Annotated in this window: 50 protein-coding genes and 2 pseudogenes (2 of these 52 running past the window's edge); 22 read left to right on the forward strand and 30 right to left on the reverse strand. The window is 70.8% G+C overall.

The window, feature by feature from the left end:
• Positions 1 to 631, forward strand: partial view of an IMP dehydrogenase gene (gene guaB / locus PGN25_04695; GenBank protein ID MEH3116912.1) — the 3' portion only. It extends 863 nt beyond the left edge of the window; only the last 631 of its 1494 coding nucleotides appear in the window; its start codon lies off the left edge, out of view; it ends in the stop codon at positions 629 to 631.
• A 775-nt stretch (positions 632 to 1406) separates the two neighbouring features.
• On the opposite strand, the gene PGN25_04700 is transcribed toward guaB, so the two are convergent.
• Positions 1407 to 2153 (reverse strand): hypothetical protein, encoded by a 747-nt coding sequence (locus PGN25_04700; GenBank protein ID MEH3116913.1) that lies wholly within the window; start codon positions 2151 to 2153, stop codon positions 1407 to 1409.
• 364 nt (positions 2154 to 2517) lie between these two features.
• On the opposite strand from PGN25_04700, the gene panE reads away from it, so the two are divergent.
• Positions 2518 to 3456, forward strand: coding sequence for a 2-dehydropantoate 2-reductase (panE, locus tag PGN25_04705; GenBank protein MEH3116914.1), 939 nt, complete (start codon positions 2518 to 2520; stop codon positions 3454 to 3456).
• Positions 3457 to 3785: 329 nt separating this feature from the next.
• Here the strand turns inward: panE and pufC are convergent, their stop codons facing one another.
• The 12 genes from pufC to PGN25_04765 form a co-directional block, all read right to left on the reverse strand.
• On the reverse strand, positions 3786 to 4898 hold the full coding sequence (pufC, locus tag PGN25_04710; GenBank protein ID MEH3116915.1) for a photosynthetic reaction center cytochrome PufC: 1113 nt from the start codon (positions 4896 to 4898) through the stop codon (positions 3786 to 3788).
• The gene (pufM, locus tag PGN25_04715; GenBank protein MEH3116916.1) at positions 4895 to 5872 is read right to left on the reverse strand and encodes a photosynthetic reaction center subunit M; all 978 of its coding nucleotides are present in this window, start codon (positions 5870 to 5872) and stop codon (positions 4895 to 4897) included. The genes pufC and pufM overlap by 4 nt, the downstream gene beginning before the upstream one ends.
• 123 nt (positions 5873 to 5995) lie before the next feature.
• Positions 5996 to 6820 (reverse strand): photosynthetic reaction center subunit L, encoded by an 825-nt coding sequence (pufL, locus tag PGN25_04720; GenBank protein MEH3116917.1) that lies wholly within the window; start codon positions 6818 to 6820, stop codon positions 5996 to 5998.
• Positions 6821 to 6917: 97 nt separating this feature from the next.
• Positions 6918 to 7106 carry a light-harvesting antenna LH1, alpha subunit gene (gene pufA / locus PGN25_04725; protein MEH3116918.1) on the reverse strand — a complete coding sequence of 63 codons (189 nt, stop codon included), beginning with the start codon at positions 7104 to 7106 and terminating at the stop codon, positions 6918 to 6920.
• 12 nt (positions 7107 to 7118) lie between these two features.
• On the reverse strand, positions 7119 to 7349 hold the full coding sequence (gene pufB, locus PGN25_04730) for a light-harvesting antenna LH1, beta subunit (protein MEH3116919.1): 231 nt from the start codon (positions 7347 to 7349) through the stop codon (positions 7119 to 7121).
• Between the two features lie 116 nt (positions 7350 to 7465).
• On the reverse strand, positions 7466 to 7699 hold the full coding sequence (locus PGN25_04735; GenBank protein ID MEH3116920.1) for a hypothetical protein: 234 nt from the start codon (positions 7697 to 7699) through the stop codon (positions 7466 to 7468).
• Positions 7700 to 7770: 71 nt separating this feature from the next.
• A complete protein-coding gene (gene bchZ / locus PGN25_04740; protein ID MEH3116921.1) occupies positions 7771 to 9237 on the reverse strand; it encodes a chlorophyllide a reductase subunit Z in 1467 nt (488 codons plus the stop codon).
• Positions 9237 to 10766, reverse strand: coding sequence for a chlorophyllide a reductase subunit Y (bchY, locus tag PGN25_04745; GenBank protein ID MEH3116922.1), 1530 nt, complete (start codon positions 10764 to 10766; stop codon positions 9237 to 9239). Before bchY ends, bchZ begins: the two co-directional genes overlap by 1 nt.
• A gap of 3 nt (positions 10767 to 10769) precedes the next feature.
• The gene (locus PGN25_04750) at positions 10770 to 11774 is read right to left on the reverse strand and encodes a chlorophyllide a reductase iron protein subunit X (protein MEH3116923.1); all 1005 of its coding nucleotides are present in this window, start codon (positions 11772 to 11774) and stop codon (positions 10770 to 10772) included.
• Positions 11771 to 12709, reverse strand: a complete 939-nt coding sequence (gene bchC / locus PGN25_04755; protein MEH3116924.1) for a chlorophyll synthesis pathway protein BchC — start codon at positions 12707 to 12709, stop codon at positions 11771 to 11773. Before bchC ends, PGN25_04750 begins: the two co-directional genes overlap by 4 nt.
• Positions 12710 to 12812: 103 nt before the next feature.
• Complete coding sequence (locus tag PGN25_04760) at positions 12813 to 13955, reverse strand: methyltransferase (protein MEH3116925.1); 1143 nt, start codon at positions 13953 to 13955, stop codon at positions 12813 to 12815.
• 22 nt (positions 13956 to 13977) lie between these two features.
• The gene (locus tag PGN25_04765) at positions 13978 to 14844 is read right to left on the reverse strand and encodes a polyprenyl synthetase family protein (protein MEH3116926.1); all 867 of its coding nucleotides are present in this window, start codon (positions 14842 to 14844) and stop codon (positions 13978 to 13980) included.
• 105 nt (positions 14845 to 14949) lie between these two features.
• Here PGN25_04765 and crtI point away from each other — a divergent pair, with 105 nt between their 5' ends.
• Both crtI and PGN25_04775 read left to right on the forward strand, forming a co-directional pair.
• The gene (crtI, locus tag PGN25_04770) at positions 14950 to 16482 is read left to right on the forward strand and encodes a phytoene desaturase family protein (GenBank protein ID MEH3116927.1); all 1533 of its coding nucleotides are present in this window, start codon (positions 14950 to 14952) and stop codon (positions 16480 to 16482) included.
• Entirely contained in the window at positions 16479 to 17339 is an 861-nt protein-coding gene (locus PGN25_04775) for a carotenoid 1,2-hydratase (GenBank protein ID MEH3116928.1), read from the forward strand. The genes crtI and PGN25_04775 overlap by 4 nt, the downstream gene beginning before the upstream one ends.
• A 67-nt stretch (positions 17340 to 17406) precedes the next feature.
• Here PGN25_04775 and PGN25_04780 read toward each other — a convergent pair whose 3' ends face one another.
• The gene (locus tag PGN25_04780) at positions 17407 to 18027 is read right to left on the reverse strand and encodes a septation protein A (GenBank protein MEH3116929.1); all 621 of its coding nucleotides are present in this window, start codon (positions 18025 to 18027) and stop codon (positions 17407 to 17409) included.
• A 43-nt stretch (positions 18028 to 18070) separates the two neighbouring features.
• Positions 18071 to 19381: a signal recognition particle-docking protein FtsY gene (gene ftsY / locus PGN25_04785; protein ID MEH3116930.1), complete on the reverse strand. Its 1311-nt coding sequence runs from the start codon at positions 19379 to 19381 to the stop codon at positions 18071 to 18073.
• Positions 19382 to 19450: 69 nt separating this feature from the next.
• Between ftsY and PGN25_04790 the strand changes: the two genes are divergently transcribed.
• Complete coding sequence (locus PGN25_04790) at positions 19451 to 20197, forward strand: RluA family pseudouridine synthase (protein MEH3116931.1); 747 nt, start codon at positions 19451 to 19453, stop codon at positions 20195 to 20197.
• Positions 20198 to 20468: 271 nt separating this feature from the next.
• On the opposite strand, the gene mtaB is transcribed toward PGN25_04790, so the two are convergent.
• Together mtaB and dapF are read right to left on the reverse strand one after the other, a co-directional pair.
• On the reverse strand, positions 20469 to 21701 hold the full coding sequence (mtaB, locus tag PGN25_04795) for a tRNA (N(6)-L-threonylcarbamoyladenosine(37)-C(2))-methylthiotransferase MtaB (protein MEH3116932.1): 1233 nt from the start codon (positions 21699 to 21701) through the stop codon (positions 20469 to 20471).
• Positions 21698 to 22588, reverse strand: a complete 891-nt coding sequence (gene dapF, locus PGN25_04800; protein ID MEH3116933.1) for a diaminopimelate epimerase — start codon at positions 22586 to 22588, stop codon at positions 21698 to 21700. The genes mtaB and dapF overlap by 4 nt, the downstream gene beginning before the upstream one ends.
• 238 nt (positions 22589 to 22826) lie before the next feature.
• On the opposite strand from dapF, the gene PGN25_04805 reads away from it, so the two are divergent.
• From PGN25_04805 to PGN25_04815, 3 genes are all read left to right on the forward strand, one after another.
• Positions 22827 to 23567, forward strand: coding sequence for a GyrI-like domain-containing protein (locus tag PGN25_04805; protein MEH3116934.1), 741 nt, complete (start codon positions 22827 to 22829; stop codon positions 23565 to 23567).
• A 48-nt stretch (positions 23568 to 23615) separates the two neighbouring features.
• On the forward strand, positions 23616 to 24371 hold the full coding sequence (locus PGN25_04810; GenBank protein MEH3116935.1) for a Fe-S cluster assembly protein HesB: 756 nt from the start codon (positions 23616 to 23618) through the stop codon (positions 24369 to 24371).
• 107 nt (positions 24372 to 24478) lie between these two features.
• Positions 24479 to 24751 carry a hypothetical protein gene (locus PGN25_04815; protein ID MEH3116936.1) on the forward strand — a complete coding sequence of 91 codons (273 nt, stop codon included), beginning with the start codon at positions 24479 to 24481 and terminating at the stop codon, positions 24749 to 24751.
• 616 nt (positions 24752 to 25367) lie between these two features.
• Here the strand turns inward: PGN25_04815 and PGN25_04820 are convergent.
• Both PGN25_04820 and PGN25_04825 read right to left on the reverse strand, forming a co-directional pair.
• Positions 25368 to 25886 (reverse strand): hypothetical protein, encoded by a 519-nt coding sequence (locus tag PGN25_04820; protein MEH3116937.1) that lies wholly within the window; start codon positions 25884 to 25886, stop codon positions 25368 to 25370.
• Entirely contained in the window at positions 25876 to 26775 is a 900-nt protein-coding gene (locus tag PGN25_04825) for a ParA family protein (protein ID MEH3116938.1), read from the reverse strand. The genes PGN25_04820 and PGN25_04825 overlap by 11 nt, the downstream gene beginning before the upstream one ends.
• A gap of 271 nt (positions 26776 to 27046) precedes the next feature.
• Between PGN25_04825 and PGN25_04830 the strand changes: the two genes are divergently transcribed.
• Positions 27047 to 27445, forward strand: a complete 399-nt coding sequence (locus PGN25_04830; protein ID MEH3116939.1) for an MAPEG family protein — start codon at positions 27047 to 27049, stop codon at positions 27443 to 27445.
• Between the two features lie 106 nt (positions 27446 to 27551).
• On the opposite strand, the gene PGN25_04835 is transcribed toward PGN25_04830, so the two are convergent.
• Positions 27552 to 28622 (reverse strand): adenylate/guanylate cyclase domain-containing protein, encoded by a 1071-nt coding sequence (locus PGN25_04835; GenBank protein MEH3116940.1) that lies wholly within the window; start codon positions 28620 to 28622, stop codon positions 27552 to 27554.
• Positions 28623 to 28912: 290 nt separating this feature from the next.
• On the reverse strand, positions 28913 to 31111 hold the full coding sequence (locus PGN25_04840) for a PBP1A family penicillin-binding protein (GenBank protein MEH3116941.1): 2199 nt from the start codon (positions 31109 to 31111) through the stop codon (positions 28913 to 28915).
• A gap of 450 nt (positions 31112 to 31561) precedes the next feature.
• Between PGN25_04840 and PGN25_04845 the strand changes: the two genes are divergently transcribed.
• Complete coding sequence (locus PGN25_04845) at positions 31562 to 32854, forward strand: PepSY-associated TM helix domain-containing protein (protein ID MEH3116942.1); 1293 nt, start codon at positions 31562 to 31564, stop codon at positions 32852 to 32854.
• Positions 32855 to 33151: 297 nt separating this feature from the next.
• Here the strand turns inward: PGN25_04845 and PGN25_04850 are convergent, their stop codons facing one another.
• From PGN25_04850 to PGN25_04860, 3 genes are all read right to left on the reverse strand, one after another.
• Positions 33152 to 33937 carry a restriction endonuclease gene (locus PGN25_04850; protein MEH3116943.1) on the reverse strand — a complete coding sequence of 262 codons (786 nt, stop codon included), beginning with the start codon at positions 33935 to 33937 and terminating at the stop codon, positions 33152 to 33154.
• Positions 33938 to 34149: 212 nt separating this feature from the next.
• Positions 34150 to 34671: a MucR family transcriptional regulator gene (locus PGN25_04855; GenBank protein ID MEH3116944.1), complete on the reverse strand. Its 522-nt coding sequence runs from the start codon at positions 34669 to 34671 to the stop codon at positions 34150 to 34152.
• Positions 34672 to 35070: 399 nt separating this feature from the next.
• Positions 35071 to 35721, reverse strand: a complete 651-nt coding sequence (locus PGN25_04860) for a class II aldolase/adducin family protein (protein MEH3116945.1) — start codon at positions 35719 to 35721, stop codon at positions 35071 to 35073.
• Between the two features lie 661 nt (positions 35722 to 36382).
• On the opposite strand from PGN25_04860, the gene PGN25_04865 reads away from it, so the two are divergent.
• Positions 36383 to 39082: a GNAT family N-acetyltransferase gene (locus PGN25_04865; protein ID MEH3116946.1), complete on the forward strand. Its 2700-nt coding sequence runs from the start codon at positions 36383 to 36385 to the stop codon at positions 39080 to 39082.
• A 363-nt stretch (positions 39083 to 39445) separates the two neighbouring features.
• Here PGN25_04865 and groL read toward each other — a convergent pair whose 3' ends face one another.
• Positions 39446 to 41086: a chaperonin GroEL gene (gene groL, locus PGN25_04870; GenBank protein MEH3116947.1), complete on the reverse strand. Its 1641-nt coding sequence runs from the start codon at positions 41084 to 41086 to the stop codon at positions 39446 to 39448.
• 85 nt (positions 41087 to 41171) lie between these two features.
• A complete protein-coding gene (groES, locus tag PGN25_04875) occupies positions 41172 to 41462 on the reverse strand; it encodes a co-chaperone GroES (protein MEH3116948.1) in 291 nt (96 codons plus the stop codon).
• Between the two features lie 217 nt (positions 41463 to 41679).
• On the opposite strand from groES, the gene PGN25_04880 reads away from it, so the two are divergent.
• The 7 genes from PGN25_04880 (at position 41680) to glpD (ending at position 48584) form a co-directional block, all read left to right on the forward strand.
• Entirely contained in the window at positions 41680 to 42684 is a 1005-nt protein-coding gene (locus PGN25_04880; protein MEH3116949.1) for a magnesium transporter CorA family protein, read from the forward strand.
• Between the two features lie 289 nt (positions 42685 to 42973).
• Positions 42974 to 44428: a polysaccharide biosynthesis C-terminal domain-containing protein gene (locus tag PGN25_04885; GenBank protein MEH3116950.1), complete on the forward strand. Its 1455-nt coding sequence runs from the start codon at positions 42974 to 42976 to the stop codon at positions 44426 to 44428.
• Between the two features lie 85 nt (positions 44429 to 44513).
• The gene (locus tag PGN25_04890; GenBank protein MEH3116951.1) at positions 44514 to 45704 is read left to right on the forward strand and encodes an FAD-binding protein; all 1191 of its coding nucleotides are present in this window, start codon (positions 44514 to 44516) and stop codon (positions 45702 to 45704) included.
• Between the two features lie 405 nt (positions 45705 to 46109).
• Complete coding sequence (locus tag PGN25_04895; GenBank protein ID MEH3116952.1) at positions 46110 to 46319, forward strand: hypothetical protein; 210 nt, start codon at positions 46110 to 46112, stop codon at positions 46317 to 46319.
• 96 nt (positions 46320 to 46415) lie between these two features.
• Positions 46416 to 46601 (forward strand): hypothetical protein, encoded by a 186-nt coding sequence (locus PGN25_04900; protein MEH3116953.1) that lies wholly within the window; start codon positions 46416 to 46418, stop codon positions 46599 to 46601.
• Between the two features lie 175 nt (positions 46602 to 46776).
• A complete protein-coding gene (locus PGN25_04905) occupies positions 46777 to 47073 on the forward strand; it encodes a hypothetical protein (GenBank protein ID MEH3116954.1) in 297 nt (98 codons plus the stop codon).
• On the forward strand, positions 47070 to 48584 hold the full coding sequence (gene glpD, locus PGN25_04910; protein MEH3116955.1) for a glycerol-3-phosphate dehydrogenase: 1515 nt from the start codon (positions 47070 to 47072) through the stop codon (positions 48582 to 48584). The genes PGN25_04905 and glpD overlap by 4 nt, the downstream gene beginning before the upstream one ends.
• Here glpD and PGN25_04915 read toward each other — a convergent pair.
• Positions 48572 to 50007, reverse strand: a pseudogene (locus tag PGN25_04915) (mannose-1-phosphate guanylyltransferase/mannose-6-phosphate isomerase). The gene glpD and the pseudogene PGN25_04915 overlap by 13 nt on opposite strands.
• 677 nt (positions 50008 to 50684) lie before the next feature.
• Here PGN25_04915 and PGN25_04920 point away from each other — a divergent pair.
• Entirely contained in the window at positions 50685 to 51647 is a 963-nt protein-coding gene (locus tag PGN25_04920) for an IS110 family transposase (GenBank protein MEH3116956.1), read from the forward strand.
• 260 nt (positions 51648 to 51907) lie between these two features.
• Here the strand turns inward: PGN25_04920 and scpA are convergent, their stop codons facing one another.
• Together scpA and PGN25_04930 are read right to left on the reverse strand one after the other, a co-directional pair.
• Positions 51908 to 54073: a methylmalonyl-CoA mutase gene (gene scpA, locus PGN25_04925; protein ID MEH3116957.1), complete on the reverse strand. Its 2166-nt coding sequence runs from the start codon at positions 54071 to 54073 to the stop codon at positions 51908 to 51910.
• 119 nt (positions 54074 to 54192) lie between these two features.
• Positions 54193 to 54636: a hypothetical protein gene (locus tag PGN25_04930; protein ID MEH3116958.1), complete on the reverse strand. Its 444-nt coding sequence runs from the start codon at positions 54634 to 54636 to the stop codon at positions 54193 to 54195.
• 159 nt (positions 54637 to 54795) lie between these two features.
• On the opposite strand from PGN25_04930, the pseudogene PGN25_04935 reads away from it, so the two are divergent.
• Together PGN25_04935 and PGN25_04940 are read left to right on the forward strand one after the other, a co-directional pair.
• Positions 54796 to 54927: pseudogene (locus tag PGN25_04935) on the forward strand (DUF817 domain-containing protein).
• 203 nt (positions 54928 to 55130) lie between these two features.
• On the forward strand, positions 55131 to 55292 hold the full coding sequence (locus PGN25_04940) for a hypothetical protein (GenBank protein MEH3116959.1): 162 nt from the start codon (positions 55131 to 55133) through the stop codon (positions 55290 to 55292).
• 12 nt (positions 55293 to 55304) lie between these two features.
• On the opposite strand, the gene PGN25_04945 is transcribed toward PGN25_04940, so the two are convergent.
• Positions 55305 to 55520 carry a hypothetical protein gene (locus PGN25_04945; GenBank protein MEH3116960.1) on the reverse strand — a complete coding sequence of 72 codons (216 nt, stop codon included), beginning with the start codon at positions 55518 to 55520 and terminating at the stop codon, positions 55305 to 55307.
• A 626-nt stretch (positions 55521 to 56146) separates the two neighbouring features.
• Here PGN25_04945 and PGN25_04950 point away from each other — a divergent pair.
• A protein-coding gene (locus PGN25_04950) for a trypsin-like peptidase domain-containing protein (GenBank protein MEH3116961.1) crosses the window boundary here: on the forward strand, positions 56147 to 56904 show its 5' portion. It continues 388 nt past the right edge of the window; only the first 758 of its 1146 coding nucleotides appear in the window; it begins with the start codon at positions 56147 to 56149; its stop codon lies beyond the right edge, outside the window.

The following is a 56904-nucleotide window of genomic DNA, read 5'->3' on the forward strand; positions in this document are numbered from 1 at the left end:
CGCCGAGGGCGCCCGCGCCCTGATCGATGCCGGCGCCGACGCGATCAAGGTCGGCATCGGCCCGGGCTCGATCTGCACCACCCGCATCGTCGCGGGCGTCGGCGTGCCCCAGCTCACGGCGCTGATGGAGGCGGTCGAGGCGGCGCAAGGCGCGGACGTGCCGGTGATCGCCGACGGCGGCATCAAGTTCTCCGGCGATCTCGCCAAGGCGATCGCGGCCGGCGCCTCGGTGGCGATGCTGGGCTCGCTGCTCGCGGGCACCGACGAGGCGCCGGGCGAGGTGTTCCTCTACCAGGGCCGCTCCTACAAGAGCTATCGCGGCATGGGCTCGGTGGGCGCCATGGCCCGCGGCTCGGCCGACCGCTACTTCCAGGCCGAGGTCAACGACACCCACAAGCTGGTGCCGGAGGGCATCGAGGGGCAGGTGCCCTACAAGGGGCCGGTCGCGGCGGTGCTGCACCAGCTCGCCGGCGGCCTGCGTGCCGCCATGGGCTACGTGGGCGCCGCGACGGTGCCGGACTTCCAGGAGCGGGCGCAGTTCGTGCGCATCACCAATGCGGGCCTGCGCGAGAGCCACGTCCACGACGTGACCATCACCCGCGAGAGCCCGAACTACCCGAGCCGCGCCTGACGCGCCGCGGGGCTCCTCCGATCCGGAGCCCCCCGCAGGCGGGAGCATCTCCCGAAAGGCGACCTCCGCCTGTCGGGAAGAAGACGACGCGGAAGCGGAAGGCTCTCAGAGCCTGTTCGACTGCGGTGATCCCATCTCGCCCCTCATCCTGAGGTGCCGCGTGAGCGGCCTCGAAGGGTGTTCCAGGTTCCGCGCGATTCCTGGAGCCCCCTTCGAGGCCTCCGCTGCGCTCCGGCACCTCAGGATGAGGGTTCAGGATGGGAGCAGGGCTTTTCCTCTCGCCTTGCCGTGGCCTGACGAAGACACGTCGGCCCGTCAAACAGGCTCTCATACCGTTTCCGATTGATCGCTTCGGGTTTGGCCCCCCTCCGTCATCGCGAGCGACCGCGAAGCGATCCAGGGCGCGACCTGTCCGGAAAGGTCGCGCCCTGGATCGCCACGGCTTCGCCTCGCGATGACGCAGGAGAGGCCGAGGTCATCAACCGGATGTCGTATCAGGGCCAGATCCGGCCGACCAGCAGGGAGAGAATGCGCGTCGAAACAAAGACCGAGAGACGCCGGCCTGATGCCATCAGATCGGATACGGCGCTATAGCTTGGGCCCGTCGACCTCGCCAGCCCGGGGACGCATCCCTCACGGCGTTTTTCAGGCGCGGACGGAGGAGCTCGTTCCGGTCATCCCCACCCCCATTTCGCACGCCGTTCATTCGCAGACACTGATCCGGCGGCGTTCGCGCTTCGACCGCGGACGCCGCCGCGAGGATTCAAGCAAAACTTCAGAGCTTCGGATCGCCCGAAGCGGCGGCGCCCTGCCCCGCGGCGGGTCCCTTCTCCAGAGCGGTCGTCAGTTCCTCGGGGCTCAGGTCGATGAACTTGCGCAGCACCTCTTGGAAATCCCCCTGCCTTTCCGGCCCGGGGCAATGTGTGCCGCTTCGCTGCAACTCGCTCTTCAACTGCGCTTCCAGCGGCGCCATTTCCGGCTGGAGGGCCGCCATTCGCGCATCGACCGCGGCGCGCTGCCGACCGGTCGAAGGCATGTCGCATTCCTTCAGGACGCGCTGGACGGAGAGGCCGATCACGTAGGCCGCGATGCGGGCTTGCGACGGCTGGGCGGACGGTGCCGGGACGGGCGGAGGCCCCCCCTGCGGTGCCGACGCCTGGGGCGCCACGGTCCTGGCCGGCGCGGCATCGCAGCGCCGCAGGGCCTCGTAACCCGCGGCGAAGTTCGGAATCCTGAAGTCCGCGTCGCTGTCCTCGAAGCGCAGGATCACGGTCTTGGCCGCGAGCAGGTCCGGCACGATGCTGTCGGGCAGGAGGGTGCGCAGCGTCTTGCCGTCGCCGGTCCAGGTGGTCTTCACCTTGATCGGCTTCTTGTCGAGGAAGAGCGGCACCTTGACCGGCTCGTCCTTCCCGAAATCCCAGCCCTGATAGACCAGCACCAGCGCAACCGAGGAGCCCTTAAGAGCGAAGACGACGGCATTGGCGGCGTTGTTGTCGTCCTTGTCCTCGTAGGAATACGACATCAGGCAAGGATTGGCGCTGGTATCTCCGACCGTGCGCTCGACCTCCCACTCCTTCACGACTTCGAATGGCTGTCGTTCCGCTGAGATAGCCGATTGCGAGACTGGGCCGGACAGACATCCGGCCGCCAGAACGGTGAGAAGAGGCAGCGCGCGCATGGGCGAAATCCAGGAAATCCAGCAATCGCCGATGCGGGATGCAGGGGCCGTCTGGTCGAGCAAAGCTTAGCCGTTGGCGGGACCGGTTTCCAGTGCGGCCGGTTACGCATCGCATCATCGGGCATACGGCAGCCCGCCATCCGGCATCGGCAGGATGCGGGGCGCGAGGCTTCGCGGTATGTGGAGACGGAAAAGGAAGGGGAGGACGATGCGGATCCTGGTGGTCGGAGCCGGCGCGACCGGCGGTTACTTCGGTGCGCGGCTGGCGGAGGCCGGGCGGGACGTGACCTTCCTGGTGCGTCCGGCCCGTGCGGAGAAATTGGCGGCGGCGGGCCTCCGCGTGCTCAGCCCGGTCGGCGATACGTGGATCGCGGCACCGAAGACGGTGACCGCCGATCGGCTCGCCGCGGCCGGACCGTTCGACCTCGTGCTCCTCTCGGCCAAGGCCTACGATCTCGACGGCGCGGTCGCCGATGCCGCCTCCGCGGTCGGTGCCGACACGGCGGTGCTGCCGATCCTCAACGGGATGCGCCATCTCGACGTGCTGGACCGGGCCTTCGGTGCCGACAGGGTGCTCGGCGGAAGCTGCGCCATCGTCGCGACGCTGACGGGTGACGGCGCGATCCGACAGATGACCGAGTTGCACAGCCTCACCTATGGCGAGCGCGACGGCGCGCGCTCGGAGCGGGTGTCACGGATCGCGGCGCAGATGGAGGGCGTGCGCTTCCAGGCTCGCGCCAGCGACGGGATCCTGCTCGAAATGTGGGAGAAATGGGTGTTCCTCGCTTCCCTGGCGGGAGCGACCACGCTGATGCGGGCGGCGCTCGGCGACATCGTCGCGGCCCCGGGCGGCAAAGCCTTCGTCGAAGCGCTGCACGACGAGTGCCAGGCGGTCGCCGTCGCCAATGGAAACGGCGCGCGCGAGAAGGTGTTCGCCGGCGCCCGCAAGATGCTGACGACGGAAGGCTCCGCCATGACCGCCTCGATGCTGCGCGACATCGAGGGCGGCGCCCGGATCGAGGCCGATCACATCGTCGGCGACCTGATCGAGCGCGGGCGCACCCGCGGCGTAAAGACGCCAGTGCTCGAGCGGGTGCTGACGCATCTCAAGGCCTACGAGAACCGGCGCGCCCGCGCGACGGCCTGAGCCGTCCCTGCCCGCCGGATTCGCCGGGATCATCCTGGCGTTCGCGCCGCCGTTCGTCCGCCGCTCGCGGCGGCATGCGCGAGTGCTCCCGATCGGCGCGATCCCGTGTCCCGGGTCGGCGCATGGTGGCGAGCGTGCTGCGGATCGCGGGGCGGAGCGGGGACTGGCGCCGCGTCAGCCTGTCCGGGATCCTCGCCGATCCACACCACCCTCTGGCTTTGTGACTCGGCGGCTTCCCGTCGGTACGGTCAAGGACCCGATACGCGGGCCCCTTGATTTTGCATCGTCTTCGCCCGAAAGCCGGTGACCGCCTTCCGGGACACCGTTTTCTATGGCGGCGGCGAGGCGGCGGGCGTCTCGGGAGCCGGGGACGGCGCTGCCGGAGCTCCGGGCGCCGCTGCCGTGTCCGTGGCGACCGTGGCCAGTTCGGGATAGCTCTCGATGACGTGCGCGCCCGCGAGCGGCTTGGTCTGGCCGTTGTGGCAGGTGGCGCAGTTCAGCTTCGGCGCGTCGCCTGTGGGACCGAGGCGGTTGGCCGGGAAGGTCGGGGTCAGCGGCTCGATGTAATCGCCGTTGAGATCGCGCACCATCCGGATCGCGTGCCAAGCCAGCGTGCGCTGCGGCGTGCTCTGTGACCAGTTCGAGATCGCCCGGGTGTTGTGGCAGTAGGTGCAGTTGACGCCGAGCGAGGACGACATGTGGATCATCAGGCCGTAGGTCCGCTCGGCGGCCTGGATCGATTTCCCCTTGCTCTCGGGCAGGGCCGTCGTCGCGTTCACGCGGATCAGGTTCTCGTCGGCGTCCTTCTTGGCGAAGAACGCGCTCAGGGTATCGTAGGGGAGCGAGGAGAGGCCGACCGAGGGCGAGGCGAGATTCTGCCCGTTGTTGCGGGGGATGAAGCCGGTCCGGTAGGTCGGGCCCGGATTCTGGAACCAGACATGCGTCGGCACCGGCTGGCCGCGGTGGCAGGTGTAGCAGGTCACGCCCGCCTCGCCGACATGCTTCTCCTTCCAGGAGGTGTTGATGTGCTGCACCATCTGGATCATCCGCCGGGCGACCCGCTTCTGGTAGAGGCTGTCGTCGGCCATGTTCTCGGTGTTGTGGCAGTAGGTGCAGCCCTGCTCCGGGCTCACCCACTCCGTCATCGAGGTCATCAGGCGGTTGAATTCCTCGACGCTGAGATCCTTCAGCACCTTGACGTTCTCGTAGACCGCGCCGGCCTTCTCGGTTCCGGCCTCGACCGGATCGGCGGGCGTCGGCGGAACGTTGGCGGCCTTCAGGGCCGCCGCCCCGGCCCTGGTCTGGATCTGGTCCATGCCGGTGCCGCGGAAGCCGTGCTGCTGGGCCAGGATCGGCGGCCGGGTCCAGCCCGCCGTGCCGAACTGGGCGATGGTGAGGAACAGGGCGACGACCGCGCCCGCGACGACGAGCAGCGTCTTCATTGTGCCCCCCCTGATGCCGCGAGCGGGTCGGTGATCGGGCCGTAGATCTGCGGATAGGCCGGTGCGACGCCGTGCTTGACCGCCCAGAGATACCAGTTGTCGACCACCGTGCCGGTGAGCAGGATGCCGATGCCGCCGGTCAGCGTCGTCAGCACCGCGAACCACCACGCCCAGCGGTGGATCGATTCCATCGTGGCGTTGAAGCCCATGGTCCAGCGCCAGAACAGGGCGGCGCGCTCGGTGGCGGTGCCGCGATCCACGATCTGGTCGATCTCGCGCTCCGAACCGTAGCGGCTGGTGGCGAGGATGGTGCCCCCGTGCATGGCGAACAGCAGCGTCGACCCGTACAGGAAGACGATCGAGAGCATGTGGAACGGGTTGTAGAACAGGTTGCCGTAGCGCAGCGAGAAGGCGGCGGTCCAATCGAGATGCGGGAAGATGCCGAAGGGCACCGCCTCGCTCCACGAACCCATCAGCAGCGGGCGGATGAAGCCGAGAACGAGGTAGAGCCAGATCGCGGAAGCGAAGGCCCAGGGCACGTGCGTGCCCATGCCGAGCGCCCGGGCGCGGCGGTACATCCGCACCCACCACAGCAGGATCGAGGCGGTGAGGAAGAAGCCCGCGATCAGCCACCAGCCGCCCTCGTTCAGGGGCGGCAGCACCTTGAGGCCGTATTTCGGCAGCGGCGGCTCCAGCGCGAGCCAGGGAAGCTGGCGCACGAACTGGATCGGATCCCAGTTCACGCTGGCCCACATGTTGAGGCCGATGATCTCGAAGGCGATCAGCCCGCAGGCGAAGGACAGGGCCCCGAGATAGCCGCCGTAGATCGGACCGACCTGACTGTTGCCGATCAGCCCGAACAGGTAGCTGTTGAAGGGCTTGCCGATGCGCGCATCCGACGGGATCGGAATCCCGCGCTCCGGCTCGACCGGGCGCACCTGCACCTGCGTGAAGATGTTCTGGTAGTAGGCCACGGCGTCTTCCTCCATGGACCCGCGGTCGTTCGAGGAATTCGCGCCGTCGGCGGAAATCCTCGCGCCCGTAGATCGCCCCTGCCCGTCAGGCCGCCCGGCGCGAATGCCGGCCGGCGTCCCGCTTCATCGCCACACCGGCAGGTTGAGCCACCAGCCCCACCATTCCGGCCAGCCTTGCGTCCAGAACGGACCGGAGATGATGATGCAGACCGCGCTCCAGAAGCCCGCCGAGAGGGCCAGGAACAGGCCGAGCCGGTGGATGCCGAGCGTTCCGATCGAGTAGCCGATCGTGTCGCGGAAATAGGTGTCCTCATGCTCGGGCGTCTTCACCGTCTCGCCCTTGCCCGGGTTGGTCGAGGACAGGATCAGCGAGCCGTGCAGTGCCAGCGCGAAGGTCGTCGTGAAGAAGAACGACACCGCCAGCATGTGCGCCGGATTGTAGTGGAAGTGCAGGTACTGGTAGCCGGTGTTCGACACCCAATCGAGGTGGGAGAGGATGCCGTAGGGGAAGCCGTAGCCCCAGGCGCCCATCAGGAACGGCCGGATCACCACCAGCGAGACGTAGGCGAAGATCGCCACGGCGAAGGCGAACGGCACGTGGTAGCCGATGCCGAGCTTGCGGCAGATCTCGACCTCGCGCAGCGCCCAGGACGAGAACGCCCCGATCGCGCAGAAGGTGATGATCTGCCACAGGCCCCCTTCCTTCAGGGGGGCGAGCGCCAGCCCGTATTTCAGGTCGGGGGGCGCGATGTTGATCTGCCAGACGTTCCAGGTCGGCCCGATCGCCGCGCCGTAGAGGATCAGCGCGGTGCCGAGCACCGAGAAGAAGATCGTCGTGACGCCGAAGAAGCCGACGTAGAACGGTCCGACCCAGAAATCGAACAGGTCTCCGCCCAGCAGCGTGCCGCCGCGGACCCGGTATTTGCGCTCGAAGCTCAGCATCGCCATGGCGAAGGCTCCCGCGAGGAGGACGAAAACTGCCGGGGCAGGCGTGCGCCGCCCGCCCGCGGCAGAGGCCGGTCGGAAGACCGGCCTCGGTGGCAGATCAGCCGGGCATCGTCGGAAGGACGAGGCTGTGGGCGGCGGCGGCCTTCGCGTCCTTCGGGCCTTCGAGCCAGTTGAACCGGTCGGTGCTGAGCAGGATGAAGTGGATCAGCAGCGCCAGGACGAACAGGAAGGTGAAGAGCGCGACGAGGGTGCGCCGCGGATCGAACAGAAGCCAGATCTTGTGCATCGCGTGCCTCCTTCAGCCGATCATCGACACGAGGCCGGCGGCGGCGTGGCTCACGCCGTCGAGCAGGGCGTAGCCCTTCGGCCCGGGCAACCAGGGCCGCCACAGCCAGACGAGGATGTGGGCGACCACGGCGATCGCCGTGAAGATGATGAAGCTCGTCAGGAAGATCGCGTGGAATTCCTTGGCTTCGGGTTCCGTCAGCCCGGACAGGCTGCTCGGTCTTTCAGTGACTCCGTTGGCCATCGAACGAACCTCCGCTGGTTGTGCCGCGCGCTGACAGGCGCGGCGGGTGCCGCCGTGACTCGATGACATCACGGCGCAGGGTCCCCCGTGTCACCACACGGAAGTTTTGATGCGTGTCAGCCCATGAAGGCGAAGGGGATGGCCGAGACCGCCATGGCCTTGGCCTCGCCGAACACCGAGCGGCGCACCGGCGGCAGGCCGCGCCGCGTGGCCCGTCCCGGCACGAGCCGCTGAACCAGGGCGGCGGCGAGGAAGAACGGGTAGGTCGCGGCCAGGATGACCCGGAACTCGATCGCCTCGCTGTGCAGGCGCGACGCGGCGGGCATCGATCGTTGCATGACGAGTCCCATGGCAAGTCTCTCCGCAGGCTGTCCGGCCCCGCGCGGCGCCGGAGGGTGAAGGGGGATGAGGAGGCCCGTGCTCATGCGGCGGCCCCCACGGCGAGCTCGCTCTGCGCCCGCTCGACATGGGCGGGCGCCACGCGCTCCGCGGCGGCCCGGCGCGCGGCGCGCTCGGCCGCATCGCGCAGGCGCTTGGCGGCGGAGATGCGGGTGAGGACCGGATGCCGCTCGACCCACGCGTCGAGCCGGGCGCGGGCGGCCTCGTCCCAGGGCAGTTCGCGATGCGCGCGGGCGGGCGTGGCCTCCACCGCATCCATGTCGCGGGCGAGCGGCAGGATGTGGAAGAGCGTGTCGAACAGCGCGTTGCAGACCTCCTGAACGAGGTAGGTCGCGCCGGAGAAGCCCATGAACGGCGTGCCGGTGTGCCGCCGCACGATCGCACCCGGGAAGGAGGCCGGCATGTAGGCCGCACGGCCGCCGCTCTCGGCGAGGTACATGCGCTCGTTGTAGGAGCCGAACAGGACGAGGGGCGGGTTGGTCCTGATCGCCTCGCGCACCGCCGCGTTGTCGGGCTTGGCCCCGGCGCTGCGGCCGAAGGCGAAATGGCAGGGCAGCCCCATCTCGTCTTCGAGGAAGTGGCGCACGCCGCGCGCATAGGTCTCGGTCGCGACGATGCCGAAGCTCGCGGTGCCGAAGAAGTCCTGCGTCACCGAGCGCCACAGGTCCCAGACCGGCTTGATCGTGGTGTGGCGCTCGCGTTCGATGAACGGCTCCGGATCGAGCTCCAGAATCTCGCCCAGCGAGCGCAGGAACCTGGTGGTCGAGAGGATGCCGATCGGCGCCTGGAGGTAGGGCCGTTCCAGGCTCTCGCAGAGCAGGCGGCCGAACTCGCGGTAGAGGCAGATGTTGGCATCCGCGTCGACGAGCTTCGGCACGTCGGCGAGATGCGCGCCGAGCGGGAAGGTGAGGTTGACCTCGGCGCCGATGCCCTCGACCAAGCGGCGGATCTCGGCCAGATCCGAGGCCATGTTGAAGCTGCCGTAGGCCGGGCCGATGATGTTGACCCGCGGTTTCTCCCCGGCCTTGCGCTCGGGCCGGGCCGGGATGCCCTTCCTGGCGAAGCGCCGGGCGCCGTATTCCTGCCAGAGCCAGCTCATCGCCCGGTCGGCGGATTGCCACTGGTCCTCGTCGATGGTGCGCGGCAGGAAGCGTTGAAGGCCGGTCCCCTCCGGGGTGACGCCGCCGCCGATCATCTCGGCGATGGAGCCCGTCACCACCACGCTGGGCTGGCCGGGATCGAGCGTGCCGTGCGCCCGCTTCATCGCCCCTTCGGTGCCGTGGCGGCCGAGTTCCTCTTCGCCCAAGCCGGTGACGACGATCGGCAGTTCGTGCGGCGGCAGCGCGTCGGTGTAGTGCAGGACCGAGGTGACCGGCAGGTTCTCGCAGCCGACCGGCCCGTCGATGACGACCTGCAGCCCCTTGATCGCCGTGAAGACGTAGACCGCCCCCCAGTAGCCGCCGGCCCGGTCGTGATCGAGGATCAGCATCACGCCATCTCCCCGACCGGTTTTTGGGGAGCTTCCGCCTTCGGCGGGGCCTTGAGCTTCGGCACCTCCTGCCAGATGCCGGCGGCGTGCCCGGTGCCGACGCCCTCGAAGAAGGCGCGCATCGCGTCGAAGCGCGGCCTGTTGGCGAGCGCGGCGTTGACGACGCGTGCCAGCGAGCCGGCACCCGCCGCGCCCATCAGGGGGCGGGCCGAGATCAGGTTGGTGAAGTACAAGGCCGGTGTTCCGGCTTCCTTCGCCTTCTGCACCACCGGCGTCGTGCCGATGGCGAGATCCGGCCGGAATTCCTTGAACGCGGCGAGGTCGTCCTCCAGCGAGGCGCGGTAGCGGACGCTGACGCCGCGCTCCTCCAGCCACGCCCGGTCGGGCTCGGACCAGGGCGTGCGCGGGCAGGCCGTGCCGACATAGGCCACCTCGGCGCCGCTCTCGACGAGAAGGCGCGCGACCAGCAGTTCCGAACCCTCGTAGCCCGAGAGCGTGATGCGCCCGCGCACCGGCGCGGCGGCGAGCGCGCCGCGGATCGCCGGCAAGAGCCGATTCTGCGCCGCCGCGATTTTTTCGCGCGGCACGTCGCAGGCGTTGCCGATGGCGTCGAGCCAATCGGCGGTGCCGTCGTGGCCGACGGGCGCCGATCCCACCACCGCCCGCCCGGCCGCCTCGAACTCGCGCACGCTCGCGGTGTAGAACGGGTGGATCGCCGCCACCGCCGCGGCGTCGAGGGCGCCGTAGAGTTCGCGCCATTCCCGCGTCGGCACCACGGGGCCCGCGCTCAGCCCGAGCGGTTCGAGCAGCGCGCCGATCACGACGGGATCGGCGGGAAACATCTCGCCGAGCAGGGCGACGGCCGGACGCTCCGAGCGCCCGCCGCGGGGCGCCTGGACCGGGCCGCGCTCGGCCTCGCTCCGCGCGAACTTCAGCATGGCGCCGGCCAGCACGTCCTTGGCCTCGGCATGGGTCGGCACGCCGAAGCCCGGCACGTCGATGCCGATGACCCGCACGCCGTCGATCTGCTTCGGCAGCAGCCGCAGCGGCACGCCGGAGGCGGTGGGGACGCAGAGGTTGATCACGACGACGGCGTCGCAGTCTTCGGGCTTGGCCGAGGCATGGACCGCCTCGCGGATGTCCTCGAACAGCTTTCCGGTGACCAGGGTCTCGGAATTGAACGGCACGTAGCCGACGCTGCGGCGCGCGCCGTAGAAGTGCGAGGTGAAGGTGAGCCCGTAGACGCAGCAGGCCGAGCCGGAGAGGATCGTCGCCGTGCGCCGCATCCGCAGGCCGACCCGCAGGGAGCCGAAGGCCGGACACATGCTCTGCGGCTGGTCGTGCGGGCCGGCCGGGTAGTCTTTCCGCAGTTGCGCCAGCATCTCGGACATGCCCGCGGCCTCCGCCGCGCCCCGCATGGCGTCCTTCCCGGCGTGGCAGCCGAGGCCGTCGCCCTTCGTGGCGTCGAGGTCGACGCCCTCAGCCGGGCGGCGGGCACGCAGGTCCGAGATGTCGAGGCTGACCGCCATGGCTCAGACCTCGTCGTAGACGACTTCGAGGGAGGGCTTGGCGAGCGTGGTGCGCCCGCACATGTCCTCCATCGTGGCCGATTCGAGCACCACGCCGCGGCCGACCGCCTCGCCCTTGAACAGGCCGAGCAGCGCGTCCTGGCTCAGCGGCGTCGGCTGATGCGGCGCGGCCTCCGCCACGTTCTGCGCCAGATCGGCGAAGAGCGGGCCCCAGCGCCCGTCCGGCCGGCCGATGATCTCGTAGTTCGCGCTCTTGCGGCGGATGTCCTCGTGGGCGGGGATCGAGGCCAGCACCGGTATGCCGGCCGCTTCCGCAAAGGCTTGCGCCTCGCCGGTGCCGTCGTCCTTGTTGATGACGAGGCCGCCGACGCCGACATTGCCGCCGAGCTTGCGGAAATACTCCACCGCCGAGCAGACGTTGTTGGCGACGTAGAGCGATTGCAGGTCGTTCGAGCCGACGACGATGACCTTCTGGCACATGTCCCGGGCGATCGGCAGGCCGAAGCCGCCGCAGACCACGTCGCCGAGGAAGTCGAGCAGGACGTAGTCGAAGCCCCATTCGTGAAAGCCGAGCTTCTCCAGCAATTCGAAGCCGTGGATGATGCCGCGCCCGCCGCAGCCGCGCCCGACCTCCGGCCCGCCGAGTTCCATCGCGTAGACGCCGTCGCGCTTGAAGCAGACGTCGCCGATGGCGACCGCTTCCCCCGCGAGCTTCTTCCGGGTCGAGGTCTCGATGATGGTCGGGCAGGCGCGCCCCCCGAACAGGAGCGAGGTGGTGTCGCTCTTCGGATCGCAGCCGATCAGCAGGACCTTGCGGCCCTGCTGGGCCAGCATGTAGCTGAGATTCGCCAGGGTGAACGACTTGCCGATGCCGCCCTTGCCGTAGATCGCGATGATCTGCGTCTCGCGCCTCACCGCCCCGGTCGCGACCGGAGCGGGCTCGACGGCGGCCTCCGCCCGCAGCGCCTCGGCGGCGTTCAGCGTCGCCTTGTTGAGCTGAAGGTTCATGAGCAGTTCCTCCAATCGAGGATCATCTTCAGGCAGGCCGGGTCGGTGAACGCCGTGCGGTAGGCGTCCTCCGCCCGCGCCGCGGGCACCCGGTGGGTGATGAGCCCGTCGAGGGACAGGCTTTCGGCCTCGACGAGCGCCCGGACCGCGGCGAGGTCGCCCGGCCGCCATTCGGCCGCGACCCGGATGCGGGCCTCGCGCTGGAAGGCGGGCGGAAAGGCGAAGGCGAGCGGTGCCTCGTAGAAGCCGGCGAGCACGATCTCGCCGCCGGGCGCGAGGCGGCCGATCAGGGTGTCGAGCAGGCTCGCATCGCCGCTGACATCGGTGATGGTGGCGTAGTCGCGCACCGGATCGTCGGCCGGGTGAAGCACGGGATAGCCGAAGCGGCCCTCGCTCCGAACCGGCTCGCGCTCCCACACCACCGGCGCGCCGCCGGCGAGCAGGCTGAGCCGCGCCAGCAGGCGGCCGAGGACGCCGTGCCCGACGATCAGGCTGCGCTCGCCGGGAACGGTGCCCGACAGGGCATGGTAGGCGGTGGCCGCGAGCGCGATCAGGCAGGCGCGGTCGCCGAGGGCGGCATCGACCGGCACGAGACGGGAGGCCGGGGCGACCAGGTGCGAGGCCGCACCGCCGAACAGCCCGCGCACCTCGCCGAAGCAGCGGGCGCCGGGCACGAACACGGTCTGGCCGGCGCGCAGGCCGGTGCCGGGATCGACCGCGACGATCGTGCCGACCGACTCGTAGCCCGGCACCAGGGGATAGCCCATGCCGGGGAAGGAGGGCATGCGGCCGGACCACAGCAGCCGCTCGGTCCCGGTGCTGATGCCGCTCCAAGAGACGGCGACGACGGCGTCGCCGTCCGCGGCAGGGGTCAGCGCGAGGCGGTTCAGCGCCAAGTGCTCCGGTCGCTCAAGGACGACGGCTAAAGCCTCCATGTCCCTGCCTCCACCCTGATGCGTGCGACTCCGCCGTTGTGCGGATCGCGGTGTGTCATCCTAGATTGACACAAACTTACGTCAAGCACCTATTACGGCCGCATCATCGCTTTGCGGTGAGCAACCGGGTCAGCAGCGGACGGCGCGTGGCCGCCTCGCGGATTTCGGTGAAGCCGGCTCGCGCCAGCATTTCGGTCAGTTCCTCGACCGTGCGCGGACGGCCGCTGCCCATGGCCAGCAGGTAGAAGCCGAAATAGGCGTCGCCGACCGGCTCCGCACCGGGCGTCCCGGCCATCGGCTCGGCGATGGCCAGGAGGCCGCCAGGCGGCAGTGCCGCGTATGCGGACCGCAGGAGGTCGAACGCCACGGCATCGTCGTGGTCGTGGACGACCCGCACCAGCGCGATGGCGTCCGCCCCCGTCGGCAGCGGCGCGCCGAGGAAGGTGCGGCCGAGGCAGGTCACACGGCTCGCGAGCCCGTCCGCGGCGAGGCGCGTCGCGGCCCGCTCCGCGACGGGCGGCAGGTCGAGCAGGCGCAGGGCCAGGCCCGGATGGCGGCGGGCGGCGGCAGCCAGGAACACGCCCTCGCCGCCGCCGACATCCATCAGGCAGGTGCGGCCGGCGAGCGGCAGGGCATCGAGCACGTCCTCGGCGATCAGCGCCTGGGACGCGGCCATCAGCCCGCTATAGGCGGTGACCGAATCCGAATCGACGCGCCCCGCTCCGCCGGCATCGGCGTAGGGCCAGTAGCGCGAAAGGCGTGTCGGTTCGCTCGCGCCGCGCAACAGGGCGACGGGATCGGCGAGATCGGCGTAGAGCATCGCGTGATGCTCGATCATCAGGGCGACCGACGGGTTGCCGATCAGCGCCGCGCCGAGATCGGCGAGCGCGAAGCGTCCGTCGGGCAGGCGCGCGACGAGGTCCAGCGAGGCGGCGGCCTTCAGGAGCGTCGATGCCCGTTCCGGCGGCAGGTCGAGACGGCGGGCGACGGCCTCGGGGGCGAGCGGTCCGGCCCGCAGCAGCCCGAACAGGTCGAGACGGACGCAGGCGAACAGCACCTGCGCGTAGACGAAGCCGGCGCACAGATCGAACAGCGCCCGCGTGTTGCGCCGGGCGATCCGGCGGGTGAGCGGGAAGCCGGCCGCCCAGCGCTGGAAGCCGGGGCTCGCCACGAGGCCGTTGCGGAAGGCGAGCCAGCGCGCCCGCAGGCCCGCGCGCCGCGAGGGGGCGGGGCCGGCCTCGGTCATCGCGGCGGGCACCGGGCGCTCCTCAGGCGGCCTCGCGCAGGGAGGCAGGCAGGAACAGGCGCGTCTGAGCCCGGATCTCCGTGCGCAGCGACTCCTGGCCGGGACAGACCGGGATGACCTCGACCGCCTCCTCCGTCAGCCGCCTCAGCCGCGCCAGGGCGCCGCCCATTCCGAGCAGGGCCGCCGCGTTCGGACGCCCGAGGGTCGCGTCGCGGCCGGCGGGCTTGCCGATCTCCTCCTGGCGGCAGGCCACGTCGCGCAGGTCGTCGGCGACCTGATAGGCCTCGCCGAGACATTCGCCGAGGAGCCGCCAGGGCAGCGCCGCCGCGCCGGCCGCCGCGGCCCCCGCCACGGTGGCGGCGGCGAACAGCGCACCGGTCTTGGCCTGCTGATACTCGGCGAGATCGACGTAGGGCTCGGATTCCCAGGCCTGTCCGGCGACGATGCCGGCGGGCGAGCCGGCCGCGCGGGCGATCAGCCCGACCAGCGACGCGAGCCGGGCGGGCACGCGGGCCGCGCCCCGGGCCAGGGTCTCGAAGGCGGCGACGATCAGCGCGTCGCCCGTCAGCACCGCCAGCGGCACGCCGAAGGCCGCGTGGACCGAGGGTTTCTGCCGCCGCATCGGCGCGTCGTCGAAGCAGGGCAGGTCGTCGTGGACGAGGGAGGCGCAGTGCAGGAGTTCGATCGCCGAAGCCGCGGCGTCGGAGGCCGCCGGGTCGTCGTCGCCGCAGGCCAGCGCCACGGCGAGGCAGAGACGCGGCCGGATGCGGTGGCCGCCCGGAAACACGGCGTAGCGGATCGCCTCGGCGAGGAGCGGCGGCGCGCCCGGCGCTTCCGCATGGGACACCGCCACGTCGAGGGTGGCCTCGATCCGCCTTCCGACATCCATGGCGCTCTCCCGAAGTCAGATCATGTTGTCTTGCTCATGTGTCAACTATGATTGACACTGTTCGCGGCGCGGATCAACGTCGGCGCGAGGGAGAACGGACGTTTCGTGGCTCGGAAGCGCGTCATCGTGGTCGGCGCCGGCATCGGCGGCCTCGCCGCGGCCCTGAGCCTCGCCGCGGCCGGGTTCGACGTGACGGTGCTGGAGCGCGCCGCAAGCGTCGGCGGCAAGATGCGTGCGCTCTCCGTGGGCGGTCGGCCGGTCGAGGCCGGGCCGACCGTCTTCACCATGCGCTGGGTGTTCGAGGACCTGTTCGCGGAGGCCGGCGCCGATTTCGGCTCGGAAGTCCGGCTGACGCCGGCCTCGCTGCTCGCGCGCCACGCCTGGAATGCGCACGAGCGGCTCGACCTGTTCGCCGACATGGCGGCCTCGGCGGATGCCATCGGCGCCTTCGCCGGCGCGCGCGAGGCGGAGGGCTACCGCCGCTTCTGCGCCCGCGCCGCCGAGGTCTACCGCACGCTCGAAGGACCGTTCATCCGCTCCGACCGGCCGAGCCCGGTCGATCTCGCCCAGCGGGTCGGCCTCTCGGGCCTCGGCGGGCTGTGGCGGATCCAGCCCTTCGCCACCCTGTGGTCCGCCCTCGGCGCGTATTTTCGCGATCCCCGGCTGAGACAGCTCTTCGGGCGCTACGCCACCTATTGCGGTGCCTCGCCGTTCGAGGCGCCGGCGACGCTGATGCTGGTCGCCCATGTCGAGCAGGCCGGCGTCTGGACGGTCGAGGGCGGCCTGAGCCGGCTCGCGCGGGCCGTGGCGGATCTGGCGGAACGCCGCGGCGCGCGCCTGCGCACCGGGGCCGAGGTGGCGCGGATCGTGACCGAGCGCGGGCATGTCGCCGGTGTCGAACTGACCGACGGCGAGCGGGTCGATGCCGAGGCCGTCATCGTCAACGCCGATGTCGCGGCCCTCGGCGCGGGCCTGCTCGGCCCCGGCGCCGTCGCGGCCGGAGACCGCGTGCCGTGCCGAGAGCGCTCGCTCTCGGCGCTGACCCTCTGCCTCACGGCGCGGGCGACAGGCTTCGAACTCGGCCACCACACCGTGTTCTTCTCCGCCGACTACCGGGCGGAGTTCGAGGCGATCCTGCGCGACCGCCGCCTGCCGCCCGACCCGACCGTCTACGTCTGCGCCCAGGACCGCGACGGCGGCATCGCCCTGGATGGTCCGGAACGCCTGCTCATCCTCGCCAACGCCCCGGCCGACGGCGGGGAGCGCCCTCTTCCTCCAGCGGAGATCGCCGCATGCGAGACGAACATCTTCCGCAAGCTCTCGGCCTGCGGACTCACGCTCGAACCGGCGGGACCGGCGACGATGACGACGCCGCGGGACTTCGCGCGGCTGTTTCCGGGAACGGGGGGCGCGCTCTACGGCCGGGCCTCGCACGGCTGGACGGCGACCTTCAAGCGGCCGGGGGCGCGGACGCCGGTGCCGGGGCTCTACCTGGCGGGGGGCAGCGTGCATCCGGGGCCGGGGGTGCCGATGGCGGCCCAGTCGGGCCGGCTCGCGGCGGCGGCTCTGCGCGCGGACCTCGGTTCGACGGCGCGGTCGAGCGGGGCGGCTACGTCTGGTGGTACGTCGATGCGGTGAGCGAGGACGGGCGCCAGGGGCTCACCGTGATCGCCTTCATCGGCAGCGTGTTCTCGCCCTACTACGCCTGGGACGCGCGGCGCGACCCCTTCGCCCACTGCGCGGTCAACGTCGTGCTCTACGGGGAGCGCGCCAACCGCTTCGCCATGACCGAGCGCACCGCCCGCGCCCTGGCGCGCGACGCGGCGAGCTTCAGCCTCGGCCCGTCCTCGCTGGAATGGGACGGCAGCGTGCTCACGATCCGCCTCGACGAGCGGGCCTCGCCGATCCCGCACGCGGTGCGCGGTACGGTGCGGGTGCGGCCGAAAGCGCTGACGGCGCAACCGTTCACCCTCGACGCGGAGGGGCGGCACCGCTGGTGGCCGATGGCGCCGGACTGCGAGGTCGAGGCCGCGTTCTCGGCGCCGGAGATCGCTTGGCGCGGCAGCGGCTACCACGACACCAACGACGGCGACGGCGCCCTGGAGCAGTCGTTCTCGGACTGGACGTGGTGCCGTGCCCCGCTCAAGCGCGGCGCGGCGATCCTCTACGACGTGCGCCGCCGGGACGGCAGCGGCCAGAACCTGACGCTGCGCTTCGACGCCGACGGCGCCCGTCGCGAGATGCACCCGCCGCTCGCCGCCGGTCTGCCGCCGACGCGCCTGTGGCGGATGCCGCGCGCCACCCGCAGCGACGACGGCCGGGCGCAGGTGATCCGCACCTTCGAGGACACGCCGTTCTACGCCCGCTCGCTGCTGGCCGCGACCTTCGACGGCGAGGCGGTGCGGCCGGTCCACGAGAGCCTGTCGCTCGACCGCTTCCGCAACCCGCTGGTGCGGCTGATGCTGCCGTTCCGGATGCCGCGAAGGATCGCCTGACGCAATCGCCCTTCGTTTCCGCATCGTCTTTTCAGACAAGCCGGCAACCCCCTTTCGGGACGATACTCTAGCTCGCCCCCGCCCCTGCCTCGTCCTTGCGCTCGTGGCGCAGCAGCAGCGGCGTCTGCGCCAGGGCGAAGGCGATGGTGAGCGGCATGATGCCGAACACCTTGAAGTTCACCCAGAAATCCTCCGTCTGCGTGCGCCAGACGATCTCGTTGAGCGCCGCGAGCGCGAGGAAGAACAGGCCCCAGCGGAAGGTGAGCTTGCGCCAGCCCTCCTCGGTCAGCGCGAACATGCTGTCGAGCACCACCGAGAGCAGCGACTTGTTGAAGGCGAGCCCGCCGAGCAGGACGAGGCCGAACAGCGTGTTCACGATGGTCGGCTTCATCATGATGAAGGTCTTGTCCTGAAGCGCCAGCGTCAGCCCGCCGAATATCAGCACCACGACGCCGGAGACGAGCGGCATGATCGGCAGGCGTCGCAGCAGGGCGAAGTGCACCGCGAGCGCGACCATCGTGGCCACGATGAACACGCCGGTGGCCACGAACAGCTTGTTCTGCGCCGGCACGCCGAAGCGCTCGGCATAGGCGTTGCCGAGGAAGAAGACCGCGAGCGGACCGACCTCCAGCGCCAGCTTGAGGAGCGGCGGCAGGTGCCGGCGCGGCGGAACGCTCTCGACCTTCATGACGGGTTTCTCACGATGCTTCGAAACGGCGGTGGGCAACCGGCTACTCCTTGGGGAGCCCGGTGATCGCCCGGGCGAAGTCGCGCGCGGCGAAGGGCTCCAGATCCTCGACGCCCTCGCCGACCCCGATGAAGGGCACGGGCAGGCCGAACTTGGCGGCGAGCGCCACCAGGATACCGCCCCGCGCCGTCCCGTCGAGCTTCGTCATCACGAGGCCGGAGACGGGGGCGGCCTGCGAGAACAGCTCGACCTGGCTCAGCGCGTTCTGGCCGACCGTGGCGTCGAGCACCAGCAAAGTCGCGTGCGGCGCCTCCGCATCCAGCTTGCGGATGACCCGCACCACCTTTTCCAGCTCGGCCATGAGTCCGGCCTTGTTCTGGAGCCGGCCGGCGGTGTCGATGAGGAGCACGTCGGTGCCGTTCTCCCGCGCCTCCTTGAAGGCGTCGAAGGCGAGGCCCGCCGCGTCCGAGCCCTGCGCCCGGCTGATCACGGGCGCGCCCGTGCGCTCGCCCCAGACGCGCAACTGCTCGATCGCCGCCGCGCGGAAGGTGTCGCCCGCCGCCAGCATGACGCTGCGCCCCTCCGCCTTGAACTTGAGGGCGAGCTTGCCGATCGTCGTGGTCTTGCCGGCGCCGTTCACCCCGACGGTGAGGACGACGTAGGGCTTCTTCGCGGGATCGACGGCGAGCGGGACCGCCACGGGCTCCAGCGCCCGCTCGATCTCGGCGGCGAGGATGGCGCGCACCTCGTCGGGGGAGATGCCCTTCTCGTAGCGCCCCCTGCCGACCGCCTCGGACATGCGGGTCGCCGTCTCCACGCCGAAATCGGCCTGGATCAGCGCGTCCTCCAGATCCTCCAGGGTCGTGGCGTCGAGCTTGCGCTTGGTGAACAGCCCCGTCACCCGGTCCGACAGGGCCGAGGAGGTGCGCCGCATCCCGGCAGTGAGGCGCGACCACCAGCCCCGCTTCTCCGTGCCATCGACGGTGCCGGAGATCGCGGCGCTCGCGAGCGCCGCGGCGGAATCGATCGGCTGGATGCCGGTCCCGGCCGGCGGCTCCGCCTCGTCCGGCTGCGGCGCCTCTCCGGAGGGGGGCTGCGGCTCGGGCTGGAGGTCGGCGCCCTCCACCTCGTCGGGGATGCGGTTCCTGTCCGGGTCCTCGGGGGCGGATTCGCTGACCGGCGGCGGCACGTGGCTCACGTCGTCGGCCGCGGTTGCGAAGTCCGGCAATCCTTCGGATTCGGAGGCCGGCGAGGTCGGCTCCGGCGTCACCGCCTCGTCCGCCGGCTTCGCTTCGGGCGCGCCCTTGCGCCCGAACAGGCGTCCGAGCCAGCCGGGCTTCTCGTCGTCGCTCATCCTCGTCCCTTGCTCACCTTGCCTTGCTCGCACCTTGCCCGCGACGATCCGGCCCTCTAGCCCGGGAGAATGAGCCCGCCGGACACCGCATCGAGACGCACCGCCGACCCGGAGATAGGTCTTTCCCTTCTCTACCGCGATGCCCTGATGCTCGTCATCGACAAGCCGGCGGGTTTGCCGGTGCATCCGGGGCCGAAGGGCGGGCCGACGCTGACCGACCATCTCGATTCCCTGCGTTTCGGCCTTCCGCGCCGGCCGGAGGCCGCACACCGGCTCGACCGCGACACGTCCGGCTGCCTCGTTCTCGGCCGCCACGCCAAGGCGCTGGCGCGTCTGAATCGATTGTTCGCCGACGGCAAGGTCGACAAGACCTACTGGGCCCTGGTCGAGGGTGGGCCCACCGACGCCGAGGGCCGCATCGACCTGCCGCTCGGCCGCCGCTCCGACGATCCGCGGAGCTGGTGGATGAAGGCGGACCCGGCCGGCGCCCCCTCGCTGACGCATTACCGCGTGCTCGCCCGGGCCGGCGGCCTGTCCTGGCTCGAACTCAAGCCGGTCACGGGGCGCACGCATCAGTTGCGCGTGCATTGCGCCGCGATGGGCTGGCCGATCCGGGGCGACGCGATCTACGGCCATGCCGGCCGGGACGGCCCCGGATTGCAGCTTCATGCCCGAAGCCTGAGCCTGCCGCTCTATCCGAAGCGGGAGGCGATCGTCGTGGAAGCGCCCGCGCCGGGGCACATGCGGGCGGGGTTGGCGGCGGGCGGGCTGGCGGAGCTATTCGACTCGCCCCCCTCCGCGGGGGCAGGCGAGTGATACCGTTTCCGATCGATCGCCTCGGGTTCCAGCCTCCGTCCTCGCGAGCGGCCGCGAAGCGATCCAGGGCGCGACGGGTCCGGAAAGGGCGCGCCCTGGTTTGCCACGGCTTCGCCTCGCAAGGACGCAGGACAGGCCGAACGCATCGACCGGATGGCGTAACCCAAACTTTGCGTCCGGGCCAGTCGTGGATTCCGGGCTCGCCTTCGGCGCCCCGGAATGACGGTCATTAGGCGGCGGCGATGCCGCGGAGGGGGGCTGACGCAGCGTCTCACGTCACGAGCAGGGCCTGCCCGTCATGACCGGAAACGGTCACCTCGCGCATCTCCCCCGACGGCACCGGCTTCGAAAAACGCACCAGCGTGAAAGCCTCGGTCCGCCCGGTATCACCGCGCTCGGTCAGCACCCGTCGGCGGGCGCCGATCTCGCCGTCGAGATGGCGGGTCAGCGCCGCCGCGCCGGCCTCGCGCAGGCGGGCGGCACGCGCGCGGATCACGTCGCCGGGCACCGCCGGCATCCGTGCGGCCGGCGTGCCGGGCCGCGGCGAATAGGGGAAGACGTGCAGATGCGTCAGCCCGCATTCGGCGACGAGATCGAGGGAGCGCGCGAACTGCGCCTCCGTCTCGGTGGGAAAACCGGCGATCAGGTCGGCGCCGAAGACGATCTCCGGGCGCAAGGTGCGAAGCCTCTCGCAGAAGCGGATCGCGTCGGCGCGGGAATGGCGGCGCTTCATCCGCTTGAGGATCAGGTCGTCGCCCGCCTGGAGCGAGAGGTGGACGTGCGGCATCAGCCGCCCCTCCGCGGCGAAGGCGGCGACGAGGTCGGCATCCGCCTCGACCGAGTCGATCGAGGAGAGGCGCAGGCGCGCCAGATCCGGCACCCCGGCGAGGATCGAGCGCACGAGGCGCCCGAGGGTCAGGCCGGGATCGAGGTCGCGGCCGTAGGCCGTGAGATCGACGCCGGTCAGCACCACCTCACGGCCGCCGTGCTCGACGATGCGGCGGACCTGCGCCACGGCATCGGCCAACGGCACGGAGCGGGCGTTTCCGCGGCCGAACGGGATGACGCAGAAGGTGCAGCGATGGTCGCAGCCGTTCTGCACCGGCACGAAGGCGCGGGTGTGCCCGCTCATCCCGGCGATGCGGGTGGGCTCGGCGGCGCGCACCGCCATGATGTCTTCCGGCCGGGGGGCGGCACCGCTGCGCCAGCTCTCGGGCCGGAGCTTGACCGCGTTGCCGACGAGTCGCACCACCTCCGGCATCCCGGCATAGGCCGCGCGCTCGACCTCGGCGCCGCAGCCGGTCACCACGATCTCGGCCGTGGGCCGCTCGCGGGCAAGCCGCCGGATCGCCTTGCGCGCCTGTCGCCCGGCCTCCGCCGTGACCGCGCAGGTGTTCACCACCACGAGATCGCGCGCGCCTGCCTCCGCCTCGGCATGGCCGCGCAGCACCTCCGACTCGACGGTGTTGAGGCGGCAGCCGAAGGTGAGCGTCTCGACGCTCACCCGTCGATTCCGGAAAAGAGTTCGGGGGCGAAGCTGCCCTCTCCTTCGAGGAAGACCGGCCCGGTCATCAGCACGTGGTCGTCGGCGCGCCACTCGATGGCGAGTTCGCCGCCGGGGAGCGCCACGCGGGCGGCGCGGGCGATCATGCGCAGGCGCGAGGCCGCCACCACCGTGGCGCAGGCCGCCGTGCCGCAGGCCAGCGTCAGGCCCGCGCCCCGCTCCCAGACCCGGAGCTTGACGGTGTCGCGGCCGGTCACCTGGGCGATCGAGATGTTGGCCCGCTCCGGGAAGATCGGGTGGGCCTCGAGCAGCGGGCCGACGCGGCCGAGGTCGTATTCGTCCGGATCGTGCTCCACGAAGAAGATCGCGTGCGGGTTGCCCATGCTGACGGCGGCGGGCGAATGCAGGATCGGATCGTCGATCGGCCCGACCTGCAGCTCGATGCGGCGGGTGTCGGGAAACGGCTCGGCCAGCGGAATCTCGTCCCAGCGCAGCCGCGGCTGGCCCATGTCGACGGTGAACGAGCGATCGGCGACGCGCTTCACCGCCACCAGTCCGGCCTTGGTCTCCAGGGTCAGGCGCCCGTTCTCGGCCGGGCGCGCCATGGCGGGGTCGTCGAGCAGGGCGTAGCCGACGCAGCGGGTGCCGTTGCCGCAGGCGCCCGATTCCGAGCCGTCGGTGTTGTAGATGCGCATGAACGCGTCGGTGCCGGGCGTCACGGGATCGTGCACGACCATGAGCTGGTCGAAGCGCGAATGGGCGTCCGCGCCGATGGCGCGGGCCTCGGCCGGCGTGACGCGAAGACGCGTGCCGCGCAGGTCGAGCACGACGATGGCGTTGCCGGCGCCGTGCATCTTCAGGAAACGGCGATGTGCGAGAGGGCTCATCGGACCTCCGACGGGCGTGGATGCGGGTCTGTGGGGATGGTGCGGCGTATATGGCAAAAGCCGCCGGGCCGCGAGTCGGGGAAGTCATGCCAAATCCGATCGATCCCTTCGGGACGGCGGATCCGGGCTCCGCCCGGACGCCGCGCGGGCTCGAACCGTTTCGTCGCGCGGGGACGGTCTCGCGCGCGCCGCGTTTCGGCCCTACCCTGTCCGGCCGGCCAATCGGAGCCTCACCGTCTTGACCCGTCTCGCCTCCCTCGCCGCGGGCCTCCTGGCGCTCGCCTCGACCCACGCGATCGCGCAGAACGCGCCGCCGCCCACCGGCGTCCCCTCCCCCGCCGAGAAGAGCCCGCTGCCGACGACGACCGTACCGGACACCTCGAAATCGGGCCCCGATCCGGCGGCGCCCGCGCCGGAGCAGGCGCCGATTCCCCGCCCGAGCCAGTCGGGGGCCGGCCAAGCGGTTCCGTCCGCGCCATCCGCCCTGCCGACGCTGGTGCCGAAGCCGGGCGAGCCCAACGACGTGGACGAGGTCACGCTGCCGGCCAAGCCCGTCGCGATTCTCTCGGGCCAGACCAAGTGGGAGGAGGCACGGGCGAACCTCCGGGCGTCCTTCAAGACCATCGGCGATACGCTGGCCAAGCTCGGCCTCAAGCCGGCGGGCCGGCCGCTGGCCCTGTTCACCAAGACCGAGGATGACGGCTTCCAGTACGAGGCGATGATCCCGATCGAGGCGGCGCCGACGCAGACGCCCGAGACCGGCGGCGTCAAGTTCGGCTCGACGCCGAGCGGACGGGCCCTGCGCTTCACCCATAGCGGCACCTACGAGGAGATCGACGGCACCTACGAGACGCTGGTCGCCTATCTCGATGCCAAGGAGATCGACGTTCAGGATCGCTTCCTGGAAGAATACGTCACCGATCTCGGCGAGGGTGCCGACGACCGGCTCGACATCAACATCTACGCCCTGCCGAAGTAGGCAACGCCCGAAGGGAACCGCCGAATCCCCTCGCGGATTCACGCTCTCATGCCGCTCTTCCCGGACACCGCCCTCCCGACCGCCTGCCGCCGCCCGCGTCGCGAGGCGGCGCCCTCCGAGGCGCTCAAGGACAAGGCGCTGGAGATCCATCGCCGGCTCTGCCGCCTCTACGCGTGTCCGATCCCGTACTTCCACAATCTCGATCCGCTCTCCGAGCTGATCTCCTCCCTGCTCTCGCACCGCACCCGCAACGCCGATTCCGGCCGCGCCTTCAAGGCGCTGCGAGCGCGCTGGCCGGATTGGGCGGCCGTCGAGGAGGCTTCCGTCGCGGAGATCGAGACGACGATCCGCGGTGTGACGTGGCCGGAGCTGAAGGCGCCGCGGATCAAGGCGGTGCTCGCCGCCGTGCGAGCGCGGGTGGGCGCGCTGAACCTCGACTTCCTGGCCGGCATGAGCGTCACCGCGGCGCGCGGCTGGCTGGAGGGCATTCCCGGGATCGGCCCGAAGACGAGCGCGGCGGTTCTCTCCTTCTCGACCCTGCGGATGCCGGCCCTGCCGGTCGACAGCCACCATCACCGCGTCGCCCAGCGCGCCGGGCTGATCGGCCCGAAGGTCGATGTCGGGCCGAGCCATCCGGTGCTGCGGGCACAATTGCCCGACGATTGGTCGGCACAGGCGCTCTACGACAATCACGAGATCCTGATGCTGCACGGGCAGCGGGTCTGCTTCCACCGGTCGCCGGCCTGCACGGCTTGCGTGCTGCTCGACATCTGTCCGACGGGTCAGGCCCGCACGAAGGCCTGATCGCCCTCGAACCCGCACGGCTTGCCGAAGGTCCGAGGGCACGTCGTCCCGGAACTGCGGTGTCGCTCAGGCGCTGTCTTCCGCGAAGGAAATCCGCGGAGCGGCCGATGTCGGAGTTGGATGCGAAGCGCGCGGCGGTCGCCGACCGTCTGGCGCGGATCGAAGGCCTCGATCGGCAGGACCGCGCGATCCTCGACCGCCGCGTCGAGGCCGCGGTGGAGCGCTTCGACGCGGCCTCGCCCGAGCCGTCCGATCCGGCCCGCGCCGATCTTCACCGGTTGCTGCGCGACGACTGCGATCTGCGGGCCTTGCGCATCGACCGGAACAACGTCCGCCTCGCCGCGAAGGGCGAGGTGTTCGCGCCGGAGGACGATGCTTGAGATCGGCGCCGCCGTGCCGGTTCGGACGACTCTGAACGACGCGTCGGTCTCCGTCATGGCAAGGTGGGGCCGGTCCGCAGGCGAAGGATGTCCGAACCGCTGGGTTGCCTCGTCCGACTTGCGTCGCGGTCCTGGATCGCTTTGCCTGACGGCTCGCCATGACGGTCTGGGAGCCTGTTCGACTGCGGTGATCCCATCTCGCCCCTTGCTCAGCATGAGGGGAAAGATGGGAGTAAAACCTTCCTCTCGCCTTGCCGTTGCCTGACGAAGACACGTCGGCCGGTCAAACAGGCTCTGGGACTCCCACTCCGTCATTGCGAGGCGGAGCCGAAGCAATCCAGGGCGCGACGCAGGCCGGACGAAGCTCCCGTCTCCCCCGCAACGATCGACCGAAAACGCGTTATCCACCTCGCGACGCCGGCGAGGACGCGCCCTGCGGAAAAGAACAAGTCATACGACTCCGGTCGATGACTTCGGCCTCTCCTCCGTCCTTGCGAGGCGAAGCCGTGGCCATCCAGGACGCGCCCTTTCCGGACCTGTCGCGCCCTGGATCGCTTCGCGGCCGCTCGCGAGGACGGAGGGTAGCCAAACCCGAGGTGATCGATCGGAAACGGTATCACTCCTTCTTCTTCTTGCCCTTCCTGTCCTTGTCCTTCTTGTCCCGTCTCTCCTTGCCGGCCGGCGCGTCGTGGTCCTTGCCGTCCCAGACCGCGGCGAAGGGGCGGCTCCCCAGAGCGCGCTCGGGCTGAGCCTCGGCGGTCGCCGCCTTGGCCGTCGCGGCCCCGGGCCGGGTCTCGCCCTTGCGGAACGGCGCCTCGCCCGCGGCCAGGGCGGCGAGACGGTGGCGGTGCCAGCCCGGCGTCGCGGACCTCAGCGCGGGATGGTGCGGGTCGAGGCGGGTGACGAGGCCCTTCACCTCCGCCTCGCTCATCCCGTCGGCGATCAGCACGAAGGTCTCGCTGCCGAGCACCTCGCGGATCAGCCGCAGCGACGCCACGCGCAGGCTCCGGGCCTTCAACTGCTTGACCACGAGGGTGCGGGCGGCCTTCGGGATCTCGGTGCGGATGTCGGGAAACGCCTCGGGCGCGGAGGCCATCGCCTGCATCACCGCGTAACCGTCGACATCAAGGGCCATGGAGGATTTCCTTCACTTCCGCGACCAGCGGAATCAGCACGTTCGGGACATGGGCGCCATACTTGGCGGAGAAGGTCGGGGGCGCGCCGCGGGTGGGGACCAGCGCGTCGGCGAGCGCCGCCGCCTGCGGAATGCGGGTGTCGAGGAGGCGGAAGCCGGCATCCTCGGCCCGCGCCTCGGCTTCGAGCCGGGCCAGCGTCTGCTGGTGCTGGCGCACCTGGGCCTGGAAGCGGGTGACGAGGACGTGGGGCGCGCTTCTGGGCGCGATGTGGCTCGCCTGGCGGCCGGAGCGCCGCCAGATCGTTTCGACGAAGGCGTTGAGTCCGTAGGTGGAGAGGAAGTCCGGGATCGAGGTGACGAGGACGAGGTCGGCGGCCCGCACCGCCACCTCGGTCATCGGCGAGATGCCCGGCGCGCAATCGAAGAAGACGTAGTCGTAGGTGTCCGCCAGCGGCGCGAAGTCGTCGTGGAAGATCCGCCACAGCTTCTCGTCGATGGCGTGCATCGAGAATTTGCGCTCGGTCATCTCGTACAGGATCTCGCGCTCCACGAGCCGCAGGTGCGGGCCCGAGGGCAGCAGCGCGAGCGAGAGCGGTGCGTTCCTGTGGACCGTCAGGCTGACGCCGGGTTCGATGCGCGCCCGCAGGTCGGGCTTGTGGCGGGTGATCAGCTTGAGGGCGAGATAGGCCTCCAGCGTGCGCCCGCGGGTGATCATCCGGCCGAGCAGCGCGTCGCCCGCGAGGCAGACGGAGACGCTGGCCTGCGGATCGAGATCGACCACGAGCACCCGTGCGCCGTCCGCGGCGAGTGCCTCGGCGAGCATGACCACGGTCGTGGTCTTGCCGACGCCGCCCTTCATGTTGGCCACCGCGATCAGCTTGCCGCCCACTCGTGCCCCTCCCGCAAAGCCGCCCGCCCGGTCCGGCGGCATCCCGAGTGCCCGACTCAGGCCGCGTCACGGCAACATATGACAGCCGGCCGATCCCCGCGCGGTGGCGATTGCGGAGGCTCGAAGAACCGGGGCCGTGCGGACACCCCTTCGTGATCGCGCGGATGGGCGGAACAAGCCGCGGATAATCCTATCTTGCGAAGCGCCCACGACATCCGCCGCCCCGGCGGGTCGCCTTGCCTGTGTCGCCTTGCCTGTGAGGTTCCTCGCTGTGATCTTTCCAACCACCACGGCCTTCTACGCCGGCATCCTCGGGCTGATCTATGCCGGCCTGTCCGGTTGGGTGATCGGCGGACGCCTCACCGGCAACGTCCTGTTCGGCGATGGCGGCCAGGACGCGTTGCAGCGGCGCATCCGTTCGCACGGCAACTTTCAGGAATACGTTCCGATCACCCTGCTGCTGATCGCGCTCTACGAGGCCGGCGGCGGCACGCATGCCTGGGTCCAGGGTCTGCTGATCGTGCTGGTGATCGCCCGCATCCTGCACCCGATCGGCATGTTCGCCCCCGCGAACTCGCCCCGTCAGTTCGCCTGCCGCGGCGGCGGCATCCTGGCGACCCTGATCGTCCTGACGATCTCGGCGATCCTGCTGCTGCTCCGGGCCGGCTGAGCCGTCAACGTCCGCGCACCCACCGTGCGGAAAAGCTCGCGACGATGAAAGCCGCGCGGCCACCGCGCGGCCGGCCGGCACGACGCGGATCTCGGCCGCGTCGCGCTCACGGCGCCGCAGCCGCGCGCGGCAGAACCGCGTCGGGCTGTCCGGCGATCCGCTCGCCCCGCTCCAGGGTCGCGACCGAGAGAGGCTGGCCGCGTCCGCGCAGGGCGTGGGTGCCCAGCGGCCGGACGACGACGCCGTCCGGCAGGCCCGGCAGGCGGGCGAGCAGATCCTGCGAGATCAGCGTGTCGACGCCGAGCGGGCGGCACAGCGCCTCGACGCGGGCGACCACGTTCACGGCGTCGCCGAAATAGGCGATCTTGTGCCGGTCGACCCCGACTTCCGCGGTCACCACCGGACCGCCGTGCAGGCCCGCCCGCAGCCGCGGCACGGTGCCGAAGCGCGCCTCCCAGGCCTCGGCATCGGCCGCGATCCGCTCGCGCACGGCGAACAGGCACGCGACGCAGCGGGCATCCTTCAGGCCGCGCTCCATCGGCCAGGTGATCATGGCGAGGTCGCCGATATAGTCGTCGGTCGAGCCGTAGAACCGGCGGACCGGCTCGGCCAGCGTCGCGAAGACGGCGCTCAGGTATTCCTGCGCACGCAGATCCCCGTGCGTCTCGGCGAAGGCGGTCGAGCCGACCACGTCGAGGAACAGGAAGATGCGCTCCTCCTCGACCGGGCGGTGATAGCGGCCGACGAGGAAGTTGATGAACACCTCGCCGCCGATCAGGTCGCGCATGCGGATCACGAAGACGAGCAGGGCCGAGACGGCGAGCGCGTAGGCCAGCACCCGCGGCGTGGTCCGTACCGCCTCCGACAGGCTGTCGCCGGTCAGCCCGAGCAGCCAGACGACGAATCCGCCGAACGCGGTGCCGACGACGATCATCGCCACGTAGGAGAGTTCCGCCGCGACGACGTAGAGCCCGGCGGGCAGGCGCCGGATTCGCGACTGCACGCCCGCGAGCAGCACGCCCCGGTCGAAGGCGAGCGCGGAGATGCCCACGCCCAGCCCGTAGGTGAAGCCCGCCCCCGGGGTGGCCCCGCCGACGAAGATCACGTTGTAGAGGAGGCCCGCGCCCCCCGACGCGAGCAGGATCAGGAGCCAGAACCAACGATGGTGCGGCAGCATCAGACCGGGCTCCGTTGGCCGGCGGCGGCACCCGCTCCCCGCGCGGCGGCCCGGAGGCCTTGCGGGCGAGCGTCGGGCAGGCGGGTCGACACGGGGGCTCCCTTCTCGGCGATCACGCGAAGCCGGCCGGCTGACCGGCACGGCCTTCACGCTGCCGAAGGCTCATGCCCGCATCGTGGCGCGAATGTGGCGCACCGCCGCATGCCGGGGTCGGGCCGCCCGGAAAAGATGTCCGTTCGCCCGCTCGACGGGAGGCTTCTCCCCCGGCATCCGGGCCGTTTCGGAAGCGGCTACTCGCCGACGCCGAACAGCTTCTCCAGGAAGTTCCGGTCGTCCCGGCTCGGGCCCCGTTCGCGGCCGCCGGGGACGGGGCGCGGCGGGAGCGCCGAGGCCGTCTGCTCGGGCTCGCCCAGCAGGGCGCCGATCAGGCCGCCGGGGCCGCCGTCGCGCTCGGGAGCCGCCTCGGGCTTCGGTGCGCGCCAGCGGTTGAGGCCGGGCAGGCCCGCCGGCTTCTCGCCCTTCAGCGCGGTCGTCATGTAGGCCTTCCAGATGTCCACCGGCAGGCTGCCGCCGGAGGCCCGCTTGGTCGGCTCGCCGTCGTCGTTGCCGAGCCAGACGCCGGTCACCAGCGTGGCCGAGTAGCCGACGAACCACGCATCGCGGAACTCCTGGCTGGTGCCGGTCTTGCCCGCGAGTTCCCAGCCGGGGATGTCGGCCTTCCTCGCCGTGCCCATGGTGAAGACATCGTGCATCATGGCGTTCATCATGCCGACGGCATTGGGGTCGGCGACGCGGCCGAGCCCGCCCTCGCCGCGCTTGTACAGCACCTTGCCGGTGGCGCTCCTGATGTTGGCGATGACGTAGGGGATCACCCCGGTCCCGCCGTTGGCGAAGGCGCAGTAGGCGCCGACCATTTCGAGCGGCGTGACCTCCGAGGTGCCGAGCGCGATCGAGCCGTTGGCCTGGAGCGGGGAGGCGATGCCGAGCCGCTGGGCGGTCTGCACCACCGCCTTCGGGCCGACCTCCTGGCCGAGCCGCACCGCGACCGTGTTGAGCGAGAGCGCCAGCGCCTCGCGCAGGGAAACCGGCCCGCGATAGTTGTGGGAGTAGTTCTCCGGGGCCCAGTTGCCGATCCGCACGGGCGCGTCGTCGCGCACCGTGTCGGGCGTCAGGCCGCGCTCGACCGCGGCGAGGTAGACGAACGGCTTGAAGGCCGAGCCCGGCTGCCGCTTGGCGGTGGTGGCGCGGTTGAACTGGCTCTGCGCATAGTCGCGGCCGCCCACGAGCGCCCGGATCGCCCCGTCCGGCCGCATCGAGACCAGCGCGCCTTGCGCGACGTTGTAGCGGGTGCCCTTGGCGTTGAGTTCGTCGGTGAGCGCCTTCTCGCCCGTCGCCTGCAGGGCGGCATCGACGGTGGTGGCGACGACGATGTCCTCGTCGAACTTCGGCAGGAAGTCGTCGAGCACGTCCATCACGAGGTCGGCGACGTAGTTCTGCGAACCGCCGCCGCGGGTCGAGGCGGGCCGGGCCGGCTGGGCCAGCGCCAGCTTCGCGTCCGGCGCCTTGGCGAAGCCCAATTCCTCCATGGCGGCGAGGACTTGCCCGGCGCGGGCCTGCGCCGCCTTCAGGTTGCGGTTGGGCGCCAGCCGCGACGGCGCCTGCACGAGGCCGCCGAGCATGGCGGCTTCCGCCAGCGTCACGTTCTTGGCGGGCTTGCCGAAATAGCGCTGCGCGGCGGCCTCGACGCCGTAGGCGCCGGCGCCGAAATAGACCCGGTTCAGGTAGAGTTCGAGGATCTCGTCCTTGGTGTATTTGTGCTCCAGCCACAGCGCCAGGATCGCCTCCTGGATCTTTCGCGAGGCGGAGCGCTCGGGCGTCAGGAAGAGGTTCTTGGCGAGCTGCTGGGTCAGCGTCGAGCCGCCCTGCGCCACGCCGCGCCGGGTCAGGTTCTGCGCGATCGCGCGGGCGACGCCGACCGGATCGATGCCGAAATGATCGTAGAAGCGCCGGTCCTCGATGGCGACGAAGGCGCGCGGCAGGTAGGGCGGCAGTTCCTTGATCGACACGACCCGTCCGCCGGTCTCGCCCCGGTTGGCGAGCAGCGAGCCGTCGCTCGCCAGGATGGCGATGTTGGGCGGGCGCTTCGGAACCGCGAGCTGGTCGATCGGCGGCAATTGCGAGGCGTGGTAGGCGATGAGGCCGGCCAGCCCGATCACGCCCCAGAGTCCGAGGACGAGCCCGGCATAGGCCAGCCGGCCGAACCAGGAGCGCCGCCGCTTCGGCGGGCGCCGGCCTCCGCCACCGGAGGCCTTGCGGCCGCCGCCGCGCGGCGTGGAGCCGGACCGGCCGGTGCCCGATCCGCGCACCGCCGTGCCGCCGCCGGAGCGGTCGCCGCGGGAAAGGCGCACATCGAGGCGCCCCGGCTCGCTCCCCTCCGGGATGTCGAAGGTGGGCTCGCTGCGTGGTTTGCGTCCGCGTGCCTGCGCCATGCGATCCCTTGCGTCCGGGGCCGCCGGTCCTCGAAAGAGACCGTGAGCCTGCCGCGACCATGCTCCCCTCGCGCGATCCGCGAAGGCGCGGATCCGATGTGCCTCGGATGGTCCGCCTCGAACGGCCCGCCCCCTCCGCCGGCCCGGAACGGCCGTGCGGGCGCCCCGTCGCCCGGCCGATCCTCGCGGGATCCGCGGCGCTTCGGGGGAGCCTCGTGAGAGAGGCTAAATGCGGCGGGTTTAAGGGGCGTTAAGGCAGCCGCCGCACGCCCGGCGCGCATCGGCCGGATCTTCACGCGTGATCGTCTCGTGCGTGATCCAAACGGGTTCAAAGGGGTGGCGTCGCGGCGCGACAGCCTCTATCCCCTGTTCCCGCTCTCGAAGCGTCGGTGCCCGGGGGCCCCTTGGCCGGCCGGATCGGCCCGTCACGGAACGAGGCTCGAAGGGTCGATGGCGCGCTCCGTTTTCGTTCTGCTGCATCGCTGGGCCGGTCTCGCGATCGCCGCCTTCCTGTTCGTGGCGGGGCTGACCGGGGCGGTGATCTCCTGGGATCACGAGCTCGACGACTGGCTCAACCCGCATCTCCACACCGTTGCGAGCCGGGGCGAGGCGATCCCCGCCCTCGACCTCGCGCGGCGGTTCGAGGCCCGCGAACCGCACGCCCGCGTCGCCTACTTCCCCCTCGCCGCGGAGGCCGGGCAATCGCTGTCGCTGTTCGTGGTGCCGCGGGTCGATGCGGCGATGGGCAGGCTGCACCCCCTCGGCTACAATCAGGTCTTCCTCGATCCCGTCACCGGGGCCGAACTCGGCCGGCGCGAATGGGGCCGGGTCTGGCCGATCACCGGCGAGACCCTGATCTCCTTCCTGTACAAGCTGCACTACTCGCTGCACCTGCCGGAGATGTGGGGCGAGGAGCGCTGGGGCATCTGGCTGATGGGCATCGTCGCCATCGTCTGGATGCTCGATTCGTTCGTCGGCTTCTACCTGACCCTGCCGGTGCGCAAGGCCGCCCATCCGCAGCGCCCGGCGGCGGTGGAGCGGCAGCTCGGACGCGGCTGGTGGTCGCGCTGGAAGCCGGCTTGGCGGGTGAAGACCTCGGGCAGCGCCTACCGCATCACCTTCGACCTGCACCGCGCCTTCAGCCTGTGGACCTTCGCGCTGCTGTTCCTGCTCGCCTTCACCGCCTTCTCGCTCAACCTCTACCGCGAGATCTTCCTGCCGCTGATGTCGAGCGTCTCGCAGGTCTCGCCCGACCCGTCGAACACCCGGCCCTTCGTCTCGCCGCTCGAGCCGATCGAGCCGGGCGTGGACTACGCGAACATCCTGGAGAAGGCGCAGGAGGAAGGGCGCCGCCGCGGCTGGAAGGAGCCCGTGGGCGCACTGGCCTACACGTCGATGCAGGGCTTCTACACCGCACGCTACTTCGAGCCCGGCGACGACCACGGCGCGGCGGGCGTCGGCCCGGCGGCGATCCACTTCGACGGCCGTGACGGCCGCGTCATCGGCGACCGCCGGCCCTGGGTCGGCACGGCCGCCGACATCTTCGTGCAGGCGCAGTTCCCGGTGCATTCGGGCCGCATCCTCGGCCTGCCCGGCCGCATCCTGATCTCGGTCATGGGCCTCGTCGTCGCGATGCTCTCGCTGACCGGCGTCGTGATCTGGTGGCGCAAGCGCGCCGCCCGCCTCTCGGTGCGCCGCAAGGCGGTCGCGCTTCCGGCCGGCCGGCCGGTGCCGGCCGAGTGATACGCCGTCCGGTCGATGCGTTCGGCCTGTCTCTGCGTCATCGCGAGGCGAAGCCGTGGCGATCCAGGGCGCGCCCTTTCCGGATAGGCCGTGCCCTGGATCGCTTCGCGGCCGCTCGCGATGACGGAGGGGGGCCAAACCCGAAGCGATCAATCGGAAACGGTATGAGACCAACCGGCGATGATCCCGGCTCATCGCCGGTCGCCCGCGCGAAGGCGCGGCGGCGGGCGTCCGCCGGACGCAGGGAAGACGACCATCGGTCGGCGTCCAGGCCGCTTGGTAGAAGAGTGCCTCGGATCACGGCTTGGCCGGCAGCGCGCGGCGGCGGCCGGTCCTGCGGGCGGGGGCGAGTCCCGGCAGGTCGTCGTGGTGCAGGAGCAGGACGCCGGTGGTGCCGGCGAGCTTGCGGGCGGCGGGGGTGAAGCCGGCATTCGAGACCACGGCGGCCATGTCGCCCGTCCAGTGCAGGGCCGCCGCCGCCGCCTCCTGCACCGCCGCGTTGCCGACCGGGCGGCCGTAGCGCTTGCACTGCACGACGAGGCGAACGCCGTCCCTCTCGGCGATCACGTCGCAGCCCTGGTCGCCGCTGGCGCCCGTGGGCCGGGCATCCCAGCCCCCCTCCCCCAGAAGCTCGGCGCAGTAGCGCTCGTAGGCGACGCCGTCCTCCGGCGTCTCCAGCGCGTCGGGAAGCCGGTGGGCGCAGGCCGCCCGCTCGACGATCTCGATCATCTCGTCGAAGCGCGGCTCGGCATAGTCCGAGAAGCCGCGTTCCTCGACGAGCGGGAGCACCGTGCGCTCGACGAAATACGTCCGCTCGCGCAGCCAGCCGTCCTCGATCGTGTTGCCGTAGGCGTCGAGGAAGCGTTCCTGCCGACGGCGCAGGGCCAGCGTCGGGGCGTGGCGCCGAGCGATGCGGCGCACGAGCGACCGGAAGCGGCGCGGGCGGTCGAGGCGGCGGAGCAGGATCGCGAGACAGGCCGCTCCGGTGGCGGCGAAGGCCGGCGCCCCGTAGCGGAGGCCGGCGGCGCCTCCGACGACGAGCGTCCAGAACAGGCGCGTGGCAGTGGGCGACCGGCCGGACATCGTCTCTCCCGCGAGGGCCGGACCCGTCCGGCTCGCGGGGACTGTTTCAGCGAGGCGTTGCCCGACCTCTAAAGGCCGAGCCGGTGACGAGGCCACCCCGGGAGAGGGGACGGATCCGATGTGGATAAGTCGCGTGGGCACGCGCGTCGTCACGGCTGCGCGGTGTCGGCCGCGTCGACCGGCTCCGCGCGGCGATTGCGGGAAACCTGGGCTCAGGCGACGTCCTGGGCGCGGGCCCGGCTGCGGCGGCGCTGCGGCGGCGCGGCGTCCGCCGGGTTGGGTGACGGTTCGGACTCGGCCGGGGCCGGTGTCTTCGACGGCCACTTCCGGCGCTGCTGGCCGAGCCCCATGGTGCGTGCCAGCTCCGAGCGCGTCGCGGCGTAGTTCGGCGCGACCATCGGATAATCGTCGGGGAGGTTCCAGCGCGCGCGGTACTCGTCGGGCGAGAGGTTGTAGCGCGTCCGCAGGTGCCGCTTGAGCGACTTGAACTTCTTGCCGTCCTCCAGACAGATCAGGAAATCCGGCTGGAGCGAGCGGCGGATCGATACGGCCGGCGTCCGCGGCGGCTCCCCGGGCTCGGCCGGCGCCTGGGACAATTCGAAAAGGGCCCGGTGAACTGAGGTGATCAATCCCGGCAGCTCACCCGCCGCCAGCGAGTTGTTGCCCACGAAGGCCGACACGACATCGACGGTGAGAGCCACGTGATCGCCAGCGGAGCCTTCCTCAAGCGACATGTTCAATATCCCTTCGACATGCGCGAGCGATCTCCTGCAATAGGCGGCATCCGGGCGATACCGTCATCGTCGAGGACAAAATCAGTGCGCGGAATTCCATCGGATTTAACCTTTGATGGAGAATTCCGCAAGACGGATTCAAGGAACTTCGGAAAGCAATGAGACCTTTTGTCATATGGCTTGCTGGGCCGGTAAAACACGCATCTGAGATGCCGGAATCGATGCCGATCGACGGTACGATGTGGAAGGACTTGTCGGGATCGTCCGGCAAGGTCGGTCTGGTGCGCGGGGTTTTGCTGGTTTCTGCTCTTGCATCGTCTTTTCGGGAAAGCCGGCAGCTCCCTTTCGGGACGCTGCTCCGGCGGTGTCCGGAGGAAGACGATTGCCGAGCGGCGCTCGTCAGCGACCGGACTTTTCGCGCGGTCCGTACGACTTGAACCGCTCGACGGTCTCGGCGACCTCGGCGTCCGAGAGGACCGCCGGCGTGCCGACCTGCAGGGCGATGGCGTATTGGCGGCACAGGGTCTCGACCTCGACGGCGAGCCACATCGCCTTGGAGAGATTCGGGCCGGTGGCGATCATGCCGTGGTTGGCGAGCAGGCAGGCGCTGCGCCCTTCCAGGGCGTCGAGGGCGAGATCCGAGAGGGCTTGCGTGCCGTAGGGCGCGTAGGGGGCGCAGCGGATGGTCGGCCCGCCGGCCATGGCGATCATGTAATGCACCGCCGGAATCGCCCGGCCGCAGATGGCGAAGCCGGTGGCGTAGGGCGGGTGGGCGTGGACGACGGCGCCGATCTCGGGCCGCGCGGCCAGGATGTCCCGGTGGAAGCGCCATTCGGAGGAGGGGGCCAGCAGGTGGTCGCAATGCCCGTCGAAATCCATCGGAACGAGGTCGTCGGGGCTGAGCTGCTCGGCCGGGATGCCCGAAGGCGTCACGAGAAACCCGGGCCCGGAACGGACCGAGATGTTGCCCGAAGTGCCCTGGCTGAGGCCGAGATCGAGCATCCGGCGCATCGCCTCGACCATCGCTTGGCGGCTCGCGAAAGACGGCACGGGACACCTCCCCTGTCTGAAACGCGGTCGCGCGCGACCGCCTCGTTCAGATGCCGCCGGACCCGCGATCCGTAAAGCGGCGTCGAACGGCGCGTCGGGTGAAACGGTCACGGACGCACGCCGCCGGGATCGGTCGGGCCCGCGACCGCGCCCTCGGCCATGAGTCGGCCATGAGCAGGAACTCGCCGAACGCGAGCATCGGCGCGATGTGTTCGAGTTTGACGGGACGACCGTGCCCGGATCCGGTGCCGATTTCCGGCAAGACCATCGCTTGAAGCGATGGCCCTGGTTTTCCTGGCTCGCCTCATACCGTTTCCGCTTGATCGCTTCGGGTTTGGCCACCCTCCGTCCTCGCGAGCGGCCCGCGAAGCGATCCAGGGCGCGGGCATGTCCGGAAAGGGCACGCCCTGGATCGCCACGGCTTCGCCTCGCGATGACGCAGGAGAGGCCGAACTCATCGACCGGATGGCGTATCAGTCGCCGGCGCCGGCTTCCGCGGGCTCAGGCTTTCGCTCCGCGCGGCGCTCTTGGTCGTGTCCCTTGGCGCCGCGAAGCCGCTCGGGCGGCTTCGAGCGATGGCCCTTGCGATTTCCGGGTTTCGTGATTGCGCGAGGGCGTATCGCCCTCGGTCTCGCGCCGCGGGATGGTATAGGCGGGCGCCATGAGCACCTATCGCTTCGATACGCTGCTCGCCCCCCGCCGCATCGCGGTGGTCGGAGCGGGCGACCGGCCCGGCTCCGTCGGCCGGGCGATCATCGACGGCCTGCGGGCAGGCGGCTTCGCGGGCAGCATCGTCCCGGTCCACCCGCGCGAGGCCAGCGTCGACGGGCTGACGTGCAGCGCCCGCCTCGCCGACATTCCGCAGCCGCCGGACCTCGTGATGATCGCCACGCCGCCGGCGGCGGTGCCGGGCGTCGTCGAGGAGGCCGGGCAGGTCGGTGCCGCCGCGGCGGTGATTCTCTCCGCCCATCTCGGGCACGGCGAGGCCGCCCCGATGGGCGCGGCCCAGGCGACGGCGCGGCGCCACGGTCTGCGGCTGATCGGTCCCGACAGCATCGGCCTCAGCGTTCCCGCGGGCGGCCTCAACGCGACCCTGCTGGCGCGTCCGCCGAAGCCCGGCGACCTGGCGCTCGTGTCGCAGTCGGGCACCGTCGCCTCGGCCATCGCCGAGTGGGCGTGGCGGCGCGGCGTCGGCTTCTCGGCGGTGATGTCGCTCGGACGCTCCGCCGACATCGACGTGGCCGACTGCCTCGACCATTTCGCCGAGGACTCCCGCACCCGCGCCATCATCCTGTCGCTGCATCACGTCGCCGACGCGCGCAAGTTCCTCACCGCGGCGCGGGCGGCGGCGCGCGCCAAGCCGGTGGTGGTGCTTCGCACCGGCCGCCACGAGGACCCCGGACACCGATCCGACACCCATACCGGTGCGCTCGCCCGGCCCGGCGCGGTCTACGAGGCCGCCTTCCGCCGGGCGGGCCTGCTCGCGGTCGACGGGCTCGACGCGATGTTCTCGGCGGTCGAGACCCTGGGGCGGCAGCGGCCGTTTCCCGGCAACCGGCTGATGATCGTCTCGAACGGGCGCGGCATCGGCGCGCTGGCCGCCGACCGCCTCGCCGATCTCGGCGGAACCCTGGCGAGGCCGGCCGAGGCGACCCTCGAGGCCGTGGAGCCGGTGCGGCACGGGACGCCGGCCAACCCGCTCGATCTCGGCATCGACGCCGTGCCCCAGGATTTCGCGCGGGCCCTCGAACCGCTGCTCGCCGCCCGCGACAGCGACGCGCTGGTCTCGGTCCACGTCCCGACCGCGCGCGCCGGCAGCCGCGAGGTCGCGCAGACCGTGGCCGGGACGGTCGCGAAAGTGCGCGCGGCGGGGCGCCGCAAGCCGGTCTTCGCCGTGTCGGTCGGCGAGGACGAGGCGATCCGCGCGATCTACGCGCAGGCCAGGATCCCGCTCTTCGCCACCGATGCGGACGCGGTGGAAGGCTTCCTGCACCTCGTGCGCTATCGCGAGGCCCAGGACGACCTGATGCGCACGCCGGACGCGCTGCCGCGCGACTTCTCCCCCGACGTCGCCAAGGCGCGCCGCATCGTCGACGAGGCGCTGAGCGAGGGGCGCAGTTGGCTCGACCCCCACGCGGTGACCGAGCTGCTCGCCGCCTACCGCATCGAGGCGGTGCCGGTCACGCTCGCGCCCGACCCCGACGGGGCTGCGGCGGCGGCCTGGCCGCTGATCGCCGGCGGCGGCACGGTCGCGCTCAAGCTCGTCTCACCGGACGTGGTGCACAAGTCGGAGGTCGGCGGGGTCCGCCTCGGCCTCACCTCGGAGGCGGACGTGCGCGAGGCGGCGCACACCATGATCGCGCGGGTGCGTGCCCTGCGCCCGGAGGCGCGGGTGGCGGGCTTTGCCGTGCAGCCGATGCTGCGCCGCGCGGAAGGGCGGGAACTGATCGCGGGTCTGGCCGAGGATCCGGTGTTCGGCCCCGTGGTGGTGTTCGGCCGCGGCGGCAACGCGGTCGAGGTCATCGACGACCGGGCGCTGGCACTTCCGCCCCTCGATCTCGCCCTGGCGAGCGAACTGATCGGGCGCACCCGCGTGGCGCGGCGGCTCGCCGCCTATCGCGACGTGCCGGCCGCGGACCTGCCGGCGATCGCCCTGTTGCTGGTCAAGCTCGCCCAGCTCGCCGCCGACCTGCCCGCGGTGCGCGAACTCGACATCAACCCCCTGCTCGCCGATGCCGACGGTGTCGTCGCCCTCGACGCCCGGGTGCGGGTCGCCCCCGAAGCCGGCGCGGGACAGCGCCGGGGGAACTGGCATCCGCGCTTCGCGATCCGCCCCTACCCGTCCGACTGGGAGCGGCGGCTCGACATGGGCGGGCGGCACGCCCAGGTCCGCCCGGTCCGGCCCGACGACGAGGGGATGTTCCGCACCTTCTTCGCGCAGGTCGACCCCGAGGACGTGCGCCTGCGCTTCTTCGCCCCCGTGCGCGACTTCAGCCACGCCTTCCTCGCCCGGCTGACCCAGCTCGACTATTCCCGCGCCATCGCCTTCGTCGCGATCGAGGAGGCGGCGGACGAGGACCGGCGCATGCTCGGCGCGGTCCGGCTGCACGCCAACGCCAACCACGATGCGGGCGAGTTCGCGATCCTGGTGCGCTCCGACATCAAGGGCACCGGTCTCGGCATCGCCCTGATGCGCATGATGATCGACTGGGCCCGGGCCGAAGGCATCGCCTGCGTCGAGGGCAGCGTGCTGGCCGAGAACCGGCCGATGCGGAAGGTCTGCCGCCATCTCGGCTTCGAGGAGCGGCCGATGCCGGACGATCCCGGCCTCGTGAAGGTGACGCTGAAGGTCGGGCCGTAGCGGTTCGGCCTGCGAGTCCCGGTGAGTCCCGGCACCCGTTCCGTTTCGCCGGGAAGGCGGCGGCCTACGGCTCGTCTGATACCGTTTCCGCTTGATCGCTTCGGGTTTCGCCCCCCTCCGTCATCGCGAGCGGCCGCGAAGCGATCCAGGGCGCGACCTTTCCGGACCTGTCGCGCCCTGGTTTGCCACGGCTTCGCCTCGCAAGGACAGGGGACAGGCCGAACTCATCAACCGGATGGCGTATGAGCCATGCATTTTCTGGGGCGATGCCGATCCGATCGCCGGTTCCGTCACATCGGGGAAACGAGGAAGGGGGCCGCCTTTCGGCGCCCCCCTTCTCCAGTTTTCGACGGAGGCGCGAACTTAGAAGTCCATGCCGCCCATGCCGCCGCCCGGCATCGCCGGGGCCGGCGCGTCCTTCTTCGGCGCGTCGGCGACCATGGCTTCCGTGGTCACCAGCAGGCCGGCGACGGAGGCCGCGTCCTGAAGGGCGGTGCGCACGACCTTGGCCGGATCGACGATGCCCGACTGGATCATGTCGACGTACTCTTCGGTCTGGGCGTTGAAGCCGTAGGTCTCGGAGCCGGTGTTGTCGGTGATCTTGCCGACGACGATCGAACCCTCGACGCCAGCGTTCTGGGCGATCTGGCGGATCGGGGCCTCAAGCGCCTTGAGCACGATCTTGATGCCGGCCTGGACGTCCGGAACGTCGGACTTCAGCTCGGCGACCGCCTTCTTGGCACGCAGCAGGGCCGTGCCGCCGCCCGGGACGATGCCCTCTTCCACCGCGGCGCGGGTGGCGTTGAGCGCGTCGTCCACGCGATCCTTCTTCTCCTTGACCTCGACCTCGGTCGCGCCGCCGACGCGGATCACCGCGACGCCGCCCGCGAGCTTGGCGAGACGCTCCTGGAGCTTCTCGCGGTCGTAGTCCGAGGTGGTCTCCTCGATCTGCGCCTTGATCTGGCCGACGCGGGCCTCGATGTCGGCCTTCTCGCCGAGACCGTCGATGATCGTGGTGTTCTCCTTCTCGATGCGGATGCGCTTGGCGCGGCCGAGCATCGGCAGGGCGACGTTCTCGAGCTTGATGCCGAGATCCTCGGAGATGGTCTGGCCCTTGGTGAGGATCGCGATGTCCTCGAGCATCGCCTTGCGGCGGTCGCCGAAGCCCGGAGCCTTCACCGCCGCGACCTTCAGGCCGCCGCGCAACTTGTTCACGACGAGCGTGGCGAGCGCCTCGCCCTCGATGTCCTCGGCGATGATGAGCAGCGGCTTGCCGGTCTGCACCACGGCCTCGAGCACCGGCAGCATCGGCTGGAGCGAGGAGAGCTTCTTCTCGTGGATGAGGATGTAGGGGTCTTCGAGCTCGGCGACCATCTTCTCCGCGTTCGTGACGAAGTACGGCGAGAGGTAGCCGCGGTCGAACTGCATGCCCTCGACGACGTCGAGCTCGGTCTCGGCGGTCTTGGCCTCCTCGACGGTGATGACGCCCTCGTTGCCCACCTTCTGCATGGCGTGGGCGATCATCTCGCCGATCTCCTTGTCGCCGTTGGCGGAGATCGTGCCGACCTGGGCGACCTCTTCGGAGGAGGCGACCTTCTTGGCGCGGGCGGTGATGTCCTTCACGGCGGCCTGGGTGGCGAGGTCGATGCCGCGCTTCAGGTCCATCGGGTTGATGCCGGCGGCGACGAACTTGGCGCCCTCGCGGACGATCGCCTGGGCCAGCACCGTCGCGGTGGTGGTGCCGTCACCGGCGATGTCGTTGGTCTTCGAGGCCACCTCGCGCACCATCTGCGCGCCCATGTTCTCGAACTTGTCGGCGAGCTCGATCTCCTTGGCGACCGTCACACCGTCCTTGGTGATGCGGGGCGCGCCGAAGCTCTTCTCGATGACGACGTTGCGCCCCTTGGGGCCCAGCGTGACCTTGACGGCATCCGCGAGGATGTCGACGCCGCGCAGCATCTTGTCGCGAGCGTCGGCGGAGAAACGAACGTCTTTCGCTGCCATGTGAGTCCCTGCCTCAGATGAGAGTGTCGGAAAGCCCTGAAGCCGGCTTGAGCGGCCTCGAAGGGCGGTTGGACGGGCGTCGGCCTCAGACGGCGACGACACCCATGATGTCGGATTCCTTCATGATGAGGAGATCCTGGCCGTCGATCTTGACCTCGGTGCCGGACCACTTGCCGAACAGCACGCGGTCGCCGACCTTCACGTCGAGGGCGTTGACGCGGCCCTGCTCGTCGCGGGCGCCGGGGCCGACGGCGACGATCTCGCCCTCCTGCGGCTTCTCCTTGGCGGTATCGGGGATGATGATGCCGCCCTTCGTCTTCTCTTCGCTCTCGATGCGACGGACGACGACGCGGTCGTGCAGCGGACGGAACTTCATGAGCTGCCCTCTTGCTTCGAATTGGCGGTTGGTCTTCATGCGGCCGGGAACGACCGCGCTCCACCTTGGTTTGTTAGCACTCTAAGCAAGTGAGTGCCAACGACCGCCGCGAGATAGGCGCCGGGCGTTTTCGAGTCAAGGCGCAGCTTCCTCCCGGCTGCGGTGTTTCCGCACGAATTTTTCGTGTGTCCGGGACGAACGGGGAAGACATCTCCCGATGATGAGCCTGCACGGGGCACACGGCGCGGTCGAGCACGGCGGCGCGGGCGGCGGCGCGAGCCTGCCGGATCACGCGGTCTGGATCGACCTGAACGATCCGACCGCGGAGGAGGCGGCGCAGGTCGAACGGAAGACGGGCATCCGGGTGCCCTCGCGCGCCGCGCTGAGCGAGGTGGAATCGTCGAGCCGCCTGCGCCGCAACCGCGACGGCCTCTCCCTCTCGACGCCGATGGTGACCTTCGACCGCTCCGACTTCACCCTGAAGCCGCTGGGCTTCCTGCTGACGGCGGACCACCTCGTCACCGTGCGCTTCCACGACATGCGGGCGATCGCGGCGGTGCGCAAGCGCGTGGAAGAAGCGGACGGCGACGGCAGCACCAGCACGCGGATGTTTCTGCTCGTGGTCGAGGAACTGGTCGACAACCTCGCCGACCTGCTGGAGGAGATGTCGGGCGACCTCGACGGCCTCTCCACCCGCATCTTCGACTTCGATGCCGGCGCCCGGCCCGGTGCCCGCAAGGGCGACACCACCGCCCCGAAACGGCGCGACCTCGCGCTGCGCCGCCTGCTGCGATCGGTCGGGCGCCACGGCAAGTCGCTGTCGAAGGTCCGCGCCAGCCTGCTCGGGCTCGGGCGCATCGCCGCCTTCGCCAGGGGCGCGTGCGGCCAGACCCTCGCGGAGGGCGACCTGCCCCGCTTCGACACGCTGGCGCAGGACATCGCCTCCCTCGACGAGTTCGAGACCCGGCTGTCCGAGACCGTGCAGTTCCTGCTCGACGCGACGCTCGGGCTCATCAACATCGAGCAGAACAACGCCTTCCGGGTTCTCACCGTCGTGTCGGTGGTCGGCGTGCCGCCGACGCTCGTCGCCTCGATGTACGGCATGAACTTCAAGCACATGCCCGAACTCGACTGGGCCTACGGCTACCCCTACGGCCTCGCGCTGATCGCGATCTCCGCGGTCGTGCCGCTGCTCTACTTCCGGACGAAGGGCTGGCTGTGAGACCGTTTCCGATCGATCGCTTCGGGTTTGGCCCCCTCCGTCATCGCGAGCGGCCGCGAAGCGATCCAGGGCGCGACAGGTCCGGAAAGGTCACGCCCTGGTTTGCCACGGCTTCGCCTCGCAAGGACGCAGGAGAGGCCGAACTCATCGACCGGATGGCGTATGAGGCGTGCCGCCCCGCGACCCGTCCGCGCGAAAAGGGCGCCTCACAATTCAGGCTTTGTTGGCGGCTAGCTGCGAGGCTCGTCCTTCGAGGCTCAAGGCCGAGCGCGCAACGCATTCCTGAACCATGGCCGTCATCGCCGCCTTCGTCCTCAATGCCGGGCTGAACTTCGTCCTCGGCATCGCCATCGCCCGGATGCTGGGTCCGGCCGATTTCGGCCGCTTCGCCCTGGCGACGGCGGGGGCGGTGGTGCTCAACACCATCCTGTTCGAGTGGCTGCGGCTCTCGGCGACGCGGTTCTACTCGGCGCGGGTGCGCGAGGCCGAGCCCTGGATCCGCCGGGGGCTCGACCGGGCCTACGGCGTCGTCGCCCTGGCCCTGTTCGCGGCGGCCGCCCTCTGCGCCGGGCTCGGGCTCGCCGTCGAGCCGACGCCGGAGGGGCGGCTGGCGATGACGGCCGGCACCATGGTCGCGGCCATCGGCATCGGCCTGTTCGACTACCACGCGGCGCTCGCCCGCGCCCGCTTCATCGGCGGCGCCTATCTCCGGCTCGTGGTGTGGAAGAACGCCCTCGCCTTCGTGCTGATGGCGGGCACCGCCTATCTCTTCCCGCAGCCGGTCTGGGTGCTGATCGCCGGCGGCCTCAGCCAGTTCCTCGCCGTTCTGCCGATGCGCAAGGCTCTGGGCGACAGGGCTTTGGCGTCGATTCTGCCGCATGGGAGGGCTCGCGAGACCCTGCGCCTGTTCGCGGCCTACGGCCTGCCCCTGATCGCGGCCAACGCCGTCTACCAGATCATGCCCTTCCTCAACCGCGCCGCCATCGCCGGCACGGCGGGCTTCGCCGAGGCCGGCTACTTCGCGCTCGCCGCCGATCTCGGCTCGCGCGCCTTCTCGACGCTGGGGGCCGCCCTCGACCTGCTGCTGTTCCAGATCGCGGTGCAGGCGGAGGAGCATCGCGGCCGGGAGGCCGCGGAGGCGCAGGTCTCGCGCAACATCGCCATCGTGGTGGCGCTGCTCCTGCCCTGCGCCGCCGGCTACTGGGCGGTGACGCCCTCGCTCCAGGCGCTGATCGTGCCGGAGGCGTTCCGCGGGCCGTTCGCAGGCTACACCGACCTGCTGATCCCGGGCCTGTTCTGCCTGTCGATGATGAACTTCGCCCTGAACCCGATCTTCCAGATCCGGCGCCGGACCGGCCCGGTCGTCTCCGCCGCCCTGCTCGGGCTCGCCGTCAACGGGATCGGCCTCGCCCTCCTGCCGCGCTTTCTCGGGCCGCAGGGCGTCGCCGTGGCGCAGACGCTGGGGCTCGTCGCGGCGGTGATCCTGCTCGGGCTCCGCGCGCTGACGGGCGCGGGCCGCCTGCACCTGCCCGCGCGCGACCTCGCGCTGACGGCCGGCGCCTGCCTCGCCATGCTGCTGGCGGTGCTGCCGCTGCGCGGGCTGGCGCCGGCCCTCGCCCTGCCGGCCTGCATCGGCGCCGGGGTGAGCGTCTACGGCGCCCTGGTCTGGTTCCTCGACATCGCCGGCCTGCGCACGGCCGTGCGGGAGCGTTTTCCGAAGCGGCTTCCGGCCGCGGTCCGGTGAGGCGCGCTTGCCAGACTCGCCCGGTCGGGGTTTGAGTCCGGACGTATCCGAGGAACGCCTAAAAGAATCCCAGGGGCGGAAAACGATGACCTCATACGCGCCGGCCGACGAGCAGGAGGCAGCCGCCATCGTCGCGCAGGCCGCCGGCCGGTCGGAGCCGCTGCGGCTCGTCGGCGGGGGAACCAAGGCGACGTTCGGCCGCCCGCCGCAGGACGAGGCGACGCTCTCGGCCGCGGGTCTCACCGGCATCACCCTCTACGAACCGGCCGAGATGGTGGTCGCCGCCCGCGCCGGCACGCCGCTCGCCGCGGTCGAGGCGCTGCTGGCCGAGCGCGGCCAGATGCTGCCCTTCGAGCCGATGGACCACCGCCCGCTCCTCGCCTCCGCCGGCGAGCCGACCTTCGGCGCGGTCGCCGCGGCCAACAATTCGGGCCCGCGCCGGATCAATGCGGGCGCGGCCCGCGACAGCCTGATCGGCGTGCGCTTCGTCAACGGCCGCGGCCAGCCGATCAAGTCCGGCGGGCGGGTGATGAAGAACGTCACCGGCCTCGATCTCGTGAAGCTGATGGCGGGCTCCTGGGGAACCCTCGGCCTGCTGACGGAAGTCACCTTCAAGGTGCTGCCGGTGCAGGAGCGGGTGTCGACCCTGGTCCTGCCGGGCCTGGACGATGCGGCGGCGGTGGAGGCGCTTGCCGCCGCCCTCGGCTCGCCCTTCGAACTCACCGGCGCCGCGCACCTGCCCGCGGGCGTCGGTGGGCCGGAGCCGCGCACGTTGATGCGTGTCGAGGGTTTTTCGAAGTCGGTGGGCTATCGCCTCGGCGAACTGCGCCGCCTGCTGCGCCGCCACGGCGAGCCGCAGATGGTCGAGGGTCAGGAGAGTGCCGTCCTCTGGCGCGCGGTGCGCGACGCGGCTCCGCTGACCGAGCCGCGCGAGACCGCGATCTGGCGCATCTCCACCGCCCCGACCCGCGGACCGGCGGTCACGGCAGCGGTCGCGTCGCAGCGTTCCGCCCGCTGGTTCTACGATTGGGGCGGCGGCCTGATCTGGCTCGCCACCGACGCCGCGGGCGATGCCGGCGCCGCCGCGATCCGCGCCGCGGTGAAGGCGGCGGGCAGCGGCCACGCCACGCTGGTGCGCGCCCCCGAGACCCTGCGCGCGGCTCTGCCCGTGTTCGAGCCGCTGCCCGAGCCGCTGATGCGGATCACCGCCGGCATCAAGGCCGCGCACGACCCGGCCGGGATCCTCAACCCGGGCCGGATGTACGCCGGCGTGTGACCGGGGCCTGGAAACGGATCCGACTGAACACGCCCTCTCCACGTCATGACTCGACGTGTCCGTCATCGCCGATCGCACGGGATGCGGACGGGCCTTCTCCGTGCCGGAGCGCGGCCGGCGACGGAAGGCTGCGGGCGTCGAAAGGTGTAATACGGTTTCCGGTTGATCGGCTCGGTTCCTCACCCGTCATCGCGAGCGAATGCGAAGCGATCCAGGGCGCGACACCTCCGGATAGGGCGCGCCCTGGATTGCCACGGCTTCGCCTCGCAATGACAGACGAGAGGCCGAGGTCATCAACCGGATGTCGTATAACCCTCTCCCACCATGCCCGCCCCGTAACCCTCGACGGCACGCCCCGCCGCGGGGTGGACGACACGTCGAGGGACGATTGTCGGAAGGTCCGCCATGCTGCCGCTCGTGCTCTCGCTTGCGCTCCTCGTCGTGCTCGTCCTGATGGTCGTGCGGCGGCGGCGCCTCACCATCCTGATGAGCCTCGGCAGCGTCATCGGCGCGGTGCTGGCCCTGATCTGGCTTCAGGATCTCGGGCTCCTGCCCGGCACAAAGGGCCCGCTCACCCACACCCGGCCGCAGACCCTGGAGGATGCCCGCCGCTGACGCTCGCGCCGCCCGGCGATGGAACTCTCGCGAGCCCTCGCGCGTCTGCCGCGGGGACAGCGGCGCACGGTCGAGGTCCGTTCCAGGAGTGCTCCGGTGCGCAACCTTCTCCTTCTGCTGATCCTCGTGGCCGGCGGCTTCGTGCTGACCGCGATGTACGTGGCGCCGAAGCAGCCCGAACTGCGCGCTTGGTACGAGACCAACGCCTGCCCGCATCTCGACCGGATCAGCCCGAAGATCTGCGAGCCGATCCGTGCCGCCCGGGGCACGGACGCGATCTGATACGACATCCGGTCGATGACTTCGGCCGCTCCTGCGTCCTTGCGAGGCGAAGCCGTGGCAAACCAGGACGCGACCTTTCCGGACCGGTCGCGCCCTGGATCGCTTCGCGGCCGCTCGCGAGGACGGAGGGGGGCGAAACCCGAAGTGATCGATCGGAAACGGTATGAGGCGCCGCTTGCACCGGGCGTTCGACTGGTTTTTTCGCGATCGCCGCAGCGGCGGCATCGTGATCGGGCAATGGCCAAACCTGCCGCTCTGGATCTTCGGGGCGGCGGCCGGCACGAATTGGCTGCTCGAAACCGTGATGCCCGGCCTTCCGGCCCCGGTCTTCCTGAGCCTGAGGATCGTCGCGCTCGCGAGCCTCGCGGTCTGGGCGATCGATGAGATCGTGCGGGGCGTGAACCCGTGGCGGCGCTGCCTCGGCGCCGCGGTGCTGGTCGGGCTCGTCCTCAGCCTCGCGGGCCGCCCGTGACCGAGCCGTTCGACCTTCTCGTCATCGGCGGCGGCATCAACGGCGCCGGCATCGCCCGCGACGCCGCGGGCCGTGGCCTGCGCGTCCTGCTGTGCGAGAAGGGGGATCTGGCCGAGCACACCTCCTCCGCCTCGACCAAGCTGATCCATGGCGGCCTGCGCTACCTCGAACAGTACGAGTTCCGGCTGGTGCGCGAGGCGCTGGCCGAGCGCGAGCGCCTGATGCGGCTCGCGCCGCACATCGTCTGGCCGCTGCGCTTCGTGCTGCCGCACGATGCCGGCCTGCGTCCGGCCTGGATGCTGCGGCTCGGCCTGTTCCTCTACGATCACCTCGCGCGGTTGAAGGCGCTTCCGGGTTCGGAAGCCCTGCGCCTGACCCGGGAGGGGGTCGGCGCGCCGCTCCAGCCGCGGTTGACCCGGGGCTTCGCCTACTCGGATTGCTGGGTCGAGGACAGCCGCCTCGTCGTGCTCAACGCGCTCGATGCCGCCGAGCGCGGAGCGACGATCCGCACCCGCACCGCCGTCGAGTCCGCCCGGCGCGAGGACGGCGCCTGGACCGCGACCCTGTTCGATGCCGAGGCGCGGCGCCGGGAGAGCGTGCGGGCACGGATCGTCGTCAACGCCGCCGGCCCCTGGGTCGGACAGACGCTGCTGCGCACGCTCTCCGTCGAGGCGCGTCCGAAGGTTCGGCTGGTCAAGGGCAGCCACATCGTGGTCCGGCGGCTCTACGAGGGCGATCAAGCCTACATCCTGCAGCAGCCCGACCGGCGCATCGTCTTCGCCATCCCCTACGAGCGCGACTTCACCCTGATCGGCACCACCGACGTGGCGCACGAGGGCGATCCCGGCCCCGTCGGGATCTCGCCGGAAGAGACCCGCTATCTCTGCACCTGCATCAACCGTTCGTTCCGGCGGCCCATCGGGCCGGACGACGTGGTGTGGAGCTTTTCCGGCCTGCGCCCGCTCTACGACGATGCGGCGGCCGACGCCTCCGCGGTCACCCGCGACTACGTGCTCGACCTCGATGAGGACGGGCCGCCGGTCCTCTCGGTGTTCGGCGGCAAGATCACCACCTACCGGCGGCTCGCCGAGCACGCGCTGGAGAAGCTGCGGCCGCACCGGCCGGGCATGAAACCCGCCTGGACCGGACAGGCGATGCTGCCCGGCGGCGACATGGAGGGCGCCGACTTCGAGGCCTTCGTCGCGGACTTCGGGGCCGGGCGCCCGTTCCTGGCGGACGCGACCGCCCGCCGTCTCGCCCGCGCCTACGGTACCCGCGCCGCGACCCTGCTCGGCGACGCGCGCGCCCCGGCGGATCTCGGCGAGACCTTCGGCGGCGACCTCAGCGCCCGCGAGGTCGACTACCTCGTGCGCCACGAATGGGCCCGCACCTCCGACGACATCCTCTGGCGCCGCTCGAAACTCGGACTGCGCACGGATCGCGAGGGCGTGGCGCGGCTCGGGCGCTACCTTTCCGCCGCGTCGGCCGGCTCGCGCCGTCAGCGCCCGTAGACGTCCTCCAGGCGCACGATGTCGTCCTCGCCCGTGTACGAGCCGACCTGCACCTCGATCAGTTCGAGCGGGATCTTTCCGGGATTGGTCAGCCGGTGCATCGAGCCGATCGGCAGGTAGACCGCCTCGTTCTCGTGCACGAGGACGACCCGATCGTTCAGCGTCACCTCCGCCGTGCCCTTCACCACCACCCAGTGCTCGGCCCGGTGGAAGTGCTTCTGCAGCGACAGCCGCCCGCCCGGCGTCACCATGATCCGCTTCACCTGGAAGCGCTCGCCGATGTCGATGCGCTGATACCAGCCCCAGGGCCGGTACATCCGGCGATGGGCGTCGGCCTCCGGATGCGACCGTTCCCGCAGGACGTTCACGAGATCCTTGACCTTGCCCGAATGCGCCTTGGAGGCGACCAGCACCGCGTCGGGGGTCGAGACCACCACCACGTCGTCGAGCCCGACCACCGTGGTGAGCCCGTCGCCCTCGCTGTGGACGAGGCTGCCCGTGGTCTCGACCAGTTCGACCCGCCCGCGCACCGCATTGCCCCGGGCGTCGCGCTCCAGCACCTGCCACACACCGCGTCCCAGGTGCCGACATCCGACCATGCGAAGGAGACCGCGAGCACGCCCGCGCGCTCCGTGCGCTCCATCACCGCGTAGTCGATCGAGGTCTTGGGCGCGCGGGAAAAGGCCTCGGCCTGGAGCCGCACGAAGTCGAGGTCGGTGGCGGCGTTGACGAGCGCCCCGCGGGCGGCCTCCAGCACCTGCGGCGCGTGCCTCTCCAACTCGGCGATCATCACGTCGGCGCGGAACAGGAAGTAGCCCGAGTTCCACAGAGCACCCTCCCCGATCAGCCGCTCGGCGCCCGCCGCATCGGGCTTCTCCACGAAGCGCTCGACCCGGTGGAGGCCCGGCGCGTCCGGGATGGAGGCGCCGGTGCGGATGTAGCCGTACTCGGTCGCGGGGCGCGTCGGCGCGATGCCGAGCGTCATGATCTGCCCGAGCCGGGCGCCGACGGCCGCCTGCTGCGCGGCTCGCGCGAAGGCGGCGGCGTCCTCGATCACGTGGTCGGCGGCCATCACCAGAACCACCGTCTCCGGCCCGCGCCGCGCGGCGTGAAGCGCGGCCACCGCCACCGCCGCGGCCGAGTCGCGCCGCTCGGGTTCGAGCAGGATGTCGGCGCCGATGCGGGCCTGCGCGAGCTGTTCGGCGACGATGAAGCGGGACTCGGCCGAGGCGATCACGGTCGGCCGCGCGAAGACGCCCTCGTCGGCGACGCGGCGGGCGGTGGCCTGGAAGGTCGAGGTCTCGGGATCGACCAGCGGCGTGAACTGCTTGGGCATGCTCTCGCGCGAGGCCGGCCACAGCCGCGTGCCCGAGCCGCCGCACAGGATCACGGGCAGGATTTTTTCCAGGTCCGCCTCGGCCATCGCAGGATCCATTCGAACACCGATACCAAGCTGCCTGGAAGCCGACCGATGGTCGTATCCCTTGCGTCCGGCGGACGCCCGCCGCCGCGCCTTCGCGCGGGCAACCGGCGATGAGACGGGATCATCGCCGGTTGGTATGACCGATCGGGCGCCCTGCCGGCTATCGAAGCACCGAGATCGGAGGCGCGCGACTACGCCGCCGTTCTAGCCGATTGGCCTCGGCGGCACCACGATCGGCGCAGCACTGTCCAGGGCAATCGCTTGAAAGCGATCACCCTCGTTTTTGCCGGCCTCCGTCGCCGGCGCCCGCCTCCGCGGACATCTCGGCCCCTTGGGCTTTCGCTCCGCTCGATCCTTCTCATACGCCATCCGGTTGATGACTTCGGCCTCTCCTGTGTCATTGCGAGGCGAAGCCGTGGCCATCCAGGGCGCGACCTTTCCGGACAGGTCGCGCCCTGGATTGTACGTTGGGTTTGTCGGTCTTTTCCGGCGACGGAACCGGAGCGACAAAGGGAGGGCCGCCGGCGGGATCGCTTCTGGATCGACTGCGAGGTCGCAAGCAATCTTGATCCGTCGGCGGCGCCTCCACGGTCTTGAGCACGAACGGTAGAGCGGGCGCAGCCCGAGCTTACAATCCCGTGCCAGAGGACCTTGCCTGTCTCGCGAAAGGCCTCGTCATGGTAGCCTCGCCAGCCCACACCGCGCCAGCCTCCCCTTGCTTTCTCGGCGCCGATGTCTCGAAGGATTGGGTCGATCTGGCCGACACGCGCGGACGCACCGCCCGCATCGACAACACGGTCGCGGCCCTGACGGCCGCCTTGTCCAAGCCGCACTGGCGCGCCTGCGCCAACCTCGTGTGCGAAGCTACCGGCGGCTACGAGTGGCCGCTGATCGAAGCCGCCACGGCGCTGGGGCTGCCGATCCGCCGGATCCATCCCGGCCGCGCCCGGGCATTCGCCCGCGCCCAGGCGCGGCTGGCCAAGACCGATCGGATCGACGCCGCCGTCCTGGCCGCCTTGGCGGCCTTTACCGTGGACGAAGTCGCCCCGCCGCTGCCGAGCCCGGCTCAGCGCGCGCTCGCCGAACTGATGACCCGGCTCGGCCAGCTCAAGGATCAGCGACAGGCCGAGCAGTGCCGGGCCGAACGCACCGAGAGCACGATCGTGCGCGCCTCGATCACCGCCAGCCTCGCCCTGCTCGACGGCCAGATCGCCGCGATCGGCGCGGCCTTGGACGAAGCCATCGCCGCCGATGCCGAACTGGCTCGCACCGCCGCCCTGTTGCGCACGTGCAAGGGCGTCGGACCCGTGGCCTGTCGTGCCCTGCTGGCGTGGCTGCCGGAACTCGGCCGCCTGAACCGGCGCACGGTCGCGGCTCTGGTCGGCGTGGCGCCCATCACCTGCCACAGCGGCTCCTCGATCCGCTCGGCCAGCATCACCGGCGGACGCAAAGCCTTGCGCGACGTGATGTTCATGGCCGCCCTGACCGCCAGCCGCCACAACCCCGTCTTCCGCCGCCTCTACGAGCGCCTGCGCCAAGCCGGCAAGCCCCACAAACTCGCCCTCATCGCCGTCGTGCGAAAGCTCGTCACCACCCTCAACGCCATGGTCCGCGCCGGAAAGACCTTCCAGACCGCTTGACCTGAGACACGGTAGATCGCTTCGCGGCCGCTCGCGATGACGGACGGAGTGGGGCGAAACCCGAAGCGATCGATCGGAAACGGTATCAGGACCATGGTTCTGATGCCCGCTCCGCGCGGCGCTCCTCGCGCCGCGAAGCCGCTCAAGCGGCTTCAAGCGACGGTCCTGCGGAACCCCCTGATATTCAGGTAGACGCGGCAACCCGTTATCGTTCTGCCGAGCGGGGATCTGAAGCCCCCACCGGAACATCGGAGCCGCCGCTACTCGGCCGCCTGCCGCTTGCCGTAGCCGAGGCGTCCGTTGAGTTCTTGCAGAAGCTTCACGGCGGCCTCGGCGATGACCGTGCCCGGCGGGAAGATCGCCGAGGCGCCGGCGGCGTGGAGCGCGTCGTAGTCGCCCGGCGGGATCACGCCGCCGACCACGATCATCACGTCGTCGCGGCCCTCCTCCTTCAGCGCCGCCTTCAGTTCCGGCACCAGCGTCAGGTGGCCCGCCGCCAGCGAGGAGACGCCGACGATGTGCACGTCGTTCTCCACCGCCTGCCGCGCCGCCTCGGCCGGCGTGGCGAAGAGCGGTCCGATATCGACGTCGAAGCCGAGATCGGCAAACGCCGAGGCGATCACCTTCTGGCCGCGGTCGTGCCCGTCCTGGCCCATCTTGGCGACAAGGATGCGCGGACGGCGCCCGTCGTTCTCCTCGAAGGCCTCGACGAGGCCGCGGACCTTCTCCACCACCGGCGACATCCCGCCCACCTCCCGCTTGTAGACGCCCGAGATCGAGCGGATCTCGGCGCGGTGACGGCCCCAGGCCTTCTCCAGCGCCTCGGAGATCTCGCCGACCGTGGCCTTGGCCCGGGCCGCGTCGACCGCGAGTTCGAGCAGGTTGCCCTCGCCGTCCGCGGCCCGGGTCAGCGCGGCCAGCGCCGCCTCGACCTCGGCCGGGTTGCGCTCGGCACGCAGGCGCTCGAGCTTGCCGATCTGCTTGGCGCGCACGTCGGCGTTGTCGACCCGAAGCAGGTCGATCTTCATCTCGTCGTCGGGCTTGTACTTGTTGATGCCCACGATGGTCTGGCGCCCGGAATCGATCCGCGCCTGGGCGCGGGCCGCCGCCTCCTCGATGCGCAGCTTCGGAATGCCCGCCTCGATCGCCTTGGCCATGCCGCCGAGCGCCTCGACCTCGCGGATATGCTCCCAGGCGCGCGCGGCGATGTCGCGGGTCAGCCGCTCGACGTAGTAGGAGCCGCCCCACGGATCGATGATCCGGGTCGTGCCGCTCTCCTGCTGCAGGAAGAGCTGCGTGTTGCGCGCGATCCGTGCGGAGAAATCGGTCGGCAGCGCCAGCGCCTCGTCGAGTGCGTTGGTGTGGAGCGATTGCGTGCCGCCCTGCGTCGCCGCCATCGCCTCGATGCAGGTGCGGGTGACGTTGTTGAACACGTCCTGCGCGGTCAGCGACCAGCCCGAGGTCTGCGAGTGGGTGCGCAGCGGCAGGGATTTGTCGCTCTTCGGCTCGAACTCCCTGACGAGCTTGGCCCAGATCAGGCGCGCGGCCCGCATCTTGGCGATCTCCATGAAGAAGTTCATCCCGATCGCCCAGAAGAACGACAGGCGCGGCGCGAACCGGTCGATGGTGAGCCCGGCCGCGAGACCCGCCTTGATGTACTCGACGCCGTCGGCGAGCGTGTAGGCGAGTTCGAGATCCTGCGTCGCCCCGGCCTCCTGCATGTGGTAGCCGGAGATCGAGATCGAGTTGAACTTCGGCATGTGCTTCGAGGTGTAGCCGAAGATGTCCGAGATGATCCGCATCGATCCCCTGGGGGGATAGATGTAGGTGTTGCGGACCATGAACTCCTTGAGGATGTCGTTCTGGATCGTGCCGGCGAGCTTTTCCGGCGGCACGCCCTGCTCCTCCGCGGCGACGATGTAGAGCGCCAGCACGGGCAGCACCGCGCCGTTCATCGTCATCGACACCGTCATCTCGTCGAGCGGGATGCCGGAGAACAGCGTGCGCATGTCGTAGATCGAATCGATCGCGACGCCCGCCATGCCGACATCGCCCGAGACGCGCGGGTGATCCGAATCGTAGCCGCGATGCGTCGCGAGATCGAAGGCGACCGAGAGGCCCTTCTGGCCCGCGGCGAGGTTGCGCCGGTAGAAGGCGTTCGAATCCTCGGCCGTGGAGAAGCCGGCATATTGCCGGATCGTCCAGGGCTGGGTCACGTACATCGCCGGATAGGGCCCGCGCAGATAGGGCGGCAGGCCGGGGAACGAGCCGATCCCCTCCAATCCCTCACGATCCTCGGGGCCGTAGAAGCCCTTCACCGGAATGCCCTCGGGCGTCATCCACGGCTCGGAGGCCGGCGGAGGCGGCGCCCGGAAGCCGTCGGCCGCGAAGGCGACGGAGGTGAAGTCGGGAATCCGGGAACTCATGGCCTGGGAACTCATGGCGCGGGAACTCATGGCGTCGGCTCGGCGTCCGTGAAGCGGCGATGATTTTTTGCGCATTATAGGGAAGCCATCAAACGCGGCCACTGTCCATAAGGCGGGCCTCACCGGCCGCGTTTTCGCCGGCCCGCCGCCACGCGACGGCGCCCTTTCGCGTCCCAGCGGACGCTCGGGGCCGGGCCCGAGGGTGCGGTGAGCCAAGCCCGGCGCTGCGCGATCAGGTGCTCGAGGCGCGCGGCGCGCTTCTCCTTGCCGGCGCAGCCGCCGGGGCAGTCGCAGTCGAGAGGGTGCGGACCGCCCTCGCCGGAAAACAGGCTGACGATCGCCAGGACGATTCCGACGAGGCCGACCACGCCGACGACCAGCATCGGCCAGGCCACCCCGAGACCGACGGCGAGTGCGATGGCCGCCTTGCCGGCCAGCGTCCCGACGAGCTTCGTCTTCACGAGCGCCCCGAAGGTCGCCGCCGCGCCTGCCCCGCCGCGCAGCGCCCGCAGGCTCCGCCGTCGGAAGCGCTTGCGCGCCGCCAGCGCTTCGAGCCGGCGCAACTCGCGTTCCGGCCGTCGCCGGGCGCCTGCCCGGTCCTCCGCCCCCCTCGCCTGCACGCCCCCTCCCCTCCGCGTTCGACGGGGCGAGTGTGGGACGAGGCGAGCGTGACCGTCAAACTACCGCTTTCGGCCGCTCGATTCGCACACGCTGGGGGCGGCATGGTGGCAGGGCGAGGCCCAACCGGCCTGGTCGCGGCGGAGCTTCGGCTCGGCGAGCGCGCGGGCCGTCTTCCGGCCTTCGCCTGCGAATTTCTGCGCTTCGGGGTGAGGCAGGGTTGGGCCTGCCTGTTCGATTTCCGCTTCACACGTCATCGGCCGCTGGCGCCGAGAGCCTGCTCAACGGCGGATATCCATCCCCGCCCTCATCCTGAGGTGCCGCGGAGCGGCCTCGAAGGATCTTCCAGTTCCCGCACGATTCCTGGAATACCCTTCGAGGCCTTCGCTTCGCTCCGGCGCCTCAGGATGAGGGCGAGGATGGGATAAGGGTTTCTTCCGTGCCGCACTTCGAGGTCTGGCGGGCGCACCGCCGGATGCCGCTCCGGCTCGGCATCGTGCCGGTCACGCTGGTGAACCGGCCGGAGACGATGGCTCGGGCGGCGGAGGGGACGGCGGCGGACGCATCCGCCGCGCCTGTCACCCTGTCACCGGCGCCGTGAGGCGCGCCGGGCTCAGTTCACGTAGGTGCGGATCCAGTTCGGGGAGAGGATCTCGCCCTCCTCGGTGATGATCCAGGGCTGCTGCGAGGGGTCGCCGAGGGCACCCTTGGCGGCAAGAAGCGCCTCGCGCAGGGTGTCGTAGCGCTCCGGCTGGGCCAGGGGGGACGACGCCGGCAGGGTGCGCCAGATCGTCAGGTCAGCAGGACGTTCGAGAGCTTCGGTTTCCATCTCTTGTTCTTCCTGTTCGAACCGTGTCCGTCCGTGGAGGACCGCCGCAGCGACTGTCGCCGCCGGGCCGGTATGTTCCAAGTTCTAGGGCGATCGAAGCATCTCTGGGGCGGCTTTGCGATCAATTCGAGTGCTCGAAGGCCAATCGGTCACCGTCTCGTCGCAGTTCCTCACCCGAACCTTGCCTTGATTTCGCCAAGGATTGGTCCAGGCCCACCCACCGATGCCTTTTCATCAGTGTGAAGACACTGCGTACGAAACGGTATGCAATTGGTTACTCGCCGCAGGCCCGGTCCACCGTGCGGTGCCGCACCCGGCTTCGCTGTGAAGAAAAGCGGGGATTTGTTGACCCGCGGCCACACCGGACACAGCTCATACCAGGCTGCGGGGAAGCCGACCGATGGCCGGCTTCCCTGCGTCCGGCGGACGCCCGCCGCCGCGCCTTCGCGCGGGCAACCGGCGATGAGTCAAGGTCATCGCCGGTTGGTATAAGCCCCTCTCGCCGCCTTCCCGCCGTCGCCGCCGCGACGGATCGGACGGTTCGGAGTTTGGTGGAGAGAATCTGAACGGGGCCCGTACCGCGCGTGCGGGAGGGCCGCGCCGTCGGGGGCTTGGGGACTTTTTCCGTGCCGGATCGTTTCGTGCGGGTCGCCCTCGGGGTGACGCTGGGCCTGCTGATCGCCTTCGTGGCGCAGCCCTACATCCTCGCCTTCCTCTACTCGGCGGAGGCGCCCCGTGCCGTCACCGCCCGGGGCGATCTCTCGGCCGCCGAGAACACCACCGTCGATCTGTTCGCCCGCGCCGCGCCCTCCGTCGTCCACGTCTTCGCCCAGGCCGCCGCGCAGGGCCGCGCCCTGATGGAGCCGGACGACGAGTTCGGCCAGGGCGAGCAGCAGCAGGGCTCCGGCACGCAGACCGGCACCGGCTTCGTCTGGGATGCCGCCGGCCACGTCGTCACCAACAACCACGTGGTCGAGGCGGCGACGAAGGGCGGCGGATCGATCTCGGTGCGCCTCGCCTCCGGCGAGGTGGTGGGCGCGCGGGTGGTCGGCACGGCGCCGAGCTACGACCTCGCCGTGCTCCGGCTCGGCCGCGTGGCCGCGCTGCCCCCGCCGCTCGCCGTGGGCGGCTCGGCCAATCTCAAGGTGGGCCAATCGGCCTTCGCCATCGGCAACCCGTTCGGTCTCGACCATACGCTGACGACCGGCGTCATCAGCGCGCTGCAGCGCCGGCTGCCGACCCAGGAGGGCCGGGAACTGTCGGGCGTGATCCAGACCGATGCGGCGATCAATCCCGGCAATTCCGGCGGTCCGCTGCTCGACTCGGCGGGCCGCCTGATCGGCGTCAACACCGCGATCTTCTCGCCCTCGGGCGCCAGTGCCGG

Source organism: Methylorubrum populi (genome assembly GCA_036946625.1).
In the GTDB taxonomy this organism is placed as follows: Bacteria; Pseudomonadota; Alphaproteobacteria; order Rhizobiales; family Beijerinckiaceae; genus Methylobacterium; species Methylobacterium populi_C.

What these genes read in the sequence shown, in the direction of transcription:
- bchC (MEH3116924.1), bottom strand. Translation starts at nt 12,709, where the DNA reads ATGGAGGCTTTAGCCGTCGTCCTTGAGCGACCGGAGCACTTGGCGCTG.
- PGN25_04945 (MEH3116960.1), bottom strand. Translation starts at nt 55,520, where the DNA reads ATGGAAACCGAAGCTCTCGAACGTCCTGCTGACCTGACGATCTGGCGC.
- panE (MEH3116914.1), top strand. Translation starts at nt 2,518, where the DNA reads ATGCGGATCCTGGTGGTCGGAGCCGGCGCGACCGGCGGTTACTTCGGT.
- ftsY (MEH3116930.1), bottom strand. Translation starts at nt 19,381, where the DNA reads ATGAGCGACGACGAGAAGCCCGGCTGGCTCGGACGCCTGTTCGGGCGC.
- PGN25_04765 (MEH3116926.1), bottom strand. Translation starts at nt 14,844, where the DNA reads ATGGATGTCGGAAGGCGGATCGAGGCCACCCTCGACGTGGCGGTGTCC.
- PGN25_04815 (MEH3116936.1), top strand. Translation starts at nt 24,479, where the DNA reads ATGTCGGAGTTGGATGCGAAGCGCGCGGCGGTCGCCGACCGTCTGGCG.
- groES (MEH3116948.1), bottom strand. Translation starts at nt 41,462, where the DNA reads ATGAAGTTCCGTCCGCTGCACGACCGCGTCGTCGTCCGTCGCATCGAG.
- pufA (MEH3116918.1), bottom strand. Translation starts at nt 7,106, where the DNA reads ATGCACAAGATCTGGCTTCTGTTCGATCCGCGGCGCACCCTCGTCGCG.
- bchZ (MEH3116921.1), bottom strand. Translation starts at nt 9,237, where the DNA reads ATGCTGATCCTCGATCACGACCGGGCCGGCGGCTACTGGGGGGCGGTC.
- PGN25_04890 (MEH3116951.1), top strand. Translation starts at nt 44,514, where the DNA reads ATGACCTCATACGCGCCGGCCGACGAGCAGGAGGCAGCCGCCATCGTC.
- PGN25_04780 (MEH3116929.1), bottom strand. Translation starts at nt 18,027, where the DNA reads ATGAAGGTCGAGAGCGTTCCGCCGCGCCGGCACCTGCCGCCGCTCCTC.
- PGN25_04920 (MEH3116956.1), top strand. Translation starts at nt 50,685, where the DNA reads ATGGTAGCCTCGCCAGCCCACACCGCGCCAGCCTCCCCTTGCTTTCTC.
- PGN25_04735 (MEH3116920.1), bottom strand. Translation starts at nt 7,699, where the DNA reads ATGGGACTCGTCATGCAACGATCGATGCCCGCCGCGTCGCGCCTGCAC.
- pufL (MEH3116917.1), bottom strand. Translation starts at nt 6,820, where the DNA reads ATGGCGATGCTGAGCTTCGAGCGCAAATACCGGGTCCGCGGCGGCACG.
- PGN25_04820 (MEH3116937.1), bottom strand. Translation starts at nt 25,886, where the DNA reads ATGGCCCTTGATGTCGACGGTTACGCGGTGATGCAGGCGATGGCCTCC.
- PGN25_04865 (MEH3116946.1), top strand. Translation starts at nt 36,383, where the DNA reads ATGAGCACCTATCGCTTCGATACGCTGCTCGCCCCCCGCCGCATCGCG.
- PGN25_04810 (MEH3116935.1), top strand. Translation starts at nt 23,616, where the DNA reads ATGCCGCTCTTCCCGGACACCGCCCTCCCGACCGCCTGCCGCCGCCCG.
- pufB (MEH3116919.1), bottom strand. Translation starts at nt 7,349, where the DNA reads ATGGCCAACGGAGTCACTGAAAGACCGAGCAGCCTGTCCGGGCTGACG.
- PGN25_04855 (MEH3116944.1), bottom strand. Translation starts at nt 34,671, where the DNA reads ATGTCGCTTGAGGAAGGCTCCGCTGGCGATCACGTGGCTCTCACCGTC.
- PGN25_04840 (MEH3116941.1), bottom strand. Translation starts at nt 31,111, where the DNA reads ATGGCGCAGGCACGCGGACGCAAACCACGCAGCGAGCCCACCTTCGAC.
- PGN25_04760 (MEH3116925.1), bottom strand. Translation starts at nt 13,955, where the DNA reads ATGACCGAGGCCGGCCCCGCCCCCTCGCGGCGCGCGGGCCTGCGGGCG.
- groL (MEH3116947.1), bottom strand. Translation starts at nt 41,086, where the DNA reads ATGGCAGCGAAAGACGTTCGTTTCTCCGCCGACGCTCGCGACAAGATG.
- scpA (MEH3116957.1), bottom strand. Translation starts at nt 54,073, where the DNA reads ATGAGTTCCCGGATTCCCGACTTCACCTCCGTCGCCTTCGCGGCCGAC.
- PGN25_04895 (MEH3116952.1), top strand. Translation starts at nt 46,110, where the DNA reads ATGCTGCCGCTCGTGCTCTCGCTTGCGCTCCTCGTCGTGCTCGTCCTG.
- PGN25_04790 (MEH3116931.1), top strand. Translation starts at nt 19,451, where the DNA reads ATGAGCCCGCCGGACACCGCATCGAGACGCACCGCCGACCCGGAGATA.
- PGN25_04845 (MEH3116942.1), top strand. Translation starts at nt 31,562, where the DNA reads ATGGCGCGCTCCGTTTTCGTTCTGCTGCATCGCTGGGCCGGTCTCGCG.
- PGN25_04700 (MEH3116913.1), bottom strand. Translation starts at nt 2,153, where the DNA reads ATGTCGTATTCCTACGAGGACAAGGACGACAACAACGCCGCCAATGCC.
- pufC (MEH3116915.1), bottom strand. Translation starts at nt 4,898, where the DNA reads ATGAAGACGCTGCTCGTCGTCGCGGGCGCGGTCGTCGCCCTGTTCCTC.
- dapF (MEH3116933.1), bottom strand. Translation starts at nt 22,588, where the DNA reads ATGAGCCCTCTCGCACATCGCCGTTTCCTGAAGATGCACGGCGCCGGC.
- PGN25_04850 (MEH3116943.1), bottom strand. Translation starts at nt 33,937, where the DNA reads ATGTCCGGCCGGTCGCCCACTGCCACGCGCCTGTTCTGGACGCTCGTC.
- PGN25_04885 (MEH3116950.1), top strand. Translation starts at nt 42,974, where the DNA reads ATGGCCGTCATCGCCGCCTTCGTCCTCAATGCCGGGCTGAACTTCGTC.
- PGN25_04750 (MEH3116923.1), bottom strand. Translation starts at nt 11,774, where the DNA reads ATGAACCTTCAGCTCAACAAGGCGACGCTGAACGCCGCCGAGGCGCTG.
- PGN25_04880 (MEH3116949.1), top strand. Translation starts at nt 41,680, where the DNA reads ATGATGAGCCTGCACGGGGCACACGGCGCGGTCGAGCACGGCGGCGCG.
- PGN25_04835 (MEH3116940.1), bottom strand. Translation starts at nt 28,622, where the DNA reads ATGCTGCCGCACCATCGTTGGTTCTGGCTCCTGATCCTGCTCGCGTCG.
- bchY (MEH3116922.1), bottom strand. Translation starts at nt 10,766, where the DNA reads ATGGCGGTCAGCCTCGACATCTCGGACCTGCGTGCCCGCCGCCCGGCT.